Below are 56,974 nucleotides of genomic sequence, written 5' to 3' on the forward strand. Positions count from 1 at the left end.
AGGAGCAACCCACTCCCGCCCAGGTGAACGCGGCCGTGGACGCGTTCCGCATGCTCAGCGACGGCACCCGGCTGCGGCTGATGTGGTTGCTGTCGTCAGACGAGCAGGATGTGAACTCGCTTGCCCAGGCGGTCGGCGTGCCGCGGCCGTCGGTGTCGCAGCATCTGGCCAAGCTCAGGCTGGCGGGGCTGGTGGACACCCGCAGGGACGGACGTCGCGTGCTCTACCGGGCACGCGACTCCCACGTACGGGCGCTCATCGCCGAGGCGCTGTTCCACGCCGACCATGAGGTGTCAGGCCGGTCCCGCCACAACTGAGCGGGGATGAGGACGATCAGGCCCGGGCGGCCAGCTTGGCGACCACGTCCACGATGCGGGCGGCACGTTCGAGCTCGGCGCGGTGGAACACCGGCCCGTCCGCCCTGGCCACCACCAGATGCAGCCCCTGGGCCACCACCGGCAGCAGCATCAGTCTCAGCTTGTCGGCGTCCATGGTGGCGGCCCGGGGCGGCGGCTCCGGCAGGTCAAGTTCGAACTTCTTGGGAGCGGCCAGCGAGGCGTGCCGCACGGCCCCGTCGGCCAGCGCCACCGACCACTCCGCGCCGCACAACCCCGGCAGCGCGTCCACCAGCGTGGCGAAGCCCCGTGCGGGCTCGGACACCACGTGCATGAGCAGGTCGTAGTCCAAGGCCGAGCCCGGCACCTCCTTGGTCGCCCAGACGCCCTCCACCCGTACGCCCGGCAGGGCGGACAGCCGCTCGCGGGCCTCGGACGTGGTCACCGGCCCCGGCCAGGAGACAGTGAAGTCGTCCACGGCCCGACCGCGCTCGCGTTCGAGCACGGTGACCTGCAGGATGTCCGCGCCGAGCGCACCCAGGGCCCTGGCGATCTGGCCAAGGCCGCCCGGCCGGTCCGGCAGCGACACCCTCAGTCGCAGCAGCATTGCCGCCCCCTTTCCAGAGGCTCCCACAGTGCCGTAGAAAGATTTCGAGAATATTCCACGGATATGTCGCGCATGCTGCGGTTATATCCCAGCATGCAGTGTTAAGTCCGGATTGTCGATAAAGGGCTGGCGCAAGTTTCCGCAGGTCATGGTACGCCCCCTCCCCCCAGGCGGACCTGGGGGGAGCCCGGAGCGGTCAGGCGAACACGTCCTGCTGGTAGCGCCCCGCCGCCTCCAGCCCGGCCAGCCACTCGGCGCCGTCCTGCCCGGTCCGCTCCCGGTGGATGTCCAGCAGCACCTGCCGCACCGCCGGAGCCATCCGCAGCCCGTCGCCGCACACGTACACGTGCGCGCCCTGCGAGAGCAGCTCCCACACCTCGTCGGCGTGCGCGGCGATGGCGTCCTGGACGTACCGGTACGGGTGCCCCGGCACGGCGGAGTACGCGACGTGCGCGGACACGCCCCAGCGGGCGAGGTCGCCGGCGTACAGCTGGTCGTGCTGAGGGTGACGGCACCCGGTGAAGATCGCGGCCGGGCCGGCGGCGCCGGTCAGGACGCGCTCCTCGAGGAAGCCGCGGAGCGGGGCGAAGCCGGTGCCGGGGCCGACGAGGACCACCGGCGTGGCCGGGTCCTCCGGCAGCCGGAACGGCGGCGCGGGCACGCGGACGTAGCCGTAGAACACCTCGCCCTCCTTCAGCCCGCCGAGATAGGCCGAGCACATGCCCTGGTACGTGCCGGTGCCCGACCACGCGGGCCCCTCCACCAGGCCGACGGTGAGACGCACGAGCGAAGGGTCGGCCAGCGGCGAGGAGGAGACCGAGTAGTAGCGCGGCTTGATGGGCCCGGCCATCTCCAGGAACACCGGCAGCGGCAGCGTGATCGCCGGGAAGCGCTCGAGCAACGCCAGCGCGGAGACGCGCTTGGCCAGGATCTCGTCGGCGTAGTTCTCGGTCAGCCCGGTGAGCTGACCGCGGGTCCACGGGCATGCGGTGTGGGCGGCCAGCGCCTCGATGTCGGCCCTGGTGGCCACGTCCTGCAGCTCGGCGAACTCGGTCAGCAGCAGGCCCGCCGTGACGGGCGTGTCCACGGGCAGGTGGGTGGATCCGGCGGCGCGCAGCCGTACCACCTGCTCGCGGGGGACGCGCAGGCAGCGCAGCGCCCACTCCACCAGCTCGGGGTCGTTCTTGGCGAAGACGGCCACGTGGTCGCCCGCTGAGTACGTGACGCCCTCGGGCAGCCTGGCCACGATCGAGCGCACGCCGGGACGCGGCGCCTCGGTCGAGAAGTCCCAGAGCCCGGTGGGGTCGCCGGTCAGCTCCTCGTTGGAGACGACGGTCAGCGGGAAGGCGCGCGAGGAGACGACCGAGGGCCTGACCTCCGCCTCGCTCAGCACCTCCATCTCGTAGCGCGGACCGGCGGTCTCGGTGGCGGCGCTGTACTCCTCGGCCAGCGCGGTCCAGAGCTTGGCCGTCCACGCGGACACGTCGCCGTCGAAGTCGCCGTCCGCGTCGGCCTCGCCGCGCTCGATCAGCGGCACCGCCCCCGCGGCCGTCAGCTTCTCGTAGGCGCGCTTCGGGAAGTCCTGGTACGTGGGCCACTGCGTGTTCCCGCAGCCCAGCACGGCCAGCCGCACGCCGGACAGGTCGGGCAGCGTCTCCAGCGCGTCGAAGCGCTGGGCGTTGTCGGGGGCCTTGCCGTTGTAGGAGGAGGCGACCACGATGAGCAGGCCCTCGCTCGGCGGCGTCATGTCGTCGAGCGTGGTCAGCGTGCCGGCGAAGCCCGCGCGACCGGCCCGCTCGGCCAGGCGCTCGGCGATGTCGGAGCTGGTGCCGAGGTTGGAGCCGTACGCGACGGTGAGCGGCACGCCGGTGACGGCGATCTCCTGCTGCTCGCTCTCCTCGACCACCTGGGCCGCGACGGCCGCCCGCTCGTGCGCGCGCCGCTCGCGGACCCTGAGCGTGAACCCGTCAGGCTTGATGGTGAGCGTCTGCTTGATCTTCATGCGGTAGACGTTCGGGTCGGAGATCGCGAAGCGCCGCAGGATCATCGCCAGCGCCAGCCTGGCCTCGGTGAGCGCGAACTGGCGGCCGATGCAGGCCCGCTCGCCGTTGCCGAACGGCTTGTACGCCGCGCGGTGGTGGCTCTTCTTGTTCTCCGGCAGCCACCGGTCGATGTCGAACTCGTCCGGCCGTTCCCACGCCTTGGGGTTGCGGTGCAGCACCGGCAGGAGCACGGCGACGCCCTGGTCCTTGGCGATGGGATAGCCGCCGATCGTGGTGTCCTCGACCGCGCTGACGCTGAACGCCGGGATCGGCGACCAGTGGCGCAGCGTCTCCTCCAGGATGCGCGGGATGACGTCGAGCTTCATGATCGTCTCGTACGTCGGCGGCTCGTCGCCGGGCAGCAGCCGGTCCACCTCGTCGTAGGCGCGCGCCAGCGTGTGCGGCTCGCGCAGCAGGTTGTACAGCGCGAACGAGAGCAGCCCGCTGGTGGTCTCGTGGCCGGCGATGAGAAAGGTGAGGACCTGGTTGCGGATGTTCTCGTCGGACAGGCGGACGCCGGTCTGCGGGTCGGACGCCTCCAGCATCAGGCCCAGCAGGTCCTTGGAGCCGGCGCCGCCCTCTGCGCGGCGCTGCCTGATCACGTCGTCGACGAGCTCCTGCATGTCGGCGATGTCACGCCGGTACGCCTCCTCGTGCGAGCGCTTGAGCTTGGTGACGAACGGCAGCTGCTGGTTGCGCAGCATGGCCTCGGTCAACGCGCCGCCCATGGACTGCAGGAACGGGTGCAGCTCCGGCGAGTCGAACGAGCGGAACCGGTAGCCGAACCCGGTGAGCGAGATCGTGTCCAGGGTGAGCCTGGTCATGTCGTCGGCGACGGGCAGGTCCTCCCCCTGGCGACCTGCCCACGACTCGACGAGCTGCTCGGCGATCTCGAGCATCTGCGCGTAGTAGGCCTTCATCGAACGCTGGCTGAAGGCGGGCATCAGGATGCGATGCGCGTGTCCCCACACCGGCTCGTCGTGGTCGGCCGTGAACAGCCCGTCGCCGCCGAAGTCGCGGACGATCGACAGCGGCGGCTTGATGCGCTTGACGAACCTGCTCTCGTCACACACCTCGGCGACCAGATCCGGGTCGTACACCAGCACGATCGTGCGACCGGCGACCTCCAGCCGGAAGATGCCCTCCTCGTACCGGGAGGCGACCTGGACGAAGTGCTCCACCGGCGAGTGAGAGGGAATCTGCAGCGTGTTACCCAGGATGGGCAGGCCCTGGGGTGCGGGAATCTGCGCCATGATTGCTCCCTTTCGAGTAGCCATACACCGTATGGCTCACGCTACCATACGGTGTATGGCGGTGAGCGCACGCAGGGGCACGCCCCTCACGATCGAAGAGATCTCCTCCACGGCAGTACGCCTGATCGACGAGGGGGGCGTGGAAGGGCTGTCCATGCGCAAGCTGGCGGCCGAGCTGGACGTCAACCCCATGTCGCTCTACCACCACGTGGAGAGCAAGGAGGCGCTGCTCGGGCTGGTCTGCGCCACCGCGGCCCAGCGCATGCACATGCCGCCGGATGACGGCGCCCCGTGGCAGGACCAGCTCAAGGCCCTGGCGCTGGCCTACCACCGGCACGCCCGCGAGCATCCGGCCCTGTGGGGATACGTGCACACCCATCCGCAGCTGATCAACGACCACCGGCTGGTGATCTGGCAGACGCTCTATCGCATCCTGCGGCTGGCGGGCGTGCCGGAGCCGGAGCTGCGGCGGACGAGCGAGATCCTGAACGCGTTCGTCTCGGGCTTCATCGTGGCCGAGACCCACGGGCACATGTCGGACGACCCCGAGGGGGTCGACCGTAACTTCGACACGGCCGTACACCTGATCATCAACGGCATGGTGAGCTTCTCCGCCTGATCAGGCTGTGCGTTGGAAAATCCAACTCGCTCGCGCTAGGGTGAGTTCAGTTTTCCAACCCACAGGGAGGGCGCGATGCGTGACGCGGTCATCGTGCAGGCCGTACGCACTCCGATCGGCAAGGGCAAGCCCGGCGGCGGCCTGACCGGGGTCCACCCGGTGGACCTGCTGGCCCACACCCTGCGCGCGCTGATCGAGCGCAGCGGGGTGGATCCGTCGCTGGTGGACGACGTGATCGGTGGCTGCGTCGACCAGGTGGGCGAGCAGGCCATGAACACCACGCGCAACGCCTGGCTGGCGGCCGGCCTGCCGGAGTCGGTTCCCGCGGTCACCGTGGACCGGCAGTGCGGCTCCTCCCAGCAGGCCGTGCACTTCGCCGCCCAGGGGATCATGGCCGGCGCGTACGACCTGGTGGTGGCGTGCGGCGTGGAGTCGATGAGCCGCGTGCCGATGTGGTCCAACGTGCCTGCCGGGGCCGACCCGTTCGGCCCCGCGATGGCGGCGCGCTTCCCCGACGGTCTTGTGCCGCAGGGCATCAGCGCCGAGCTGATCGCCGCCAAGTGGTCGCTCAGCCGCGAGCAGCAGGACGCGTTCTCCGCGGGCTCCCACCGCAAGGCCGCCGCCGCGTCCTTCGCCGACGAGCTCGTACCCATCGCCGGGCTCGACCGGGACGAGTCGGTGCGCCCCGCCACGACGCCGGAGATCCTGGCCGGTCTGAAACCCGCCTTCACGGACCCGGGTTACGCCGAGCGGTTCCCGCAGATAGAGTGGTCAGTCACCGCCGGCAACACCAGCCCGATCAACGACGGGGCGGCGGCCGTGCTGATCACCAGCTCGGAGACGGCGGCCCGGCTGGGCCTGCGCCCGCTGGCCCGCCTGCACAGCTTCGCCGTCGCGGGCGCGGACCCGATCCTCATGCTCACGGCCGTCATCCCCGCCACGGAGAAGGTGCTGCGCCGCGCGGGGCTGGGTCTCGCCGACATCGACCTGTTCGAGGTCAACGAGGCGTTCGCGAGCGTCGTGCTGGCCTGGCTGCAGGAAACCGGCGCCGCCCCGGCCAGGGTCAACGTCAAGGGCGGCGCCATCGCGCTCGGCCACCCGCTGGGCGCGAGCGGCGCCCGTATCGCCACGACGCTGGTGCACGCGATGCACGAGCGCGGCGCCCGCTACGCCCTGCAGACCATGTGCGAGGCCGGCGGCCTGGCCAACGCTCTGATTCTCGAACGCCTCTAACGACAACCGAAGGAACAAGATGAAGATCTCCGGCAGCGTCGCCCTCGTCACGGGCGCGAACCGCGGCCTGGGCGCCACCTTCGCCCAGGCCCTCCTGGACCGGGGCGCCCGCACCGTCTACGCGGCGGCCAGGAACCCCGCCACGGTCACCGGCGCGGGCCTCACCCCGATCGAACTCGACATCACGGACCCGGCCGCCGTCGCGGCCGCGGCCGAGCGCTGCGCCGACGTGGACCTGCTGATCAACAACGCCGGCATCGCCCGCCCGGGCCCGGCCGACCTGGACTCGGCCCACGCCGAGATGGAGACCAACTACTTCGGCACCCTGTCCATGAGCCGCGCCTTCGCCCCCGTCCTGGCGCGCAACGGCGGCGGCGCGCTGGTGAACGTGCTGTCGGCGCTGTCGTTCTTCTCGGTCCCGCAGGTGAGCACGTACGCCGCGTCGAAGGCGGCGGCGTGGTCGCTGACCAACGCCCTGCGGGTGGAGCTGAAGGAGCAGGGCACTCACGTCGTCGGGGTGCACGCGGGCTACATCGACACCGACATGGCCGCCGGCGTCACGGACCCCAAGATCTCCCCGGCGGAGGTCGTCGCCCAGACACTCGACGCCCTGGAGGCCGGGACGTACGAGGTCCTGGCCGACACGCTCAGCAAGGAGATCAGGGCCGGCCTCTCGGGTGACCTCGAGCTCCTCTACCCGGCGCTGGCCACCCGCTGAGCACACCTCAGCCGGCGCTCGCCTCCCAGACGGCCTCGAACGCCGGCTCCGTGATCTCGGTCAGCTCCCAGACCTCCAGCGGCTGGTCGGCCAGGAAACCGTGCTCGTCCTGCAGGTGGCGCCACCAGTAGCGGCGGGCGACCCGGTCGGGGTCCACCAGCACCTGCCGGACCGCCCACTGCTCGCGGCCGTCGCCCTCGACGCTCTCGAAGAGCCAGGCGCGCCCGTCCTCGTCGCCCATGTGCCAGTAGCGGCGGGGCGCGTCGGACTCGGCGAGCTGCCTCACCAGCGGCTGGCGTAGATCTGGAAGCACCCGCCCACTCTAGGTCGCTGGTGTTAAGCGGTCGATCCCGGCCGGTTGAATCTCGATCGCGATCTGCTGAGCCGGGCCTGTGATCGAGCTTGGGTGGCCCGGCCTTTGCGGGGTTCGGGTCAGCCCTGCTCTGCCGAGTTATCCACAGGGGTTCCGAAGGGTGTCCGCTGGCCTTCCGTAACCGTGGCGTGCGGTTGTTCTCCCTGGTCAGGCCATTGTCGCTGCCCATCGCCCGGTTGAGGTGGAAGTAACGCCGAGCACCGCCAGGCGTGCCAGGTTGACAGCGGCGGCCAGCAAAGAAAAGTCCGCGTCGACTTTGGCGGTGCCGCGCATGCGGGCGCGGCGTCCGCCATGCCGTCGCCGCATCAGATGCGCGATCTTGCGTTCGACCTTGGGCCGGGTGGCGCGGTATCGGGCCAGCCAGCCGGGATCGGCACTGTTGGCCCGGCCCCGGGCCAAGTGTGCCTCGTGCGGGCTGAGGTTGATGTCGCGGCCGTCCTTGGCGGTGGTGCACCGCTCCCGGAGCGGGCATCCCGCGCATGCGGAGCCGAAGGCCGCCACGCCACTGCCATTGCGATGCCAGCGGATCTCCTTGACGATCTGGTTCGGGCAGATCACCCGCCCGGCCTCCAGATCGACGGTGAAGGCATCCTTGGTGAAGCGACCTCCGGGCGCGCTGGAGGGCTGCGTCTTGACCATCGCCTCGATTTGCGCCCGGTCGAGCTTGGCAAGCATCGGCCCGGTGCCGTAGGCGGCATCACCATAAACCTCGGCCTGCTCGGCCTGCTCGGCCTGCTCGGCCTGCTCGGCCTGCTCGGCCTGCTCGGCCTGCTCGGACAGGAGGTCAGCCAGGAGTTCGGCGGCCGGTTCGGCATCGCCCACGTTGCCTGCCGTCACCCGGGTGGCAGTGATGATCTCGCTGTCGGGGTCTTCGGCGATGTGGCCTTTGTATCCGTCGAACGAGCGCTCCACCGTCTTGCGGCCGTGTCGCGCCTCGGCATCGACGGTGGAGATGACACGGTCCTTGGCCACCTTGCGGGCGATCCGAAACACCCCGTCCTCGCCGTGCTGCAGGTCCTGGCCGAGCACGGTGGCCAGCAATCGTGCCGCCTGATCGACCTCCTCAGCCACCTTCCGTCCGTCCAGCACGGCTAGCAGCGCGAACCCATCGCGGGCCCGCGAGTCGATCAGCGCCTCCCGCTCCGCTTGTTCGGTCCAGTCGATGACCGGCTTACCGAGATCGGTGTAGGCGTCCCCGCTGGAGATCACCGCCCGCAGCGCGACCCGCAACTCCCGGTCGGAGGCGCGCAGCACGCCCCGGATCGCCGAGCGGATCAGCGTGATGGTGTCCTGGGTGGCCACCGCATCATAGATCGGTGCCGAGTCCAGCACCCGCTTGCGGCCGATCAGCCCGGCCCGGGCGGCCACCTCCACGGTCCGCTCGAAGATCCGGTCTGGCCGGTCGGAGGCGGCCAGCCGGGCCCGCATGTCCACCAGCACGGTGTGCACGAACCCTGGATGGTCGAAGTCCAGCCCGCCGGCGGCGTACTTCCACCGCACATCGAAGGCGAACCGATCCACCGCCTCGCGATCCGACAGCCCCTCCAGCCGCTGCAGCACCATCACCACCGCCACGATCATCGGCGGCACCGACCGGCGCCCATCCTCAGCGAACAGGTCGGCGAACATCTCGTCCGGAAACAGATTCCGGCACTCACGGTGCAGCACCGTGTAGATCGAGTTCGGCGCCAGCCGACCCTCGACAAAACTCACCGTGGAAGACAGCAACCCCGGCTGCATCGGAGTCTGGCCCACTGCCATCGCTCGGTCTCTCCCCGCTCCCGGTGACCAACACCGATCACCATGGCACAACAGGCGAGACCGACGCGAGATAGATCAAAAAACACCAGTCACCTAGAACGAGCGCAGCCCGCGCAGGACGATCTCGACGCGGGCGACGCCTCGGCGGGTTCAGCGGGTGAGGCGCCAGACGCGGAGCGAAGGCCCGTCGCCGGGCAGCACGTCCCCGTCCTCGGCGTTGTAGACACCCAGGGCCCGTACGCCGAGGTGGAGCGGCGCGCCGGGCGCCCGCCGCACGCACACCAGGATCGACTCCTCGTACGTCTCGCGCGCGAAGACCAGGCAGTCGGCGTCGGCGTGCAGCCAGCGCAGGCCGCCGTGGCGCAGCGCGGGCTCGGCGCGGCGCAGCCCGAGCAGCTCGCGGTAGGCCGCCAGCGTCGCAAGGTCCTGGTCCGCGGGCCGGTTCCAGGGCATCGGGGTGCGGGAGTGCTCGCCGTTCACGCCGGTCAGGCCGAACTCGCTGCCCGCGAACACCATCGGCGTGCCCGGCAGCGTGGCCTGGAGCCCGAGCGCGAGCAGGTGGCGCTCGCGCGAGCCGGTGACGGTGCGGATGCGGGGCGAGTCGTGCGAGTCGAGCAGCTGCCAGGAGTGCACGAGCGAGCGCCACGACATGTGGGACGCGAACGACCTGAACGTGGCGAGCGTGGCCAGCCCGTCGCGTGCCGGCACGCCGCCCGGCACGCCGAGGAAGTGGTCCAGGTCCAGCTCGGGCCCGCGCAGCCAGGTCCAGACCGGACGGGTGAAGCCGCCGTAGTTCATGGTGCCGTGCCAGCCGTCGCGGTCGAGGTCGCTCGAGGCGTCGTGGTTGTGCTCGGCGATGAACGCGGCGTCGGGGCCGAGCTCGGCCCGGAGCATGGCGGCGACCTCGTGGGTGCGGTCCTCGGCGCCGCGCCTGCCGGTCATGTTGGCCACGTCCACGCGCCAGCCGTCGAGCGGCCCCAGCCACTTCTTCAGCACCGCCCGCATGCTCGAGCGGACGAGCTCGCTGCCCCAGTTGAGCTTGGGCAGCGTCTTGACGCCCCACCAGGACTCGTAGTCGCCGGTGTCGGGGTCGAAGGAGAACATCTCGCGCTCGACCGCGTTCACGTCGGACACAGCCGCGGTGAACCATTCGTGCGTGTCGCCGCAGTGGTTGGTGGTGATGTCGCCGAGCAGCCGCATGCCGCGCGCGTGCAGCGCGCCCGACAGCCGGTGCAGGGCCTCGTCGCCACCGAGCAGCGGGTCCACGTGCTCGAACGTGGAGGCGTTGTAGCGGTGGTTGGAGCGGGCGGGGAAGATCGGCGTCAGGTACACGGTGTCGGCGCCGAGACCCTGGATGTGGTCGAGCCGCTGGGCGATGCCGTCGAGGTCGCCGCCGTAGAACTGCTCGGAGGTGCCGGGCCCGCTGGGGATGACCGGGTCGCGGTCCCAGTCACGCGGCAGCGCCCAGTCGGGCGGGTCGGGCATGAGCCCGGAGCGATCGAAGCGGTCGGGGAAGATCTGGTAGACGACCGCGTCCGACATCCACGAGGGCGGCGCCTGGTGGCACACGAGCCGGAAGTCGCCCGCGTCGGTCACGTCGTGCGTGACGAGCCCGGCCGCGGTCAGCCACGCCTGGCCGCCCCCGCTGTGGAGCAGGAAGCGGTACGGAGTGACCGGGTTGACCGCGGTGATCTCGGCCCGCCACCAGACGTCGGTGCCGCCGTATCCGCCGACGTCCCGCCGCGACGGGTCCGGCGCCGCCTCCGCGTAGCGCGGCTCCCCGTCGTGCACGGTACGTACGTGCACGCCCGTGACCCCGGCGGCGAGCGGCGCCCGCAGCCACAGCGTCACCCGCGAGCCCACGACGGGTTCCTGGTCGGAGACGTACAGAGCTGAGCCGTCGTGATGCGGCTCCCCGATGAAGCGCAATGAACCTATCCCTTGACAGCCCCGGCGGTGAGCCCGGAGACGATGTACTTCTGCAACCAGAGGAACACACCCACCGTGGGAATGGCGGTAAGCAACGTGCCCGCGGCGAACATGCCGAAGTTGGCGTTGCGGTGGTCGCCGGCGATCATGCCCCACATGCCGACGGCGAGAGTCTTGCTCTCGGTGTCGCGCAGGAACACGTTCGCCATGAGGAACTCGCTCATCGTGCCGATGAACGCCAGCAGCGCGGTGACCGCGAGGATCGGCGTGACCAGCGGCATGATGACCCGCCAGAAGATCTGCGCGTGCGTGGCGCCGTCCACGGTGGCGGCCTCGTCCAGCTCCTTCGGCACGGTGTCGAGGAAGCCCTTCATCAGCCAGGTGTTCACACCGAGCGCGCCGCCCAGGTAGAGCAGCATGAGGCCCCACACGGTGTTGAAGCCGAAGGCCGGATACAGCTCGGTCACCCTGGTGAAGATCATGAAGATCGTCACGATGGCCAGGAACTGCGGGAACATCTGGATGAGCAGCAGCGCCAGCAGCCCGACCCGGCGGCCCGCGAAGCGCATGCGGCTGAAGGCGTACGCGGCGAACATCGACAGCAGCAGGCTCGCGAACGACGACATCAGCGCGATGGACACGGAGTTGAAGAACCACCGGCCGAACGGGTAGCTGTCGGAGCTCAGCAGGTTGGCGAAGTTGGCCAGGCTGGCGCCGGTCGGCAGCAGGCTGGTGGAGGCCAGCGTGCCCAGGGGGTTGATCGCGGCCGAGATCACGAACAGGATCGGGAAGAGCGCGAACGCGCACACGACCAGCACGAAGACATGCCTGAGGGCGACTTTCACGCGTAGACCTCCTCCTGCTTGCGGGTGCGGCGGAACGCCACGGCTGAGATGAGGGCCACGATCGCGAAGATGAACACCGAGATCGCCGCCGCGAAGCCGAACTGCGCGCCGCCCGCCCCGAACGCCAGCCGGAACGTGTAGGTGATCAGCAGGTCGGTGGCGCCCACCTGCGGGCTGTCCGCCGGGAACGGCCCGCCGTCGGTGGTGAGCGCGATCGCGTTGAAGTTGTTGAAGTTGAAGGCGAACGACGAGATCAGCAGGGGCGTGAGCGCGACCAGCAGCAGCGGCAGCGTCACCCGGCGGAACGCCTTCCACGGTGTGGCCCCGTCGATGGCCGCCGCCTCGGTCAGCTCGCGCGGGATGGCCTGCAGCGCGCCGGTGGTGACCAGGAACATGTACGGGAAGCCGAGCCACACGTTGACCAGGATCACGCCGAACCTGGCGGTGCCCGGCTCGCCCAGCCAGTCGACGTTGGCCCCGAGGAGCTGGTTGATCAGGCCGAAGTCACGGTTGAACATGTCGCGCCACACCAGCAGCATGGCGAAGGCGGGCATCGCGTACGGCAGGATCAGCGCGATCCGGTAGAACCGGGTGCCGCGCATCCGCGGATGGTGCAGCGCCAGCGCCACCGACATGCCGAGCGCGAACGTGCCGAGCACGGAGGCCAGCGCGAAGACCAGGTTCCAGCCCAGCACCCCGGCGAAATAGCCCGAAATAGTGGGATTAGTCAGCACGCGGGCGAAGTTGCCGAGCCCGACGCCGACCTGCCAGCCCTGCGCCAGGTGCTCGCCCTTGGCGTTGACGAAGTACCCCTGCCCCTCGTCGGCCTTCCAGGTGTCGCCGTTGCCGCGCACGCAGTCGCAGCCGGCGTCGTACACGAGCGCCGCCTTGCCCTCGACGGCCCGGCTGAGCCCGTTCGCCTTGATCACACCGTCGGCGGTGGGCACGGCCAGCGCGGAGATCTCCTTGCCGCGGGCGGCGGCCTCGGGCGCCTTGAGCACGGTCAGCCCGGGCGCGCTCAGCACCTTGCCGGTGACGCCGACCTGGGCGCCCGCCAGCGGCGACAGCCCTTTCGCGTCGCCCAGGCGCACCTGCTTGGTCTTCGGGTCGACCAGCAGGAACACCAGCTCCTCACCGCGCAGCGCGGCGGTCAGGGAGTACTCGGGCGAGCCGGGTGCCTGCCGCACGGAGCCGGTCTCGATGGCGGTGACCGCGGCATCCTTGTCGCCGCGGTGGCCGTCGCCGAAGTTCGTGAACGCGGTGGTCACCGTGTAGGCGACGGGGAACATCTGGAACGCGATGAGGAAGACGGTGCCCGGGACGAGATATTTGGCCGGGACGAAGCGGCGGGTCAGGTAGAGGAACGCGATGGCCGCACTGGCGGCGCACAGCAGCGCCAGCGAGACCCAGGACCCGGCGGCCACCAGCGGCGGCACGGCGTAGAGCAGGATCGCGGCGGTCACGGCGAGCACCGCGACCCTGCTCACCACGAACGCCGTGGTGATCTCCCGGCGGGGCCGTGGAGACGTCTCGGTCTCCACGGCTTCGCGCACGTCGAGCGCCATGATCAGTGCTTGAGCGAGCCGTCGATGGCCTTCTGCGCGGCCGCGGCGGCCTTGGGCGCGTCGCCGCCCTTGACGACGGCGTTCTCGGCGATGCCGAACGGCTCCCAGATCGCCGCCATCTCGGGGATGGCCGGCATCGGGATGCCGTCCTTGCCGGCGTCCATGAACTTGACGGCGTCCGGGTCGCTCGCCTGGACCTCCTGGAGGGCGGCGGTCAGCGCCGGGGGCCGCGGGTCGGCCTCGTACAGCGCCTTCGCGACGTCCTTGTTGGTCACGTAGTTGGCCACGAACTCCTGGGCCAGAGCCTTGTTCTTGCCCTTGGAGGCCACGAAGAACGTCTGCACGCCGACGAACGGGGTGGCGGGCTTGCCGTCCTTGAACGCCGGGACGGCCGAGATGTCGTACGTGATGCCGCCCTTCTTGACCTCGCTCATCGCCCACGGGCCGGAGATCAGGTAGGCGCACTTGCCGGCGGCGAAGTTCACGATGTAGTTCTCGTTCGTGATGGACGTGCGCAGCGCGCCGTCGCCCTTCTCACCCAGGTCCTTGAGCTTGCCGAACGCCTTGACCGAGTCGGGCGAGCCGACCAGCACCTGCTTGGCGTCGGGGTCACCGCTGGAGGTGGTGCCGAACAGCGCGCCGCCGGCGGAGGCGAAGATCGGGTAGACGTGGAAGGCGTCGCCCTTCTGGCCGACGGGGATGCAGAGCACCTCCTTGACCTTGCCGGCCGCCTTGAGCGCCTTGCCCTTGGCGATCATGTCCTCGATCGTGGCGGGCGCCTCGGGGGCGAGCTTGGTGTTGCGGATCAGCGCGATGTTCTCCACCGCGTACGGGGCGCCGTAGATCTGCCCGTTGAACGTCACGGCCTGGATCGCCTTGGCCGAGAAGGCGGCCTTCTGCTCGTCGGTCAGCGTGACCGGGTCGATCGCGCCGTTCTGCACGAGGTTGCCGATCCAGTCGTGCGCGCCGATCATGATGTCGGGGCCGCTGCCCTGCTCGGAGGCGGTGAGGAAGGTCGTCTGGTTGTCCTTGCTGATCTCCTTCACCTCGACGGTCACGCCGTTCTCGGTGCCGAACTGGTCGGCGAACGGCTTGAGCGGCTTGACCCGGCTGGGGTCCGCCCAGATCACGAGCGTGCCGCCGCTCTTCGCCGCCGAGGTCGAGGCGGACGCACTGGGTGCCGCCGAAGAAGCCGACTGAGAAGCCGGCTGGGAACCGCCGCACGCTGTCGCGGCGAACGCGAGGGCCGCGAGAGCGGCCACACCCAGAGCCCGCATGCGCATGGGACCTCCTGAGGTCACGGAGGAACGGCGACGCCACGCGAGCGCCGCCGTGATGAGAAAGCCGAACGTTTCCGGGACGTTAGCGGCTCTTTGCAAGAATTGGAAGAACTTGCGAAAGAGCGTTACACGATCCTCACCGCGGACACCGGCGCCGGGGCTGCACCCTCATCGCGAACACCGCTACCGGACGGCTTGAGGTGACTTCTGCAACTTTCCGCAAGTTGCACTTGACCCTCGCAAACCGGCGCGACATCCTTCACCAGAACATCACCGACATCTCACGCAAAGGGACAGCCATGCTCGGCAACGACGACTGGTGGCGTGACGCCGTCGTGTACCAGGTCTACCCCCGCAGCTTCGCCGACGCCGACGGCGACGGCACAGGAGACCTCGCAGGCGTGCGCGACCGCCTCGGCTACCTCGCCGACCTCGGCGTGGACGCCATCTGGCTGAGCCCCTTCTACACCTCCCCCATGGCCGACGGCGGCTACGACGTGGCCGACTACCGGGACGTGGACCCCATGTTCGGCACGCTCGCCGACTTCGACGCACTCGTCGCCGACGCCCACGACAAGGGCATCAGGGTCATCGTGGACCTGGTGCCCAACCACTCCTCCGACCAGCACCCGTGGTTCAAGGCGGGGCTGCGCGAGCGCTACATGTTCCGCGACCAGCCCAACGACTGGGAGTCGATCTTCGGTGGCCCCGCCTGGACGCAGGTGGAGGACGGGCAGTGGTACCTGCACCTGTTCGCCCCCGAGCAGCCGGACCTCAACTGGGACAACCCCGACGTGCGCGCCGAGTTCCGCGACATCCTGCGCTTCTGGCTCGACCGGGGCGTGGACGGCTTCCGGGTCGACGTGGCACACGGCATGATCAAGGCCGAGGGGCTGCCCGACGTGGGACCGAAGGAGGGCCGCCAGGCCGAGATGCTCGGTGACGAGCAGCTGCCCTACTTCGACCAGGACGGCGTGCACGAGATCTACCGCGAGTGGCGGCCCATCCTCGACTCCTACCCCGGCGGCCGGATGGCGGTGGCCGAGGCGTGGGTGTCCTCCCCCGAGCGGCTGGCCCGCTACGTCGGGCCCGAGGAGCTGCACCAGGCCTTCAACTTCGAGTTCATGATGGCCGACTTCCACGCCAAGTCGTTCCGTACGGTCATCGAGAAGTCGCTCAAGGAGGCCGAGCTGGTCGGCGCGCCCACCACGTGGGTGCTGTCCAACCACGACAAGCCGCGCCACGTCACCCGCCACGGCAGCCTGGCCCGCGCCAGGGCGGCCACGCTGCTCATGCTGGCCCTGCCCGGCTCGGCCTACCTCTACAACGGCGAGGAGCTGGGCCTGCCCGAGGTGCTCGACCTGCCGGACGAGCTGCGCCAGGACCCGGCGTTCCTGCGGACGGGCGAGAGCCGCGACGGCTGCCGCGTGCCGATCCCGTGGACGGCCTCCGACGGCTTCGGCTGGCGTGACCCGTGGCTGCCGATCCCCGGCTCCTGGGGGCCCCTGTCGGCCGAGGCCCAGGAGCACGACCCCGGCTCCACCCTGAACCTCTACCGGGCCGCGCTGAGGCTCCGCAGGGAGCACCCGGCGCTCGGCGGCGGCACGCTGACCTGGCTGGACTCCCCCAAGGACGTGCTGGCCATCGAGCGCGACCCCGGGCTGATCGTGGTGCTCAACACGGGTGAGGAGCCCGTCCGGCTCGACCTGGGCGGCGAGGTGCTGCTGTCCAGCGGCCCGCTCGCCGACGACGGGGCGATCCCGCCGGACACCGCCGTTTGGCTCCAGCACTGACAGGGGTTGGTGGAATCTTTCCATTAACGCGGCATATGCCGGTAATCACGCTCGGTAGCCTGCCAGGGTGGCACCCTGGTGGGCTCGATCTCTTCGTGGCCGCGTAACCCTCATCGCGACGGCCGTAGCCGCCCTCGTGCTGATTCCGGCAGCCGTCGGCGGGGTGATCGTGACCCGATCGCTGATGTCGGCCAGCGTGTTCCGCGACACCAGGGACACGGCCGAGCGGATCGCGTACGAGATGCGCGGCGGCGCGCTGCCCATGGGGGCCTCCATCCCGGTGCCCAACCCGTCGGTCCCGCTGATCCAGGTGGTCGGCCCCAACGGGCAGATCCTCGCCAGCAGCGACGCGGCCAGGAACCTGCCGCCGCTCAGCGACCTGCGCCCCACGGCCGAGAACCGGCTGATCAACATGACGAACTGCCTGCCGACCGAGTGCATCCACCTCACGGCCGTCAGGGTCAGCATCTTCGCCGACTCCCCCGTCGTCTACGCGGGCCGCAGCACACCCGACCTGCTCACCAGCCGCACCCTGGAAGTCGTCGTGTTCACCCAGGTCGGGATCCTCATCGCGCTGGCGTCGTGGGCCACGTGGCTGGTCACGGGGCGGGCGTTGCGGCCGGTGGCGACCATGCGGGCCGAGCTGGACGCCGTGCACGCGGGCGACCTGAGCCGCCGGGTCACGCAGCCGCCGGGGCAGGACGAGGTGGCCCTGCTCGCCAGGTCCGTCAACGGCACGCTGGCCCGGCTGGAACGCTCCGCCGAGCAGCAGCGCCAGTTCGCCTCCGACGCCTCGCACGAGCTGCGCACCCCGATCGCCGGGCTGCGCGCCCAGCTCGAGAGCGCCCAGCTCTACCCGGAGGACACCGACATCGAGGCGCTGGTGGAGAGCTCGCTGCGCGACACCGACCGCCTGGAGGCGATCATCACCGACCTGCTGCTGCTGGCCAGGATCGGCTCGCGGGTGGACGTGGTCAAGGAGCGGGTGGACCTCGCCGAACTGGTCCGCCAGGAGCTGGCCGTGCGCTGCGACAAGGTGCCCGTGCACGTGGACCTGGCCAAGGGGGTCGTGGTCGAGGGCGTACGGCTCCAGCTGGCCAGGGTCCTGACGAACCTGCTGGACAACGCCCAGCGGCACGCCGAGCACCGGGTCCGGGTCCAGGTGTCCAAGGAGGGGAACGCCACGGCGGTCCTGGCGGTCGAGAACGACGGCATGGAGATCGCCGAGGGGGACCGCCAGCGCATCTTCGAGCGCTTCACCCGGCTGGACGCCGCCCGCAGCCGCGACGCCGGCGGCACGGGGCTCGGCCTGGCCATCGCGCGGGACGTCGCCATGGCTCACCGTGGTCAGATCACCGTCGAGGACTGCAAAGGTGGTGCCAGGTTCGTGGTGAGACTTCCGGCTGTTTGACCGGTTCTCGTAGATTTCCGGTGCTCATGTCATAGATCATGGTGCCATGAAGGAAGAAGCGCCGCAGGGCGTCGACCCGCACACTCCTAACGTGGCGCGCATGTACGACTACTTCCTGGGTGGCAAGGACAACTTTCAGGCCGATCGGAATCTGGCCGACCAAGTGCTCAGCGTGATCCCGGAGACCCGCGACGGCACCAGGGAGAACCGCGCGCTCATCGGCCGGTTCGTGCGCTACCTGTGCGAGCAGGGCATCACGCAGTTCCTCGACCTCGGCTCCGGCCTGCCGGCGCAGGAGAACGTGCACGAAGTGGCCCTCAGGCACTCCCCTGACGCGCGCGTGGTGTACGTGGACAACGACCCGGTGGTGGCCACGCACGGCAGAGCGCTGCTGGCCGACCCCGACCGGGTGGCCATGGTGCTGGGCGACGTGCGCCGGCCGAAGGAGATCCTGTCGCACCCGGAGGTGCGCGGGCTGCTGGACCTGGACCGGCCGGTGGCCCTGCTGATGATGTTCCTCCTGCACCTGATCCCCGACGAGGACGACCCGCAGGGCTTCGTGGCCGCCTACCGCGGCGCGCTGGCGCCGGGCAGCTATCTGGCCATCTCGCACGTGGGCAGCGACTCCCACTCCTCGCTGACGGACCGGGTGAGCCAGTTCTACGAGCGGGCCAACATGCCCTTCAGGCCGCGGCCCGGCGAGGAGATCTCCGCCTTCTTCGGCGACTTCGAGTTCATCCCGCCGGGCCATCTGGTCAACGGTGTGGGGCCGGACCTGGAATGGCCGTACGTCGACCCCAACACCCCCATCTTCCTGGACCCGGAGCTGGCCCTCATGGGTTACGCGGCCATCGCCCGCAAACCCTAGAGCTGCGCTAGACCTTCGTCAGCTCCCGGTCGCCCGGTGCTTCGGGCTCCGGCGGTTCCTCGCCCTCGTTCTCGTCCAGCAGGGTCGTCTCGTCGAACGGCGCCTGCCCCGCCAGCACCATCGCGGCGCGCTCCCGGTCGAACTCGCCGGTCCAGTGGGCGACGAGCACGGTGGCGACAGAGTTGCCGGCGAAGTTCGTCAGCGCCCTGGCCTCCGACATGAAGCGGTCGATGCCCACGATGAGGCCGACCCCGTCGACCAGCGCCGGGCGGTGCGCCTGCAGGCCGCCGGCCAGCGTGGCAAGCCCGGCCCCGGTCACGCCCGCGGCGCCCTTGGAGGCGATCATCATGAACAGCAGCAGCGCGAGCTGCTCGCCGAACCGCAGCGGCGCGCCGGTGGCCTCGGCGATGAACAGCGTGGCCATGGTCAGGTAAATGGCGGTGCCGTCGAGGTTGAAGGAGTAGCCGGTCGGCACGGTGATGCCGGCCACGGTCCTGCTGACGCCCATGTGCTCCATCTTGGCGATGAGCCGGGGCAGGGCCGTCTCCGAGGACGAGGTGGACAGGATCAGCAGGAACTCGCGGCCCAGGTACTTCAGCAGCGACCACAGGTTGATCCGGGCGACCAGCCACAGGATCGAGCCCAGGACGACGCCGACGAACAGCAGGCAGGTGATGTAGAAGGCCACCATGATGATCGCCAGGCTCTTGAGCGCCTCGATCCCCGTCTCGCCCACCACGGCGGCCATCGCGCCGAACGCGCCGACGGGCGCGGCCCACATGACCATGGCGAGGATGCGGAAGACCAGCCGCTGGAAGTGCTCGATGCCGCGCAGGATCGGCGTGCCCTTGTCACCCATGGCCTGCAGCGCGAACCCGGTCAGCAGCGCGACGAGCAGCGCCTGCAGCACCGAGCCGCCGGTCAGCGCCGACACCAGCGTCTTGGGGATGATGCCGAGCAGGAAGTCGACCGTGCCGGCCTCACCGCCCTTGGCCGCCTGCGCCTCCGCGGCCTGCTTGGCGGCGTCGCTCAGGTGCAGCCCCGAGCCCGGGTCGATGACGTTGCCGACCACCAGGCCGATGAGCAGGGCTACGGTGGACATGACGATGAAGTAGCCGAGCGCGAGACCGCCGACCTTGCCGACCTTGGCGGCCTGGCGCACCGAGCCGATGCCGAGCACGATCGTGCAGAAGATGATCGGCCCGATCACCATCTGAATGAGCGCCACAAAACCGGTGCCCAGCGGTTTGAGCTCCTTGCCCACGTCCGGCCAGACGAACCCGACCAGGATTCCCAGCAGGACGGCGCCGATGACGGCGAGGTAGAGATACCGAGTGCGATCACGCATGGGGGGTTCTCCAGCAGTGATGGAATTTCCTTCTAGCTTTCCGAGTATCGCGCTCACAGTGACGTAGGTCACCATTGAGTAAGTTTCGTTCACGGGGGAGGTGGCAAAATGCGGCGCTGGAGCCTGGCGGGACAGATGTTGGTCCTGCAGCTCCTCGTGGTCGCCGTCACGGTGGCGGGCCTCGCGGTGCTCGCCGTCGTGCAGACGCGTGAGCTCGTGACCGACGAGGCGAGCGGCAAGGCCAGGGCCGTCGCGGTGAGCGTGGCGGCCTCGCCCGACGTGCTGGAGGCGCTCGACGGCCCGAACCCGTCGGCACGGCTGCAGCCGTACGCCGAGCACGTACGCCACCAGACGGGCGTCGACTTCATCACCATCATGAAGCCGGACGGCACCCGCTACACCCATCCGACCCCCTCCGAGATCGGCAAGCGTTACCTCGGCCACACAGAGCGAGCACTGGCGGGCGAGACGTTCAGCGAGACCTACACCGGCACGCTCGGCGAGTCCAGGCGGGTGGTGACCCCCGTCATGTCGGGCGGCCGGGCGCGGGCGCTGGTCAGCGCCGGCATCACCGTCGAGAAGATCAGCGCCAGGGTCCGCGACCAGCTCGCCTGGGGCGGCCTCGTCGTCGCGCTCGCGCTCTCGCTGGGCGCGGCCGGCACCTGGCTGGTCACCGCGCGGCTGCGCCGCCAGACGCACGGCCTGGGCCCGGTGGAGCTCGGCCGCATCCACGAGCACCACGACGCGGTCCTGCACGCCGTCAGGGAGGGCCTGCTGCTGGTCGGCAAGGACGGCACGCTGACGCTCTGCAACGACGCCGCGCGTCACCTGCTCGGCCTGCCCGCCGACGCCGAAGGACGGCACGTGGACGAGCTGGGCCTGTCCGAGGTGCTGGCCGACGACCAGGAGCGCGTCCACCTGGTCGGCGACCGGGTGCTGGCGGTCAACAGCGCCGCCAGCAGGCTCGGCACCGTGGTGACCGTGCGCGACCACACCGAGCTGCAGGCGCTGACCGGACAGCTCGACGCCGAGCGCGGCTTCGCCGACTCGCTGCGCTCGGCCGCCCACGAGGCCGCCAACCGGCTGCACACGGTCATCACCCTGGTCGAGCTGGGCCGTACCGAACAGGCGGTGGCGCTGGGCACGGCGGAGCTGCGGGCCGCGCAGGAGCTCACCGACCGGGTGGTCGCCGCCGTCCGCGAGCCGGTCCTGGCGGCGCTGCTGCTGGGAAAGAGCGCCGAGGCGGCCGAACGCGGCGTCGAGCTGGTGATCAGCCAGGACAGCGAGCTGGACGACCTGGGCCTCGACCCGCGCCAGATGGTCACGATCGTGGGCAACCTGATCGACAACGCCATCGACGCGGCCTCCCGGGTGGAGGTGCACCTGTGCGCCGACCGGGACGGCGTCGTCATCAGGGTGGCCGACAACGGCCCCGGACTGGCCGACCCGCGCGCCTTCGACAAGGGCTGGACCACCAAGGGCGACGGGCACGGGCTCGGGCTGGCCCTGGTGGGGCAGTCGGTGCGGCGGCTGGGCGGCACCATCGACGTGGAGGGCTCGGTGTTCACCGTGCGGCTGCCCGTGCCGGAGCGTGTGCCATGACGACCCCGGTGCCGGGCACGGCGATCTCCGTGCTCATCGTCGAGGACGAGGAGATCACGGCGGAGGCCAACCGCATCTACGTCGAGCGGATCCCGGGCTTCGAGGTGGCCGGCGTCGTCAGGACCGGCGGCGAGGCACTGCGCTTCCTGCGCGGGAAGCCGGTCGACCTCGTCCTGCTCGACTTCTACCTGCCGGACATGCACGGGCTGGAGGTGTGCCGGGCGATCCGGGCGGGCGGGCTCATGTGCGACGTGATCGCCGTCACCTCGGCCCGTGACCTGGCCATGGTCCGCTCGGCCGTCTCGCTCGGCGTCTCCCAGTACCTGCTCAAGCCGTTCACCTACGCGACACTCGTCGAGAAGCTCACGCGTTACGCCAAGTTCAAGGACGAGGCCGGCGTCGCCGTCGGGCAGGGCGACGTGGACCGCGTGCTGGGCACCCTGCGGGGCAGCTCCGAGCTGCCCAAAGGCATGGCGCGCGACACGCTCGACACCGTCGCGGCCAAGCTGCGCGACAGCCCCGACGGCATGGCGGCGCAGGCCGTGGCCGACGCGATCGGGGTGTCCCGCGTGACGGCACGCCGCTACCTGGAATACCTGGTGGAGCTGGGGATCGCGGCCCGCATGCCGCAGTACGGCGGGGTGGGCCGGCCAGAGTTGCTCTACCGGATCCCCATGGAAAGTTAATGACGGTGACGCTGGCCGTTCAATCCGGGCCTCTAGCTTCTGGGTGCAGTCCATTGCACTGAGGAGACCTACCTTGCGAGTCCTGGCCGTAGTTCCCGCCCGCGGAGGTTCGGCGGGCGTACCCCTGAAGAACCTCGCCCTGGTCGGCGGCCTCCCGCTGGTCACCCGCGCGGTGCGCGCCTGCCTGCGGGCCGAGCTCGTGGACCAGGTCGTGGTCAGCACCGACCACGCGGGGATCGCCGAGACCGCCCGGCAGGCGGGGGCGGTCGTCGTGGACCGGCCCGAGGAGCTGAGCGGCGCCACCGCCTCCAGCGAGTCGGCCGTGCTGCACGCGCTCGACGCCCTCGGCGCGGACCCCGAAGTCGTCGTGCTGGTGCAGTGCACGAGCGCGTTCATCGACCCCGACGACCTGTCCGCCGCGGTGCGCAAGGTGCTCGACGGCGAGGCCGACTCGGTGGTGTCCGGGCTGCCGACGCACGAGTTCCTGTGGACGGCGACCGGCGCCGGGATCAACCACGACCCGGCCGTCCGGCAGCGCCGGCAGGACCGCGACGCCCAGTTCCGCGAGAACGGCGCCTTCTACGTCATGCGCACCTCCGGCCTGCGCGAGCACGGTCACCGCTTCTTCGGCGAGGTCGCCGTCCAGCCGGTGCCGCCGCAGCACGCCATCGAGATCGACAACCCGGAGGACCTGGAGCTCGTGCGCGCGCTCGCCCCGTTCATCGACCAGCCCGAGCCGATCGACGTGGACGCCGTCATCACCGACTTCGACGGCGTGCACACCGACGACCGCGCCTACGTCGACTCCGACGGCCGCGAGATGGTGCTGGTCAGCCGCTCGGACGGGATGGGCGTCTCGCTGCTGAAGCGGTCCGGGGTGAAGGTGCTGGTCATGTCCACCGAGCACAACCCCGTGGTGGCCGCCCGCGCCCGCAAGCTGGGCGTGCCTGTGCTGCAGGGCCTGGCCGACAAGCGGACCGTGCTGCGCGACTGGCTCACCATCGAGGGCCTCGACCCGGCCCGCGTCGCCTACGTCGGCAACGACGTCAACGACCTGGGCCCGATGGCCGAGGTCGGCTGGCCCGTCGCCACCCCTGACGCGCACCCGCGCGTGCGCGCCGCCGCCAGGACCGTGCTGACCAGGCCGGGCGGGTCGGGCGCCGTGCGCGAGCTGTGCGACCGCGTCGTGGCCGCCCGGCCCGAGGTGCCGGTGGTGGAGGTCAAGGAGCGCCCCCGGCTGGGCCTGGAGCGGAGGAGCTCCGGGGGAGAGCGCGAGGGACGAGCCAACGAGCCCGGAAGCGGCCGCGACCATAAGCGCGTGGCGATCGGCGACGTGCTGGTCGGCGACGGCGAGCCCGTGTACGTGATCGGCGAGATCGGCATCAACCACAACGGCGACCTCGACATCGCCCGCCGCCTCATCGACGTGGCCGCCGACGCCGGCTGCCAGGCGGTCAAGTTCCAGAAGCGCACCCCCGCGATCTGCGTGCCCGAGGAGCAGAAGGGCCAGATCAGGCAGACGCCGTGGGGCGAGATGACATACCTGGAGTACAAGGAGCGCACCGAGTTCGGCTACGACGAGTACCGGCAGATCGCGAAATACTGCGACGAGCGTGGCCTGCACTGGTTCGCCTCGCCGTGGGACGTGCCCTCCGTGGAGTTCCTGGAGGAAATGGACGTCCTCGTCCACAAGGTGGCCTCGGCCAGCGTCGCCGACCACGAGATGCTGCGCGTGCTGGCCGCCACCGGCAAGCCGATCATCCTGTCGACCGGCATGTCCACGCTGTCGGAGATCGACGCGGCCGTCGAGATCCTCGGCACCGACAAGCTGATCATGATGCACGCGACGTCCACGTACCCGCTGCCGCCGGAAGAGGCGAACCTGCGCACGATCACCACGCTCAAGGAGCGCTACGGCGTCCCCGTCGGCTACTCCGGACACGAGCGCGGCCTGCAGATCTCGCTCGCCGCGGTCACGCTCGGCGCGGTCACCGTGGAGCGGCACATCACGCTCGACCGCACCATGTGGGGCTCCGACCATGCCGCCTCGCTGGAGCCGGCCGGCCTCGAGCACCTGGTACGCGACATCCGCATCATCGAGCAGGCCATGGGCGACGGCGTCAAGCGCGTCTTCCCCGGCGAGGAGGCCCCCAAGGCCCGCCTGCGCCGGGTGACCGTCTGACCTCGTCCGCGCTCTGGAGAGACAACCCTTGATCACACTCTCGGTCGTCGTGCCGGTACGGGACGGCGAGCGCTTCATCGCCGACGCGCTCACCTCGCTCTGCCGCAACGCCCGGCACGACTTCGAGTTCATCGTCGTCGACGACGGCTCCGTGGACGCCACCGGGGCCATCGTCGAGGACTTCGCCCACGACCTGCCCGGGCTGTCCGTGCTGCGCAACCCCGCGCCCGTGGGGCTGGCCGACGCCCGCAACACGGGCCTGTCGGCCGCCTCCGGCCGGTACGTGACGTTCATGGACGGCGACGACTGGCTCGCCCCCGGCTACCTGGCGCAGCTCGTCGAGGCCATCGACGGGCTCGGCTGCGACTTCGTCCGCGCCGACCACGTACAGGCCGAGGGCCGCAAACGGGTCGTGCACCGTGCCCCGCTGGCGCGGCGGGGCGCGGTGCTCAGCCCCCGGGACGCGATCCTGCCGGCGGGCGTGCGGACCATGGTCGACTACCCGTACGCGTGGGCCGGGATCTACCGGCGCTCCCTGCGCGACCTGCTGCACTTCCCCGGCTCCCTGCACACCGCCGAGGACCGGCCGTGGATCTGGCGCCTGCACAGGGAGGCCGCCACGTTCGCGGTGGTGTCGCTGGCCGGCGTGTTCTACCGGCGCATGGTGTCCGGGTCGCTGACGCAGGTGGGCGACGAGCGCCAGCTGCACTTCTTCGACGCGTTCGACCTGGTCTTCAAGGACCTGGAGCCGGAGTTCCTGCCCAAGGCGGTACGGAACTTCTGCGCGCTGCTCGCCCACCACCTGGAGATCGCCGACCGGTTCACGCCGGCGCTGCGGGCCCGTTTCGAGGAGCGCGGCGCGCACCTGGTGCGCGCGCTGCCCGCCGACGTGGTGTCCGAGTCGGTCGCGCGGATGTCCGCCGAACGCGAGGCCACGCTGCGGGCCCTGGTGCCCGACCTGCCGCCCAGCCCGCACGTCCGGGTCCGCCGCGACCGGGAGGAGACGTCGTGAAGGTCTTCTACGCCTCGACGCTGTTCGGCGCGATGTCGCTGGCCGCCGCCATCGACGACGGCCGCTTCGGCGACGGCCGCCGCGTCCTCGTCGTGTCCAACAACGCGGCCATCCCCGAGGTGGCCACGCCGCTCGACAAGACGCCCGGCTTCGCCGTGCTGCGCTCCCGCTTCGACGAGGTCCACTCGTGGAACGAGCTCATCGCGCCGCTGCACCCCTCCGACTGGAAGGCCCGCGTCATCGAGGTGCCCATGATGGAGCGCCTCATCCGCTCCCACTGGGGGCTGGACGGGGTGGAGCACCTGGTGCTGGAGTCGATCGCGGTGCCCCCGGCCCGCACGATCGCGGGGCTGGTGCGCGACTGCCCGATCACCGTCTACTCCGACGGGCTCATGAGCTACGGCCCGACCCGCGACCCGCTGCCGGCCGAGATCTTCCGCCGCATCGAGCGGCTGCTCCACCTGGACCTGGTGCCGGGGCTCACGCCGCTGCTGCTCGGCGAGTACGGCGTCGCGCCGTCGATCCTGCCGGACGAGCGGTTTCTGTCGATCGTCGACCAGGTCACCGCCACCGCGCCCGACATGCTGCACGGGCAGGCGATGATCCTCGGCCAGTACCTGTCCGCGCTGGAGATCGTCACGCCGGAGGAGGAGGCGGCCCTGCACGAGACCATGCTGCGTGCCCTGGTCGCCCGCGGCCACACCGACGTCGTCTTCAAGCCGCACCCGGCCGCCGGGCGGCGCCACGCCCAGCTCCTGCGTGCCGCGGCCGAGCCTCTGGGCGTGCGGCTGTCGGTGGCGCCGGAGAGCGTGCCCGCCGAGGTCTGCTTCGCCGCGCTGCGGCCGGAGCTCGTGGTGGGGTGCTTCTCCACGGGCCTGCTGACGGCGCAGCGCTACTTCGGGCTGCCCGTCGCCTCGTACGGCACCGGCCTGGTGCTCGACCGGCTGGCTCCCTACGAGAACAGCAACCGGATCCCGGTCACGATCGTGGACGCGCTGCTGCCCCGGCTGTCGGCCGACGGGACCGTCACCCCGCCCCCCGCGGTGGACCTGCGCGGGCTGGTGGGGGCCGTGGGGTACTGCATGCAGGCCGAGACGTACCCGGAGCTGCGGCCCGCGAGCATCGGGTTCGACGCGCGTTACTTCAAGCGCAAGCGCCTGGAGACGCTGGGCCTGGCGGCCCGGCCCACCGCACTCACCCGGCTGCGCAGGAAGATCCGCTCGGCGATCTGAGCCCACGGCCGGCGCGAGAATCTTCTCCCGCCGGCCCGATCACTGTGGACGCCATACTGACCGGTCGGTATTTTCTCTGACATGACGCAGGAACGCCGGACCTGGCGCACTCTGGAGCCGTTTCACGGCATGATCTACTTCTCCCCCGAGGCGGGAGCCGCCTACGAGGCCCTCGGGCTGAGCGGCCGGATGGGGTACTTCGCCTCGCGGGCCGCCGCTCTCGGCCCGGTTCCCGCTGAAGTGGTGATCGCGACCTTCTACAACTTCCACCCCGATCTGGTACGGCAGGCGATCCCCGCCGCCTGGCAGATCGCCTCCCCCTCCGACATCCTGGCCGCCCGGCTCGAATCGGTGGACGTCACACTGCGCCGGGTGCTGGGCGACGCCGTGGACTCCCCGGAGATGTCGCGGGCGGCAGCGCTGGCCCGTCAGGCGGCGGAGACCGTCGCGGGCGAGCTCAGCGGGCGGCCGCTGTATGCCGCGCACGCGGCGCTCCCCTGGCCGAAGGCTCCCCACCTGGTGCTCTGGCATGCCCAGACCCTGCTGCGCGAGTATCGCGGCGACGGCCATCTCGCCGCCCTCCTGGCCGCCGGCCTGAGCGGCATCGAAGCCCTCGTCACCCACGCGGCCACCGGCGCCGTCACATCCGAGGTGCTCCGGCGTACGCGGGGGTGGCCCCAGGCCGACTGGGCTGCCGCCGTACAGGGGCTGGAGGAGCGTGGCTGGCTCTTCGAGGGAGCGCTCACCGAGGAAGGCCGCAGGCGGCGTGCGGAGGTCGAAGAGGCGACGGACCGGATGGGGATGGCCCCGTACACCGCGCTTGGCGCCGCCCGCTGCGAGGAACTGTGCTCTCTCGCCCGGCCGTGGAGCAAGGCCGTGGCCGCCGAGCTGATGCCCTGGGCCACAGGTCGCTAGCCGGCGAGTGCCCCGACGTCGTAGGAGCCTCGTGGACCGTCACACATGGAAGCTCCTCTGAGGGTGCTCAAACGGTGCGAAGAACCGAGACCACGATCCCCAGCACCATGGCGCCGTCGCCGTCGATGACGTCGTAGGCGGGGTTGCGTGGTTCGAGATAGACGTGTCCGTTGCGTCGGCGGAACACCTTGACGGTGGCCTCACCGTCGATCATCGCGGCGACGATCTGGCCCGAGTGCGCCTCGGGCTGCTGCCGTACCACCACGATGTCGCCGTCGCAGATCGCGGCGTCGATCATTGAATCGCCCCGCACGCGCAGGCCGAACACGGTGCCGCGCCCGGTGAGGTCGCGGGGCAGGGTCAGCGCGTCGTCCAGATGCTCGTCGGCCGGTATGGGACTGCCCGCGGCGATGTCCCCGACCACGGGCACGGTCACCACGTCGTCAGCCGGCTTCGGCGCCGATGCTCGCTGGAACGGACGCACGTCGATGGGCCGGGTCATCGTCTCGCCCCGGCGCAGGAACCCCTTCTCCTCCAGGCTCTTCAGCTGTTTCGACACCGATGAGGTGGACCGCAGCCCGACCGCATGGCCGATCTCGCGTGTGCTCGGAGGATAGCCGTGTCTGACCACCCAGTCCCGAATCGTGGCGAGGATCCGCTGCTGGCGCGGCGGCAAGGCCGAGGAGTCCAGGTACTCGAACAGGTCCTGATCGTCGTAGGTGGTCACGTGCGCCATGCTAAAGGCCGGCACCGGCCGCGAATCCACCAGTGTGGCAAGCCACCTCAAAATCAAATGCTCACCGGGCGCCCGGCCGGAACACCGGGAGGTCCCTCAGAGCACGCGACCCACACCGCAGAGAATGTCGGCTCCGCCGGGGCCGGCGAGCGACGGGTCAAGGACGTCCTCGGCGCGCCAGTCGGTCGTCGAGACCAGGCCCGGCTCCAGCATCTGCAGGCCCTCGAAGAAGCCGGCGATCTGCTCGCGCGTGCGTGGGGTCACGTTGCCTGCCCTGGTCTTGCTGTAGACCTCGCGGCCTTCGCCCACCGCCTCGTTGTCGAGTTCGCCCGTGGTGACGTGGGAGATGATCAGATGGCTTCCGGCGGGCAGGGCTTCCCGAATGGAACTCACGATGCTCTGGGCCTGATCATCGTCGGGGACGAAGTGCAGCACCGCGACCAGGAGCACGGCCACCGGTCGCTCGAAGTCGAGGTGTCGCGTGATCTGCGGGTGACCGAGGATGGCCTTGGGGTCGCGCATGTCGCCCTCCACCACGATGGTGTCGGCGGTCTCCGCCAGCAGAGCGCGGGCATGCACCAGCACGATCGGGTCGTTGTCGACGTAGACCACGCGCGAGCCGGGAGAGACGCGCCCCGCCACCTGATGGACGTTCTCCTGGGTCGGCAGGCCTGTACCGATGTCCAGGAACTGCCGGATCCCGCTCTCGGCGACCGCGCGGACGGCACGGCCCAAGAACGCCCGATCGGCCTGCGCGACCTCCTTGGCATTGGGAGACAGCTGGATGATCCGCGCCGCGGCCTCTCGGTCGGCAGCGAAATTGTCCTTGCCACCCAGCAGATAGTCATACATCCGGGCCACGCTCGGCACGGTCGGGTCCACCCCCGCAGGGGCCCGCTCCACCTCGGTCATCCCTACCCCTTGATCTGACATCTTGTAAGGGATCCTAAGGGATCTCTCGGGTGAAGGTCGCTTAAAGCGGAACCCGAGGCCTTTCAGCCGTAAAGGCTGCCACCCAGCAGAAAAGTGGTCAGCCGAGAGCCTTGAGGTAGCGGCGCATCCGCCGTTTGGCGCGGTAGCCCGCCCGCAGCATCGAGGGGTGCACCTCCACCCGCAGCCGGGCCCGGCGTCGCGCCGCCGCGTGCTCCGGCCCGTCCAGCAGCGAGGACGCGGGCACCCGCGACCCCCCGCCCGCCACCAGCCCGGCCAGCAGCCGAGCCCAGTCGTTGCGTTCGGCCGGGTGGAAGTAGTTGGCCGCGCACCACTCGGCCGAGGCGGCCCGGAAGTCCCCCTTGGCCACGTCGTCGAGCGTGCCCAGCAGCCCGCTGCCCTCGAACACCAGGTTGATCATCTCGGCGCTCACGCCGAAGTCGCTCAGCACCAGCGACGGCACGTCCAGCGCGATCGCCTCCAGCGCCGCCGTCGAGCTCACCGTGACGAACCCGGCCGCCCGCGCGAGCTGGTCGTGCATCGAGCCCGCCTGGAAGGAGAGCCGCCCCGGCTCTCCCATCTCCCGCCACAGCCGCTGGTAGTGGTGACGCTCGTTGTGCGTCTGCCGCTCGTCCTCCAGCGCGCGCAGCTTGACGACCACGTCCAGCTCGGGGCGGAGCCGGGCCAGCTCGGCCAGCCCCAGCAGGACGCGCTCCCGCTCCTCCCGCTCACGCGGCACCTTGGCCTGCGTGGCGAACACGACCCGGTTCCCGCCCACGGCGGCCGACTCCGAACGCAGGAACGGCAGCCTGGCCAGGCCCACCGCCCCTCCCCCGCCGAGCCTGGCGGCGATCTCGGAGAACTCGGCCACCTCCCGCTCGCTGTGCACCACGAACAGGTCGCACCCGCTGCGGAACAACCACGCCTTCTCCGTCGCGGGCACCGAGATGCCCGGCAGCCCGCTGACGAACACCGGCCGCGGCCGCAGCCCCGCGAACACGTCGGCCACCAGCACGTCCACGACCGGACCCGTGCAGGCCACCAGCACCACGTCCGGCCGCGTGCGCTCGGCCAGCCGCCGCACGGACCTGGCCGACAGCACCGGCGGCGGCTCGGCACCACCCACAGCGCCGCCCACAGCGGCGGCGATCTGCTCAGGCGACGGCGTGATCGGCGTGCGCACCACCACCAGCTCCGTGACCGCTCCCCCGGGCAGATCGCCGAGCAGGCAGGCCGCCCACTTCAGGTACGAGTCGGAGTCGGCGACCGCCAACACTTTCAACCGGACACTCCCGTCAGATGCGAACGAAGGGCAGGGGCCGCCCTGCTGGTCCACCAGTCGTCGGGGACCTCCACGGGCTCGACGGCGACACCGCGCGGGCTGAGCAGCACCCGCAGCGAGGTGATCGCGGTCGAGGGGAGGCTGAGCACGCGCTGTCCCGCGTCCAGGCCGCGCAGTGTGAGCTCGGCGGGCACACCGGCGTCGTGCACCGTGATCCCCGGGCGTTCCCGGATCAGCGCGACGTCGACGGGGTCCTCGCGGCGGTGCGGGTAGTACGCCAGCGGCTCCCGCGCGGCCAGATCCGTCAGCCAGCGCAGGTAGTGGTCGCGGTGCACCAGGCCGTTCCTGACGAGCGAGGTGCCGAGGACGACCGTGCGCTCCGCGGGCCCTTCGGCACTGAGCGGCTGGGCCCGCAGCCAGGCGAACTGGTGGCGTACCAGGTCGATGCCGGCCCGCCGGACCGCCTCCTCCAGGGTCTGGTCGACGGGCAGGGCGGTGAAGATCGACACGTCGCTCAGGCGTAGCCGGAGCGACGCCGCCACGCCCAGCGCGGTGCGCAGCCTGGTCGGCTGCGCCCTGGCCCGCAGCAGCGGCCGGTACGGCCCCGCGGCCAGCAGCTCGAGCAGCCGGAGAGTGGCCAGGCCGTCGTCCACGATCACGATGCGGCCGGGGCGGGAGGTGAGCCAGCGCAGCTGCACCTTGCCGGAGAACGCGTCACCGACGGCCTGCACGCGCCTGGGCATGCGGTCACGCGGCTCGGCCAGCTCCAGGCCGTCCGGCAGCCCCAGAGACCGCAACTCCCGGTGCGTGGCCTTCAGCGGCCGAAGACCCGAGCGCGGCACGACGACCGTCCTGGGGCCGAGCAGTCCCGCGTGGTGGGCCTCGACGGCGCACAGCATCTGGAGCGGGGACTCCACCCAGGCCGACGCCTGTTCGACCACTCCTGCTCCTCCCAGCCGGGTGATGGCCCGTTCACGACCGCTTCAAGCTAGCCCCACCGCCTTAAGCCCCCAGAAACGCGACATGAACAATGGACGGTGTCAACTATCAACGGCTGGAGCCGGTGAGCCCTTACCCGGGAGCGGATGCCCTGGAGGTCTTCCAGGGCGACGCCGCGGCCGGTGCGGACGTGGCCGTTGCCAACCATCGGCCCGAGCAGCGCGGGGCCGGGCAGCACCTCGTCACGGTTCCAGCTCATCAGCCCCCAGCCCGTCCACATGGGCACCGCCACTGCGAGTGCGTCAGCCTGGGAGTGGGTAGGCGTCAGCCGGAGCTGCACGACCGAGGGCAGTCCGCGCCGCTTGGTGGTGGAGCGGCGGACCGCCGTCGCACACCTCCTGTCACAGCACTCTCACCGACGTTTCCATACTGTTTTCGAAAGGAGGGTGGCGCTTCTTCCGGCCATGAAGAACCGGGTCCCCGCGCCACAATTCAGATGAACTCGCTCTTGCTCAACACCGACGGCGTGCAGATTCCGCAGCTCGGCTACGGCGTCTGGCAGGTCCCCGCCGACGAGGCCGCGCAGGCCGTCACGACCGCACTCAAGACCGGCTACCGGCACGTCGACACCGCCGCCGCGTACGGCAACGAGGAGGGCGTGGGCCAGGCCGTGCGCGAATCGGGGCTGCCGCGCGGGAAGGTGTTCGTCACCACCAAGCTGTGGAACGCCGACCACGAACGCGTCGAGGCGGCCTTCGAGGAGTCCCTGACCCGGCTCGGCCTCGACTACATCGACCTCTTCCTCATCCACTGGCCGCTGCCGAAGCATGACAGGTACGTGCAGGCGTGGAAGGCCATGGAGAAGATCTACCGTGACGGGCGGGCCAAGGCCATCGGCACCTCCAACTTCACGGCCGACCACCTGACCCGGCTGATGAACGAGACGGGCATCGTGCCGTCGATCAACCAGATCGAGCTGCACCCGTACCTGCAGCAGCGCGAGATGCGCGCCTTCCACGAGGCCAACGGCATCCTCACCGAGGCGTGGAGCCCGATCGGCCAGGGTCAGGGGCTGCTCGACGACCCGGCGCTCGCCGTGCTGTCCGGCAAGTACGGCAGGACCCCCGCGCAGATCGTGCTCCGCTGGCACCTGCAGCTCGGCAACGTCGTCATCCCCAAGTCCGTGTCCCCCGCGCGGATGGCCGAGAACATCCACGTGTTCGACTTCATCCTCGATCCCGAGGACATGTCCGCCATCGGCGCGCTGAACAGGGGCCAGCGGTTCGGCCCCGATCCCGACACGTTCGACATGATGTGATTGGTCTACGATCTCCCGCGTGCGGGATTTTGCGTGGGGCATTGCGGCGACAGGCGGTATCGCGCGGACCGTGGGAGCGGCCATCGTGGCCGAGCCGGGAATGCGGGTGGCCGCCGTCGGGTCAAGGGACTTGGGGCGGGCGCAGGCGCTGGCCGCCACGCTGGGCGCGGAGTCGGCGTACGGCTCCTATGAGCAGCTGTGCGCTGATCCGGCCGTGGACGCCGTCTACGTCGCGACGCCGCACGCCCAGCACCTGGAGGTGGCCGAGGCCGCCATCGCCGCGGGCAAGGCCGTGCTGTGCGAGAAGCCGCTGGCCGCCAGCGTGGACGACGCGGAGAAGATGGTACGGCTGGCGCGCGAGGCAGGCGTGTTCCTGATGGAAGCGATGTGGATGCGGTTCAACCCGCTCATCCAGCAGATCGCGGCCGACGAGCGCTTCGGCGACATCCGCTCCGTGCACGCCTCCTTCGGCTTCGCCAAGCCCTACGATCCGGCGCACCGGCTCTGGGCGCCGGAGCTGGGCGGCGGGGCCCTGCTCGACCTGGGGATCTACCCGTTCGGCCTGGCTCAGCTGCTCCTTGGCATGCCCTCCGACCTGCGGATCACCGGCTCTCTGGCGCCCAACGGGGTGGACGCGGAGGCGGCCGGGGTGCTGCTTTACCCCGGCGGCAGGCGGGCTCTGGTGGAAACTTCCTTGATCGGGAATTACCCGAACCATGCCAGTGTTATTGGCACTCAGATGCGCGCGGACATCCAGGCGCCGTTCTGGGCACCGCAGCGGATTTTACTTTCCGGGCCCGCCATGGAGCCGGAGGAGCGTGTGCTCGATCCGGCGGACAACGGCTACGCCGGGGAGCTCCGCGAAGTCCGCGCTGCGACGGCCGAAGGCAGGACCGAGAGCTCGGTCATGCCGCTTGACGAGTCCCTTGCCATGATGGGACTCCTGGCCGCTGCCCGCGGGCAACTCGCCTAGCGGGAGGGTTACGGATTTGTAACCTCTTGCCTTATGCATTACGTTTAAGGCATTCTTGTGACATTCGTCCGGTTTGTCCGGCGATGTCCGACCATCGCACAACACATCACAGGACCGTCCTGTGACCGCTGAATCCGCCTGCGTGCGGAACCGGGGACCCACGTCCTTGGGGTGAATCGGCACTTCGGTGCCGTAGGGCAGCTTCCACGCCCGAACCCGTCAGCTAACCCGGTAAGCGGCATGGAAGCAAGGAGCAACCCCCTCGATGGCCAAATTCCGCATTACCGGTGCCACGAAGACCAACATCGCCCGAGCCGTGCTCGGTGCGACCGTCCTCGCCTCCGGGCTCGGCGCCCACATGGGTACCGCCGCCGCCGCGGAGAAGCTGCCGGTCACCGCGGCCGCCGCCAACACACACGACGACGACCGCGCCAAGCGGGAGACCAAGATCAGTGTTACCGCCGCCCAGGTCCTGGCGCTCGCCAAGTCCCAGGTCGGCATCTCGGAGAACGCCTACGGCGGCGGCACGCCGTACCAGAAGTGGTACGCCGCCTCGCAGCGGGCCGCCGAGACCATCGCCCGCGACGGCGGCACCCGCGCCGAATACATCAACGCGCCGTGGTGCGCGATGTTCGTCTCCTGGGTCGGCGAGCACACCGGCGCCCGCCCGCAGGTCGGCTGGGACGCCTACACCGTCGCCTACGCCAAGTGGTTCCAGGCCAACCAGCGCTTCGGCTCCGTCGCCAAGCCCGGCGCCGTCGTGTTCTTCTCCTGGAGCGGCAGCAAGGACCTCGACGCCATCAACCACGTCGGGTTCGTCGAGAAGGACAACGGCGACGGCACCATCTCGACCGTCGAGGGCAACACCGGCAACGGCAAGGTCGAGGAGCGCATCCGCCCGACCTCCCAGGTCGTCGGCTACGGCTACCCGCAGTACGCCGGCTGACCCCTTCCGTCCACCGTCCGAGCGCGCGTCCCTTCGGGGGCGCGCGCTCGTCGCGTCCGCGAAAGGGACGCGCGTTCGGCCTGCCACAGGCGGGTTCCACCGGAGTTTGAGGCTTTCCCAGCGAGTCTGCTGCCCACCGCGGTGGCCGATCTCGGCGGCGCGGGCTTCTACGCCTGGAACATGACGATCTACCTCGTCGCCATGGTGATCGCGACGATGCTCGTCGGCAGGTTCCTGTCTCGATGGGGAAACGTCGGCGCCTATCTCCTGGGCTTCGCCACGTTCACGGCGGGGTCCCTCGCCTGCGCGCTGAGCCCGGCGATGGCCGTGCTGCTGGTCTCCCGCGGCGTCCAAGGGCTCGGCGCCGGTTTGCTGTCCGGGCTGGGATTCGCCGTCATCCGCTCGGCGCTGCCGGCCCGGCTCTGGACGCGCGGCGCGGCGCTGATGTCGGCGATGTACGGCGTCGGCAACTTCACCGGTCCGGCGCTCGGTGGCCTGTTCGCCCAGGTGGGCCCGTGGCGCCTGGCGTTCGGGATGATGGCGGTGATCGCAGCGGCATGCGCGGCGATCGTGCCCCGCGTACTGCCGCGCGGCGAACGTGGCGACGTGCGCCCGCCGATCCCGGCCGCGTCACTGCTGCTGGTCATGGCGGCTGCCGGGGCCGTGAGCACAGCGGGAGTCCTGCCGGGCACGCCCGCGAAGGCGGCCGGCATCTCGGGGGCGTTGCTGCTGATGGCCGGGTTCGTCGTCCATGAGCGGCGGAGCGAGTTCCGGGTCTTCCCGCGTACGACGTACCAGAGAGGTTCGTCGTTGAAGTGGGTCTACCTGACGCTGGCGCTGTTGACCTCCGGCGTCGCCGTCGAGTCGTTCCTGCCGCTGTTCGGCCAGCGGCTGGGCGGGCTGCCGCCGCTCGTGGCGGGGTTCTTCGCCGCAGCCGTCTCGCTCGGGTGGTCGGTGACCCAGATCGGCAGCTCCTCGGTGAGCGGGGAGCGTCCTGTCCGGCGACTGCGTGCGCTCGGCCCGGCGCTGCTGGCCCTCGGCCTGTTCGCTCAAGGGCTTCTGCAGCGCGAGGACACCCCGATCTGGCTGGTGGCCATCTGGGTGCCGACGCTGTTCGTCGCAGGTTCGGGCATCGGCCTGGCCTATCCGCACCTGTCAGTGGCCGCGATGTCCAGCACCCAAGATCCCGGGGAAGGACAGCGGGCGGCGGCGGCGATCGCCACGGTGACGAGCCTGTCGATCGCGTTCGGTACGGCGGTCGCGGGCGTTCTGCTCAACCTGGGCGGCGCCTCGATGCTCGACTCGGCACGGTACGTGCTGTTCGGACTCGCGATCATCTGCGCGATCGGCGCCCTCACCGCACACGCGGTGAATCGCACGAGCCGGACGGAGCCACCGTCGCTCTGACACGGCGCGACGCTGCCGGGGCAGGCGGGCCGGCCTGCGCGGGCGGCGTGGCCGGGCTCGGATGAGCGGCTCGCCACCTGGGAAGACCCCGAGGGAAGGCAGGCTCCACAGAAGAGCCACGCGCGACAACCTCGCCCGCCAAGGAGCCGCCATGGGACCCAGTCCACCCGGAGCCGCGCCCGCGGAGCGCCCGTGAGAGGCGGTCTCCGGTGGGTCGCCGACGGGCTGTTCCCCCGCGGCGCGAACCCGCACGGCGTCCTGCCCGCCCTGCTGATCCTCCTGGCCGTCGTCACCGGCCTCGTGGACGCCATCAGCTTCCTCGGCCTGGGCCGCGTCTTCGTGGCCAACATGACCGGCAACATCGTCTTCCTCGGCTTCGCCCTGGCCGGAGACCGCGAGATGTCGGCCTGGGCCTCCCTCCTGGCCCTCGCGGCCTTCGGAGCAGGCGCGTGGACCGTCGGGCAGGCGAGCAGGTGGATGGGGAACACCCGGCGCGTGTTCGCCACCGCCTCCGCCGCACACGCCCTGCTCGTCGCCACCGCTTTCGCCGTGGACCTGATCTCAGGGCACCATCACACCGGTCCCAGGGCGGCGCTCATCGGACTGCTCGCGTACGGCATGGGCCTGCAGAACGCCTCCGTACGCGGGCTGGCCGTCCCCGACCTGGTCACCAACGTCCTCACCACCACCCTCACCGGCCTGGCCGCCGACACCCCCGGCCGGGCGGCCCTGCGCCGGTCCGCGTCCGTCGTGGCGATGCTCCTCGGCGCGCTCATCGGCGCCACCCTGCACCTGCACGTCGGCCCCGCCCTCCCGCTCGCCGCCGCCCTGATCCTCCTGGCGATCGTCGCCGTCGCCGCCCACGAACGCACCCGCCGTACGCGCTGAGCCCGGTCACGCGAGGAAGAAATCGGCCAGAGCCCGCGCGACCCCGGCCGGGTCGTTCTCCATCGGGATGTGCCCGGCCCCGGGAACGCGCACGAGCGTGCTGTTCGGGATCTCCGCGACGAAACGCTCGGCGTACCGGACCTCCTGGAACGTGTCGTCCTCCCCCCACACCAGCAGCTTCGGCGTCTCATCCGCCTTCAGCGCAGGCACGAGCTCCATCGTGAAGCGGCTGTCGGCCGCACCCGCCAGGGCCATCCAGGAGCGGCACACCCGCAGGTCATGCCACGGGTCCAGGTAGTCGGCCAGCTCCGCCTCGGAGGCGGGCCGGGCCAGCGCCGTCGTGACCGCCTTGCGGCGCGCGGCCAGCAACTCCGCCACGGTCGTCGCCGCCACCACCGCGGGATCCCGGTAACGCGCCACCCCGGGCACCGGCCAGGAGTCGTACGTGACCGAATTGACCAGCGCCAGCCGCGCCACCTCCGACTCGACCAGCAGGCGCTGCGCGACGGCGCCCCCGATGTCGTGCCCCGCCACCAGCAGCGGCGCGTCCACGCCCACCGCGGCCGCGAACCGCCCCACCCAAGCCGCCAGCGCGGGCACCGCCGCCGTCTCCGCCGTGAGCTCCCCTTCGGAACGCCCCAGCCCCGGCAGATCGACCGCCACAGGCCGCAACCCCGCCGCCGCCAGCTCGTCGATCACCGGCTCCCAGACCCGGCTCCAGTACGTGCCGTGCAGCAGCAACACCACCGGGCCCCGCTCGCCCGCCGTCAGACAACTGGCCATCCGGCCGTCGACTTCGACCGTCATTCGCTTCGACATGCCATAACCATGATGTTCTGAAACCGTCATGGTCAAATACCAACTAAGGTATGCCGGTATGACATTGGCGCAGCTCCGGGCGCTGGTCGCGGTCGCCGAGCACGGCGGCTTCACCGCCGCCGCCGACCACACCGGCATGTCCCAGCCCGCCGTCAGCCGTGCCATCGCCACCCTGGAGCGCGAGCTCGGCGCCGCCCTGTTCGTACGCCACCGCGACGGCATCGCCCTCACCGAGGCCGGCCAGGCAGCGCTCGCCCGAGCCCGTGAGGCTCTGCGCCACTTCGACCTCATCCGCCCCGACGTGGCCGCCGCCGCCGGCCAGATCACCGGCGAACTCCGCCTGGCCAGCCTCCCCAGCGCCACCGGCACGCTCATCGCCAAGCTCCTGCGCGCCTTCTCCGACCGCTACCCGCAGGTACGGGTCCGTCTGTTCGAGGGCGTGGACGACGACATCCGCGCATGGCTCCACCGCGGCGCCGCCGAGGTCGGCGTGGTCACCCTCCCCGCCCCCGGCCTGCACACCGTCCACCTCAGCACCCACGACATGGTCGCCGTGCTGCCCGCCGGCCACCCCTTGAGCACCAGCCCGGCCATCACCCTCGCCGACCTGGCCGACCGGCCGTTCATCCTCACCACCGCCGGCTGCCGTCCGCTGATCATGGGCGCGGCCCTGGCCGCCCAGGTCCAGCTCGACGTCGCCTTCGAGGCCGGCGGCCCCGCCGCCATCCTCGAGATGGTGGCCGCGGGGCTGGGCGTCAGCATCGTCCCCGCCCTGGGCCTGCCCGCCGACCTGGGCGCCGTCGTCACCCGGCCCCTCGAGCCGGCGATGACCCGCTCCCTGGCCCTGGCCGTCCCGTCGTTGACCGAATGTGCCCCGACGGCTCGGGCGTTTCTCGACCAGCTGACCGCCTTTACATTGTAGATTTTATCTTGCCGACCGGGTATTTGATTTCATTCGATACCGTATCGAGCGAAAAGATAACGGGTAGCATGGGCGCATGACCGCCGACGCTCCTCGCAGAACGACCGCCTCGCGTGCGACCGACCGTCCTGGGGATGCATCGCCCTTCGCTCTCGGCTTGCTGCTGCGTCAAGCGCACTGGCGCGCGGCCACGGCGATGACAGAGGCGCTTCGGCCGCTCGGCATCGAGTTGCGGCATTTCGCCGTGCTGATCGTGCTGGTCGACCGCGGGCCCACCGTGCAGCGGGACCTGGCGACGGCGACCGGGTCGGACAAGGCGGGGATCATGCGGGTCGTGGACGACCTCGAGCGCAAGGGGCTCGCCGTACGCAAGACCGTTCCGGGAGACCGGCGGGTGCGGGTGGTGGAGATCACGCCGCAGGGCGTCGAGCTTGTCGACGCGGCTCATGTGGCGGCGGAGCCAGTGGATGAGCGCCTGGTCACCGCTTTGGGGCCCGGCGAGCCCGAGCTGCTGCGGGATCTGCTGACCCGATTTGCCTATCCAGCGGACGGCGGGGCGTAAGCGCGCCCGCGCCGGCCGTCTCCGGACGACCACAGGCGAGCCCCGATCCCGGTGGCGCGCGCCTTGTTGGCTAGCGTGAGATCCATCCCCTCGTCATTCATCGGGGCTCTTACGCCCGCTGAATAGTATTGAATGATACAGTATCGTCTGATACCGTCTTAGACGTAGCGCAGTTGGACGTGCTGAGCAGAGCGGGGAGGTAGACGATCTTGGACGTTTATGAGGCGGTCACGAGCCGGCGCGCGGTGCGCGGATTCACCGACCGGCCTGTCCCGAGGGAGACGCTGGAGCGTGTGCTGTCCGCCGCGGCCTGGGCGCCGTCCGGATCGAACCTCCAGCCGTGGCACGCGTACGTGCTGACCGGCGAGCCACTGGCCGACCTCAAGAAGCGCGCCGGCGAGCGCCTGGCCGCAGGCGACCCCTGGGACGAGCGGGAGTACGAGATGTACCCGCCCGAGCTGAAGACCCCGTACCGCGAGCGCCGATCCGCCTTCGGCCAGGAGCGCTACAGCGCACTCGGTGTCGCGCGTGAGGACTGGGAGGCGCGCCAGAGGGCCGCCGCCGAGAACTGGCAGTGTTTCGGCGCCCCCGCCGCCCTGTTCTGCTACATCGACCGCTACATGGGCCTGCCCCAATGGGCCGACGTCGGCATGTACCTGCAGTCCGTCATGCTGCTGCTGCGCGCCGAAGGGCTGCACAGTTGCCCGCAGATGGCGTGGTCGGTGTATCGCAGGACCGTCGCGGAGGTTCTGTCGCCCCCGGACGGGCTCGTCCTCTTCTGCGGCATGTCGATCGGGTTCGAGGACGTCACGGTGGATTACATCCGTACGGGCCGGGCGCCGCTGGACGAGACGGTCACGTTCGTCGAGGGTCAGCCCGCTGGAGAAGCGTCATGAACACCGAACGGGTCGTCGCCCTCAACGCCGCGGGCCGCTTACCGGTGCGGCTGCTCCGAGTAGATCACTCCTGACGCCTGGCCGCGCGTCCTCCTTCTCCCCTCCTCCGAGGCCGGTTTCTTGAAAGGGAAACGCCATGACTTACATCGTTGGTTACATCGTCGGGAGCCTGTCCCAGAAGTCGATCAACAGGACTCTCGCTCTGGCTTTGAGCCGTCTCGCGCCGCCGGAACTCCGCCTCACGGAGATCCCCATCGACCAGCTTCCCCTGTACAGCTACGACTACGACCCTGACTACCCCGCCGTCGCCCAGGAGTTCAAGGACGCGATCAAAGCCTCCGACGCTCTCCTGTTCGTCACCCCTGAGTACAACCGGTCCGTACCGGCCGCGCTGAAGAACGCCATCGACTGGGCGACCCGGCCCTATGGATCCAATGTCCTGAACGGCAAGCCGTCCGCGATCATCGGAACCTCACCCGGCCAGGTCTCGACCGCGGTCGCACAGCAGCACCTCAAGACCATCCTCTCCTTCACCAACTCCCCGGTGCTGGGCCAGCCCGAGGCCTACATCCAGTTCACCAAGGGACTGATCAATGACGAGGGCGACATCCAGGTGCCGTCCGTCGCCGAGTTTCTGACCGGATACCTGCGGGCCTTCACGGCGCACATCCGGCACCACCACCACGACATCCCGGGCCTGTAGCCGCCCTGAGAACGAGCCGTCATCACCGCCGCCGGCATGCCTTGACCGGCCGAGCACCTGGCAGGTTCGCGCACGCGTGCGGTTCGCCGGGCGGGCTGCGAAGCGGCGAGATGACGCCATGAGTCCGGGCTCATCGCCGCGGCGGCCGCCGCTGCGCTCGACCCCGGCCCGGCTCACCGTCCTCGCCATGGCCACGGCGATCGCCGTGCTGGTCCCGGTGGGCATGGTCGGAGCATCGGCCGCCGAGCAGGCGTCAGCCGACCCCGGCTGGTCGGGCGCCCGCGAGCCCTGGCCGCAGCGGCGACCTGGAAGATCACCAGCCGCGCGTTGCGCCCGATCCAACTCATGCACGCGCAACTGGCCGCGATCAACGTCAGCGATCTGAGCACCCGCATCCCGCAATCGCAGGGCCGCGGCGAGATCGCCCAACTGGCGCGCACCATCAACCACACGCTCGGACGTCTGGAGCAGGCCAAAGCCTCGACCGAGCAAGCGCTGCAGCGGCAACGCCAGTTCGCCTCCGACGCCTCCCACGAGCTGCGCACCCCGCTGGCCGGCTTCGTCCTGCGCCTGCCGCTGAGCGCCCCATCCGCTCATCTACTCGGCACTGGCGCCGAATAAATTCTCCGGTACGTGTCGACACCGCCCTTCGCCGTTCGACGCGTTCAACGAGACCGATACGGACGACAGGGAGACCGACACCGATGAAGTTCATGATCGTGGGCAAGGCGAACGCGGAGACCGAGGCCGGGGTGCTGCCGAGCCAGGAGCTCGTGGACAACATGCACGCCTACAACGAGTCGCTGGCCAAGGCGGGGGTGCTGCTGGCGGCCGAGGGGCTGTACCCGAGCTCGCAGGGCGCGCGGATCGCCTACAGCGGCGGGAGGTCGACGGTGATCGACGGGCCGTTCGCCGAGGCCAAGGAGCTCATCGCCGGCTTCTGGCTGATCCAGGTGAAGTCCCGGGAGGAGGCGATCGAGTGGGCACTGCGGGTGCCGGTGCCGCCGGGGCATGAGGGGATCGGGCTGGACGTGTGGCGAGTGTTCGACGCTTCGGACGTGCCGGACGATTCGCTGCCTGCGGATGAGCGCGCACGTGAGGAGGCGCTGCGCGAGCGCCTCGGCGTCGACCAGCCCGGCGCCTGACCCTCACGCTTACCCGGCCGGTCCGGCGGCTCAGGCCCGTTCGGCCGATGTGCCGGTGGGGTGAAGAAGGGCCGATGTCTTGGGCGACGGCCGGCGGCGGTTGCCATCGGCGGCGTGGTGCTGCTCTCATGGGCCGGTGACGGCTTCCGACAGCAACCCTCACCCCCAGGGCGCTCACCGGGCGATCGAGGCGGTGTGGCGGATCGAGGCGGCCCGGCTCATCGCCGGACTCGCCCGATACGTGCGCGACGTCGGCCTGGCCGAGGAGCTGGCGCAGGACGCGCTGGTGGCCGCGCTGGAGCAGTGGCCGGAGACGGGCGTGCCGCGCAACCCGGGCGCCTGGCTGATGACCGTGGCCAAGCGCCGCGCCATCGACATGATCCGCAGGAACGAACGCCTCGAACGTAACCTGATCGAACTCGGCCACCGCCTCGACACGGAGGAGGACCTCCCCGAGGTCGACGAGATCGAGGACGATCTCCTGCGCCTGGTGTTCACGGCGTGCCATCCCGCGCTCTCCATGGAGGCGCGGGTGGCGCTCACGCTGCGCGTCCTCGGCGGCCTGACCACCGACGAGATAGCCCGGGCGTTCCTGGTCCCGGAGCCGACGGTGGCGCAGCGGATCGTCCGGGCCAAGCGGACGCTGGCCGACAGGAAGATCCCCTTCGAGGTACCCGAGGCGTCGGAGCTGTCGCCCCGCCTGGCCTCCGTGCTCGAAGTCATCTACCTGATCTTCAACGAAGGCTACTCGGCGACCGCCGGGGACGACTGGATGCGCCCCGCCCTGTGCGAGGACGCCCTCAGGCTGGGCCGGGTCCTGGCGGGTCTGATGCCCAAGGAACCCGAGGTCCACGGCCTGGTCGCGCTCATGGAGATCCAGGCCTCCCGATCCGCCGCCCGGCTGGGCCCGTCAGGCGAGCCGATCCTCCTCCTGGAGCAGAACAGGGCGGTGTGGGACCAGCTGCTCATCCGGCGCGGCCTGGCCGCCCTCGACCAGGCCGAGCAGCTGGGGGACGTGCCCGGCCCGTACACCCTCCAGGCAGCCATCGCCGCCTGCCACGCCAGGGCCGTCGTCCCGGAGGACACCGACTGGGAACGCATCGCGAGCCTGTACGAGGCCCTGGCCAGGCTGTCCCGCTCCCCCATCGTCGAGCTCAACCGGGCGGTGGCCCTCGCCATGGCCTACGGCCCGGCGGTGGGTCTCCAGCTCCTGGACCAGATCGTGGACGAGCCCTCGCTCAAGGACTACCACCTGCTGCCGAGCGTACGAGGGGACCTGCTCCTCAAGCTGGGCCGGCGGGAGGAGGCCCGCGCCGAGTTCGAGCGAGCGGCCGCGATGACCCGCAACGCCCGCGAACGCAGACTCCTCGAGGACCGCGCCGCCTCCTGCTGAGCCCATAGAGTCACTGGTCAGGGTGCGGATTCGAGCTGTTTCTTGACCGCTGCCACCCGTTCCGGCAGCGTGCCAGGGGCGATCGGGACGCACTCGTAGCCGAGTGAGGTGTAGGCGTCCTGGTGGACCTGCTCGAATCGCAGCGACTCCGCGAAGGTGATCAGCCGCGCGTCCGTCGGCGTGACGAACCCCAGGTTCTGGACGAAGAGGACCTTCTTCTCGTAGATCTGCCGGGCCCGGATGCGTTCCAGTTCGCGGGACAGCGCCGGGGGAACCGGGTGGCCGAGGTAGGTGGCCAGGGCGTAGGTGCAGACAGGTGATCGATCGTAGATCTGGACATCGCCGGGAAGGGCCGCGGCCCGTTCCTGCCGTCGCCGCTGCAAGGCGACGATCGCCTCCACGAAGGACGGCTCCGTCCACGGCTCGGCTTCGCCTTGAGCCTGGTGCAGGGCGATGACATCCGTCGCCGCCTCCTCGACGACCGTGTAACCGTCACGTTCCAGCCGGCGCAGGATCGCCGTCTTCCCGGCCCCAGGGGTGCCCGTCAGGATGTATCGCCTCACCAATCGCTCCCCGTATGCCTTGGACCTGGACGCCGCCCGGCACGGCCGGCGCAGGCGGCCTGATCTTCGGCCGCCGGGATGATATACTTATCCTGCATCCCGAGCGATCGACCGCCCGGGATTTTGCTTTTCATGCCTTCTCCTCATCGCGCGATACTGAGCGCGGCAGCTCCGCTCTTCCTCTCCCTGAGCGCCGGCGTCGTCGCCCAGCTCATCAGCACCTCCCTCCTCGGGCACCAGGCGACCACCCAGCTGGCGGCCTTCGCGCTCGCAAGTGCGGTGCTCGCCCCGGTCACGGCCGCGGTGTCGGGCGGTCTGCGCGGCATGGCCCCGTTCATCGCCGCCTGCCGTGACCGCCCCGCCGAGGCGCTGCCCATCCTGAAAGACGCGCGCTGGCTCACCATCGGGTTCGGAACGCTCGGCGCATGCGTCATGCTCGGCGTCCCCCTGATCGCGCGTTTCAACGGGGCGCCCCGTGAGGTGACAGCCGAGTTCGGCGTGTTGCCCGTGCTCCTGGCTGTCCAGGTGCTGCTGTCCTCCGCGGGCAGCGGCGCCAACGGGATGCTGACAGCGCTGGGACGCAGTCGGCAGGTGCTCTGGTCGAGCCTGTCGAGCACCGCCACAGGGGTCGTCCTGCATCTCACGCTGGTACCCAGGATAGGCATCCAGGGCACCGGCATCGCGCTGCTGGCGTCCACCGCCCTGGGTGTCACCGTGTCGAACGTCTTCTTGCTGCGCTTACCCGAACTGGCCGGCCAGTCTCTGTGGCCTGGACGTCCCCGGCCGCGGGAGATCGTACGCATGGCCAAGGTAGGCATCCCGATGTCCGCCACGCTCGTCATCAAGTTCACGGTCATGGGCGGCGTGACCTACGCCGCCGCACGGACCGGCGCCCAAGGGGCCGCCGCCCACGCGATCCTCACGTCGCTGGAAGGGTTCCTGGGACTGGCCGCGTTCGCCGTCGCGCAGGCCGTGACGCCGGAGATCGCCAGAGCCGCCTCCCCTGATGACGCCCGCCGGCTCAACCGGGCGGCCGTGACGATCGCGGCCACCGGAGTGCTCACCGGCGCTCTCGTGCTGCTCCTGCTCGGCGAGACGGTGCTCGGGCTGTTCACCTCGGACGCCGCGGTCCTCGCCTTGGCCCTCGCCCTGCTGCCGCTGCTCGGGACCTACGCCCTCGCCAACAACTGCGCGATCGTGATGTCGTGGAGCCTGACGGGACTCAAACGAACGACCTGGACGCTGGGCTCGGCCATCGCCGGAAACGGCATGCTCGCCCTCATGATGATCCCCGCCGCCGCGGCCTGGGGGCTGACGGGCCTGTGGGTGGCCTTGACCGCCAGCGGCGTGCTCATCCTTGGATCGCAGACCACCGGCTTCAGGCGGCACAGCGCACGGGTCGGCTCGGCTCTGCACCCTTCTTCCGCAGCGCTGAGCTCTGGTGATCGCGATGCCTGAGCCGCTCTGTCATCACATTAACGTAGTCGTCAGAACGTATTCTGATTAGACTTGTGGAGTGAGCACCAGCCATGCGGATGCCGTGACCTTCTCCGATCTGTCTAGAAATCCCCGAGCCGTCGCCGAACGTGCGGCGCGTCTAGGTCGAGTACGTGTGACTCATCGCGACGCCCCGGATTTCTACCTGACGGCGGCTGATCGCGAAGAAGAACGCGACCGTACGCTGGCCACGGCATCCCGGCTGTTCCTCGCCTTGATCAAGCACGACCCCACCGCGCGTGCGCTCGTCATTGCCATGCCGGAGGTCTTCCCCTGGGTACGCCACCTTTCAGCGCCCGAACTGCGTGCCTTCACCCTCGAACTGGTCGAGGCGCTTTCTGATGCCGCCGAACTGGACGTCGACGCGACCACTCAGGAGGTCATCGAAGGCTGGCGGGCAACTGCGCGGATCAAGGCCGATCCTGCGCACTACGCCGAGGCCCGCAAGTCCACGAGCGGCGACTTCGGGCCGGTTGAGGTCTCAATATGAGCCCGAAGCGCGGAGACCGGGTTACGGTCCCACCCCCAGGTGACGAGTGGGACGTCCGGTTCGGCACCAGCGACGCAGTCAGCGGGTGGGAAGAGTTGTGCCGGCATGCCCTGGCCAATACACGCCGGTGCTTCGAAGCGCTGCGTGCCGATCCGCGTTCACGCTCCAGCCACGATCGTCAGCATCGCCTACGCGGCGACCTCGCGACTCATCGCCACAACGGCAAGGACCTGGAGCAGTGGGAATTCGAGGTCACCAGCGGCGGGCGTGTTCGCTATGCCATCGATGACCAAACCCGCACTGTCTGGGTGATCTACGCATCGCCTCGGCACCCGAAGGACACTGAATAGCCGGCTACTCGTGCATGAAACGACGTACTCCCCTCAGCGCGGACGTCGCCATCCGGGATGCCCATCGACCGCTCGAACTCAAAGCGCGGTTTCCGCTGCCCTTCCCCCTCTCAAGGACGGCCGTCGAGGGCATCGGACACCGCCTCCGCGGGCAGGCGGGCCGACAGTCGCAGCAGCCCCGCGGAGGCCAGCGCGAGCAGGGTGGCGAGCGCCCCCCACAGCGACAGTGGCGCCGAGCCGAGCAGGAGTGAGAATCCGGCGGGCGCCACGACCTGGCCCACGGACCAGGTCATCTGGTGGACCGCCAGGTAGCGGCCCCGCAGGGCGGGGGGCGCGGCGCCGGCGGCCAGGGACGCGGAGGGGGTGGCGTGCATGAGTTCGGCGAGGGTGAAGACGAGGGTGGCGGCCACCAGCGCGGCGATGCGCGGCGGGCCGGGCGGAAGGGGGGCGGCGAGGGCGTACAGGACGCAGGAGGCGATGAAGACGACGCCGGACAGGGCCATGGCGTGCGTGCGGCGGGCGTGCCGTTGGAGGCGGCGCACTCCCATCTGCCCAGCCGCGACCAGCAGCGTGTTGATCGTGTAAAGGATGCCGAGCACGGCGGGCGGGGCGCCGAGCACCGAGACCGCGTACAGCGGCAGGCCCACGGAGAGGATGAGCTTGGTCAGGGTGAATGCCTGTTCGACACTCACCAGGCCCATGAACGGCCCGTCGGTGAGCACCTGGCGGTAGCCGCCACGGGCCGGGCTCGGAGGGTGTTCACCCGGGGTGGGGCGGATGCGCAGGAGGAAGGCCGAGGCGATGACGAAGCTGGCCGCGTTGAGTGCCGCGATCAGGGCGTAGCCACCGGCGAGGGAGACTGCGGCGGCCGACAGCAGGCCGCCCAGGCCGAAGGCGACGTTGCGGGCCGTGGCCATGAGCGCGTACAGACGGTCTCTGCCGCCGTCCTTCGTGAGCACCGCGACATAGCTGCTCGAGGCGGGGTAGAAGGCGCGGTCTCCGCACGCGATCACGGCGGCGACCGCGATGAGGGGGCCGAAGCCGGACACGAGCGGGTACAGGGCGAAGCCGAGCGCGCGGATCACGTACGTGCCGACCAGGACGGTACGGGCGTCGAACCGGTCGATGAGCACTCCGGCGACCGGGTTGGCAGCCAGCCCGATCGTCGCCGCCACGGTCACCCCCAGTCCCACCACGGGCGTGGGCAGGCCGGTCACCTCCTGGATGAACAGCAGGGTCAGCGGGACATAGAGGCCGTTGCCGAGCGCGTCGACGAACATGCCCACGAGGAAGGGGCCGGTCGCCGAGGTCCGGGAGGAGGAGCGGAGCATGGCGGCCAGTGTCGCAACAGGAACATGGGCAACGGATCGGGCTCAGGTCGTAGGTCTGAGGTCTCGCATCGCGGCACAGTCCCCCCTGGATGGCCGGAACGCCCAGCCGCGGCCGCACCCTCGGGTCGGCCCCCTCCGGTTCCCTCTGCTAGCTTGAGTTTAGGCCTAAACTCAAGGAGGGATGAACATGACACGCACGACAGTGGTCACCGGCGGGGGCACCGGCATCGGCAAGGCGGTGGCGGCGCGCTTCGCGGCCGACGGGGACCGGGTGGTGATCATCGGTCGCCGCGCCGACGTGCTGGAGGCGGCCGCCAAGGAGATCGGCGGCGCCGCCCTGCCGGCCGACCTGAGCGAGCCGGCGGAGGTCGAGCGGGTGCGCGCCGCCCTGGCCGAGCGCTTCGGCACGATCGACGTGCTGGTCAACAACGCGGGCGGCAACGTCGACATGCGGGACGGCTCCGGCGGCGTCACGGAGCGGTGGACGGGCAACTTCCGGGCCAACGTGCTGACGTCGGTGCTGCCGACCGAGGCGTTCCGCGAGCTGCTGAACCCGTCCGGGCGGATCGTGTTCATCAGCTCGATCGCGGCCTTCCGGGGCTCGGGAGGCACCTCGTACGGCCCGATGAAGGCGGCCCTGCACCCGTACGCGTCGGACCTGGCCGCCGCGCTCGGACCGCGCGGCATCACGGTGAACGTGGTCGCCCCGGGGTTCATCGAGGACACCGAGTTCTTCAGCGGCGCCCTGGGTGACGAACGGCGCGCGACGCTCGTCGCCCAGACCCACACCGGCCGGGCCGGGACGCCGCAGGACATCGCCGAGACCGTGCACTGGCTCGCCTCGCCCGGCGGCGGGCACGTCACCGCGCAGATCATCCAGGTGAACGGCGGCGCCGAACGTGGCCGCTGACCCGCCGCGCGACGGCGCCGACGCCATCCAGGACGCCTGGCGGCGGGAGCTGCCGGGCGTCCCGGTGGAGTCGATCGGGGTCATCACCCGGATCTGGTGGGCCGCCAAGGTCTTCGGCGACGAGCGCCGCCGTCTCCTCACGAAGCTGGGCGTGGACGTCGCGACGCTGGATCTGCTGTCCACGCTGCGGCGCTCCGGCCCGCCGTACCGGATGAGCCCGGGCAAGCTGGCCGACGCCTGCATGGTGACGCGCGGCGCGATCACCCAGCGCGTGGAGCGGGCGGCCGGGGCAGGGCTGGTCGAACGGACCGCCGCCGGATCGGGCTACCACGCGCGCGCGGTCACCCTCACCGACGCGGGCCACGCCCTGCTCGACCGCGTCGTCGCCGGCCTGCTCGCGGCCGAGGACCGCCTCGTCGGCCATCTCGCACCCGAACGCCGCGACCAGCTCGCCGACCTGCTGCGCGAACTGCTCGCCGGGCTCGGCGGCCCGGCTCCGACCGGGCAGGTCGGAGACTGAGCCCTCCCGCTCCGACGTGGCCTCGATTCGTCCTTACGGGGCCACCCTTGACACGTGCGTCAGCCGGCGGTGAGCCAGGCGCGTATTTCGTCCATCAGCGGGACCGGCGCGTCGTGGTGGACCAGATGACCGGCGGCCTCGATCAGCGAGAGCTCGGCGGCAGGGATCAGGCTCTGCAGCCGCCGGGCGATATCGGTGGGGATCCACGCGTCATCGGAGCCCCACAGGATCCGTACGGGGATGCTGATGCGACCCAGTTGCTCCTCGTTCTCTTCGAGGAAGCGCTCGTCGTAGTGGGCGATCTGCCGGTAGAAGGCCGGCTGGCCGTCCTCCCCCGTCCACGGCTGCACGAGGGCGTCGAGATCGTCGTCGCGCAGGCCGCGGTGGCTGGCGCCCTGAATGTAGGCACGCACGATGGCGGTGTGGATGTAGGCCGGCAGCTGCGCCAGGACGTCGGGATGGTCCTGCACGAACTGGAAGAAGGGCGAGCCGCTGGGCGGGATGGCCACGACGTCGACGAGCATGAGCGAGGCGTAATCGGCGCCCAGGATCAGGTGGGTGCGCAGGGACACGGCGCCGCCGAAGTCGTGGGCGATCACGTGTGGCCGGTCCAGCCCCCAGTGCGTGAGCAGCGCCGCGAACGCCTCGGCCTGCGCGCCGAAATCCACGGGATGCTCGGCATGCTTGGAGGAACGACCATATCCGGGCATGTCCCACAGATAGACGGTGAAGTCGCGGCTCAAGGTCTCCGCGAACGGCTGCCACAACACCGACGAGAACGGCGTGCCATGACAGAACACCACGGCCGGGCCGTCGCCCGAGCGTCCCCAGGCGATCCGCCTCCCACGCCACTCGAATCGCTCCGTCAACTCCATGTGCACCAATGCTAAGCGGGCTCGTCCTCACATCGCGGCGACCGACAGGCGTGTTCTGCGGCCCCGCCTGGGAGTGGAATGCCCCGCGTGCCCCGGCAGAGTTCCAACAGGCGTTCTCACAGGTGGTGTAACGGGGAGAAAGCGTGGTCGGTGCGGGTGACATGCCCTTGATGCGACACAAAAGATGCCTCTTGTGGTGGGAGCGCTCCCAAGACGCTCTTTGCGCACTATAACGCTAAAAATCCGGTTTCAATGTGACAAACCGCCCCATTGGTAACGGTTGCGTTTCGGTGGATTGACGTGCAGACCACGTAAGTGCACCCTTTGTGGGAGCGCTCCCAAAGACTCCCACCGCGGCGGAGCGCGTGCCGCGGTGCACTCCCCACACATTCACCCGAGAAGGGGTCCACCATGATGATCAGCAAGCGTCGCGGTCTTGCCGCGGCCTCGGCCCTCGCCGCGGCGGCGCTGACCGTCGCGTCCTGTAGCTCAGGCAACACCGGTACGGGTTCCAGCAGCGCTCCCGCCTCCTCGGCGGCGGCCGAGCCGGTCACCATCCGCGTGCAGACCTTCGGCGGCGGCACGAACTTCGGCTACAAGAACGCCATCGAGAAGTGGAACGCCGAGCACAAGGACATCCAGATCAAGGAGGAGCACCTCACCGACCAGTTCGAGCAGCAGTACTGGCCCCAGATGATCCAGTGGTTGCAGGCCGGCAACGGCGCAGGCGACGTGGTCGGCATCGACGAGGGCGGCATGGGCCTGGCCAAGGCGCACCCCGAGTGGTGGGCCGACTTGAAGGAGTACGGCCTGGACTCCCGCAAGGCGGACTTCCCGGCGTGGAAGTGGGAGAACGGCGTCACGGCCGACGGCAAGCTGTTCGGCCTCGGCACCGACATCGGCGGCATGAGCCTCTGCTACCGCACGGACCTGTTCAAGAAGGCCGGGCTGCCGACCGACCGTGAGAAGGTCAGCGCGCTCTGGCCGACCTGGGACGAGTTCATGAACGTCGGCAAGACGTTCCAGTCGAAGGTCAAGGACACGAAGTTCGCCGACGGCACGAACACGCTGTACCAGGTCGTCCTCTACCAGGAGGCGGCCAAGAACGGCAACGTCACGTACTTCGACAAGGACAACAACCTCATCGTCGACAAGAACCCGGCGGTGAAGTCGGCCTTCGACTTCGCCACGAAGATGAGCCAGCAGGGCCTGACCGCCAAGCTGCGCAACTTCACCGACGAGTGGGCGGCGGGCACCCAGAAGGGCGCGTTCGCCACGGTCGGCTGCCCGTCCTGGATGCTCGGCGTGGTCAGCGGCAACGCCGGTGACGGCGGCAAGGGCAAGTGGGACGTGGCCTCGGTGCCGGGCGGCGGCGGCAACTGGGGCGGCTCCTGGGTGGCCGTGCCCAAGCAGTCGAAGCACCCGAAGGAGGCCGCGATGGTCGCCGACTACCTGACCCAGGCGGAGACCGAGGCCAGCATCTTCAAGGACTTCGGCAACATGCCGAGCAACACGAAGGCCCAGCAGGACCCGGCCGTCCAGGGCGCGAAGAACGAGTTCTTCAACCAGGCCCCCATCGGTGAGATCTTCGCCAAGTCCGCCTCGAGCCTGCAGCCGGTCTTCCTCGGCGTGAAGCACGCCCAGGTCAAGAACGCCATCGAGTCCGTCATCCAGGGCATGGACGACGGCTCTGTGAAGTACGACAAGGCCTGGCAGCAGCTGGTCGACGACGCGGTGAAGGCCGCGGGTTAGTCCCTCCGCCCGGCCCGCCGGCAGCGGGCCGGGCTTGTTGCCGCTGAAAGGTCTGCTATGAGCTCGACACCCTTCAACGGGCGGCGTGGATACAGCCATCGCCGCGACCGCCCGCCCGGCCGCCGCTGGCGTTCCCGACTGGACGTCAAGGCGATGCCGTACGCCCTGGTGTCCCCGTACTTCCTGCTGTTCGCCGCCTTCGGGCTGTTCCCGTTGGCCTTCACCCTCTACTACTCGCTCTACGACTACGACCTGGCCGGGACCGTGGAATGGACCGGACTGGGCAACTACACCGCGCTGCTGGGCGATGAGGACTTCTGGAACGCCGTGGTCAACACGGTCAGCATGTTCGTCATCGCCACCGTCCCCCAGATGCTGCTCGCGCTCCTGCTGGCCAACGGGCTGAACAAGCGGTTCAGGTTCCGCCTGCCGATCCGCATGAGCGTGCTGCTGCCGCTGGTCACGTCGGTGGTCGCGGTCGCGGTGGTGTTCACGCAGCTGTACGCCCGCGACTGGGGCCTGGTGAACTGGGTCCTGAGCTGGTTCGGCGTGGACAAGACGAACTGGCGGGCCGAGCGCATCCCGTCGTGGATCGCCATCGCCACCATGGTCGACTGGCGCTGGACCGGCTACAACGCGATCATCTTCCTGGCCGGCATGCAGACGATCCCCCGCGACCTGTACGAGGCCGCCGCGATCGACGGCGCCTCCCGGCGCCGGCAGTTCTGGCAGATCACGCTGCCGATGCTGCGCCCCACCATGATCTTCGTGGTGCTCAACTCCACGATCGGCGGCCTGACGCTGTTCTCCGAGCCGACCACGTTCTACAACGGCAACGTCGACGGCGGCTCGCAGGGACAGTTCCAGACGGTGGCCATGTTCATCGTCAAGCAGGGCTTCCGCGAGTTCGACTACGGCTACGCAGCGGCGGCCGCCTGGCTGCTGTTCCTGCTCATTCTCATCGGAGCGGCGATCAACTTCCTGTTCGTGCGCAGGATCGGGGGCACCAGATGAACAACTTCTCCCCGACCCTCGCCACCAGGCTCATGCTGGCCCTGGCCGTCGTGCTGTCGGCGTTCCCGCTGTACTGGATGCTCGTCATCGCCTCCCGTACGAACGCAGACGCCGTCGCCGTGCCGCCGCCGTTCCTGCCGGGCGGGAACCTGGGCGAGAACATCGTCGCCGTGCTCAACAACGAGGACGCCAAGTTCCTGCTGGGCCTGACGAACTCGTTCATCGTGTCGAGCATCGTCACCGTCTCCGTGGTGATCATCTCGACGCTGGCCGGCTTCGCGTTCGCGAACCTGACCTTCAAGGGCAGGGGCGTGCTGCTGGTGCTCGTGCTGCTGACGATGGCCGTGCCGTTGCAGCAGATGGGCGTGGTGCCGCTCTACCGGCTCATGGTGAGCCTGGAGTGGACCGGCACGCTCAAGGCGGTCATCCTGCCGTACCTGCTCAACGGGTTCGGCGTGTTCCTGATGACGCAGTACACGCGGCAGGCCGTGCCGATGGAGCTGGTCGAGGCGGCCAGGGTGGACGGCGCCGCCACACTGCGGATCTGGTGGAACGTCGTCCTGCCCGCGGTGCGCCCCGGCATGGCCGTGCTCGGCATCAACACGTTCATGCTCATGTGGAACGACTTCATGTGGCCGCTGATCGTGCTGACCCCGGACAACCCCACCGTGCAGATCGCGATCACCTCGCTGAACGCCAGGTTCTCCACGAACTACACGCTGATCTTCGCGGGTACAGCGCTGTCCATCATCCCCCTCATCGCAGTATTCGTCGCTTTCGGCCGTCAAATCGTCGGCGGCCTCATGGAAGGTGCGGTCAAGGCGTGACGACACAAGAGGAACAGACGCGTGCCGGGCTGCGCTTCCCTGCGGGCTTCGCGTGGGGCGCGGCGACCTCGGCGTACCAGATCGAAGGGGCGGTCGCCGAGGACGGGCGCGGCGTCTCCATCTGGGACACGTTCACCAGGACGCCGGGCCGGATTCTCAACGGGCACAACGCGGACGTGGCCATCGACCACTACCACCGCTACCGGGAGGACGTCGGGATCATGGCGGAGCTGGGCCTGTCGGCCTACCGCTTCTCGGTGTCCTGGCCCCGCATCCAGCCGACCGGCTCCGGCAAGGTCAACCAGAAGGGGCTGGACTTCTACAAGCGTCTCTCCGACGAACTGCGCGGGCACGGCATCGACCCGTGGCTGACCCTCTACCACTGGGACCTGCCGCAGGAGCTGGAGGACAAGGGCGGCTGGCCGAACCGCGACGTGGCGTACTGCTTCGCGGACTACGCGGCGACGGTCCACGAGGCGCTGAAGGACCACGTGCACACCTTCAGCACCGTCAACGAGCCATGGTGCGCCGCGTTCCTCGGCTACGCCTCGGGCGAGCACGCCCCCGGCCGACGCGAGCCGGAGAACGCGATCAGGGGCGCGCACCACCTCAACCTGGCGCACGGGCTGGCCGTGCAGGCGATGGGCGCCCGGCGCGTCGGCGGCTGCGTGAACCTGTACGCGGTCACGCCCGCCACCGACAGCGTGGAGGACCTGGACGCGGCCCGGCGCATCGACGGGCTGCAGAACCGGTTCTTCCTGGACGCGCTGCTGCTGGGCCGCTACCCGGAAGATGTCCTGGAGGACCTCCCCGGTGAGATCGACTTCATCCAGCCGGGCGACATGAAGATCATCAACGCGCCCATCGACGTGCTGCTCGTCAACTACTACAGCCGCTTCACGGTATCGGGAGCACCAGGCGGCAGGCAGTCGGCGGCGGCGGCCCCCACGGACACGGGTTCGCCGTGGGTGGGCAGCGAGCACGTGTCGTTCGTCAGCGGCGGCCAGCCGGTGACGGCCATGGGCTGGGAGATCGACGAGGGCGGCCTGGTCGAGGTCCTCCAGAGGGTGGCGCGGGACTACCCGCCGATCCCGATGGTGATCTCCGAGAACGGCTCCGCCTTCGACGACGTGCTCGAGGACGGCCGGATCCACGACAACGAGCGGCGGGCGTACGTGGAGGCGCACCTCGGCGCCTGCAAGGAGGCCATCGAGGCCGGCGTGCCCCTGGAGGGCTATTTCGCCTGGTCACTGATGGACAACTTCGAGTGGGCCTGGGGTTACGGCAAGCGGTTCGGCCTGGTGCACGTGGACTTCGAGACCCAGGAACGAGTGTTCAAGGACAGCGCGCTCTGGTACTCGGAGGTCATCCGGCAGAATAGGCGCCATGAACCGACCGACTCTTGAGGCAGTCGCGGCTCGGGCCGGGGTAGGCCGGGGCACGGTGTCGAGAGTCATCAATGGCTCGCCGAACGTCAGCGCCAAGGCCCGCGAGGCCGTTGAGCTGGCCATCCGCGAGCTGGGCTACGTGCCCAACCGTGCGGCGCGCGCCCTGGTGACGCGCCGCACCGACACGGTGGCGCTGGTGGTCTCCGAGTCGCAGCTGCGGGTGTTCGACGAGCCCTACTTCGCCGGCACCATCCGCGGCATCGGCTCGGCGCTGGCCGAGACGGGGTTGCAGCTCATCCTGGCGATGGCCCGCACCCCTGAGGAGCACGAGCGGCTGGAGGCCTACCTGACGGGGCAGCACGTCGACGGCGTGCTGCTCCTGTCGCTGCACGGCGCCGACCCGCTGCCCGGCAGGCTGGAGGACATGGGAGTGCCGACCGTGCTGGGCGGCCTCCCCGTCGGCCTCCACCCGTACAGCTACGTGGACATGGACAACCGGGCGGGCGCCCGGCAGGCGGTCAAGCACCTGCTGGGGCTCGGCCGCCGCCGGATCGCCGCGATCGCCGGCGCCCAGGACATGGGCGTGGGCGTCGACCGTCTGGCCGGCTATCGCGACGCGCTGCTGCTCACCGGCCTGCCGGAGCTGGTGGCGTACGGCGACTTCTCGGAGGAGAGCGGCGCGACGGCGATGACCGAGCTGCTGGCGGAGCACCCCGACCTCGACGCGGTGTTCGCCGCGTCCGACCCGATGGCGCTGGGCGCGATGCGCGTGCTCAAGGCCGCGGGCCGGTCGATCCCGGAGGACGTGGCCGTGATCGGGTTCGACGACTCCAAGGCCGCGCTGCACGCCGACCCGCCGCTGACCACCGTCCACCAGCCGACCGAGCAGATGGGCCGGCAGATGGCGCAGCTGCTGGTGGCCCGGATCAACGGCGAGCAGCTGCGGCAGCCCGTCGTGATCCTCGACACCCACCTCGTACGCAGGCAGTCCGCATGAAAGGCTCCCGTGGACAGTAGGACCAAGCGCCGCTTATCAGACGCCGAGCTCGACGCCCTGGTGCGGCGCGCGCTGGGCACGGGGGTGACGGCCGCCACCGAGCTGACCGACGGCTACGCCAACGCCGTCTGGCGGCTGAAGCTGGACGACGGGCGCGAGGTGGTGCTCAAGCTGTCGCCGCCGCCCGACCTCGACCAGCTCAGCTACGAGCGCAACCTGCTGCGCATGGAGGCCGCCGCCTACGAGCTGGCGGCGCAGGCCGGGGTGCCGATGGCGACGCTGCTGTGCGCCGGATTCGACGACCCGGTGCTGGGCGGTGACTACCTGGTGCTCAGCGCGCTCGACGGAGTGTCGTGGAACGACGTCAAGCCCGAGGGCGAGCAGGCGCTGCGCCGGGAGCTGGGCCGCCACCTGGCCAGGTTCAACGCGGTGACCGGCGAGGTGTTCGGCTACCCGCACGCCGGCATCGTGGGCGCCACCTGGCGGGAGGGGTTCCTGGCGATGGTGGGGGCGCTGATCGGCGACACCGAGCGTTACCCGACGCCGCTGCCGCGCCCCGCTGAGGAGATCATGGACCTGGTCGAGGCGGCGTCGCCCGTGCTCGACGAGGTGACGACGCCGCGGCTGGTGCACTTCGACGTGTGGCCGGGCAACGTCTTCCTCGACCTCAGCGGCACGCCGCGGATCCAGGCCATCATCGACCACGAGCGGGCCTTCTGGGGCGACCCGATCGCCGAGTTCGTCCCGCCGACGATCTTCGGCGAGCTGACGGAGGACGACCCGCTGCTGGCGGGCTACCGCGAGGTGACGCCGCTGGAGCTCACCCCGGCGGCGCGCACCCGGCTCGACCTCTACCGCGCCTACCTCTATCTGATCCTGCTGGTGGAGGACGGGCCCCGGCAGTATCCGGAGGACGAGTACGCCGGGACCCGCGACACCGCGTTCGCGTCACTGTCCGCTGTGCTCGACCGCCTCGAAGGCGCCTCCCCTGG

The 56,974-nt window shown here is 70.2% G+C and carries 53 protein-coding genes and 1 riboswitch (2 of these 54 only partly in view); of the genes, 36 read left to right on the forward strand and 17 right to left on the reverse strand.

The features are described from left to right. On the forward strand, positions 1-317 hold the 3' portion of the coding sequence (locus tag ABD830_RS02980) for an ArsR/SmtB family transcription factor (protein ID WP_344984721.1). Its footprint begins 40 nt before the window's first position; only the last 317 of its 357 coding nucleotides appear in the window; its start codon lies beyond the left edge, outside the window; it ends in the stop codon at positions 315-317. A 16-nt stretch (positions 318-333) separates the two neighbouring features. Here ABD830_RS02980 and ABD830_RS02985 read toward each other — a convergent pair whose 3' ends face one another. Both ABD830_RS02985 and ABD830_RS02990 read right to left on the reverse strand, forming a co-directional pair. Further along, the gene (locus ABD830_RS02985; RefSeq protein ID WP_344984722.1) at positions 334-942 is read right to left on the reverse strand and encodes an ACT domain-containing protein; all 609 of its coding nucleotides are present in this window, start codon (positions 940-942) and stop codon (positions 334-336) included. A gap of 196 nt (positions 943-1,138) precedes the next feature. Next, positions 1,139-4,237 carry a bifunctional cytochrome P450/NADPH--P450 reductase gene (locus ABD830_RS02990; RefSeq protein WP_344984723.1) on the reverse strand — a complete coding sequence of 1,033 codons (3,099 nt, stop codon included), beginning with the start codon at positions 4,235-4,237 and terminating at the stop codon, positions 1,139-1,141. Positions 4,238-4,292: 55 nt separating this feature from the next. Between ABD830_RS02990 and ABD830_RS02995 the strand changes: the two genes are divergently transcribed. The 3 genes from ABD830_RS02995 to ABD830_RS03005 all read left to right on the forward strand — a co-directional run bounded on the left by ABD830_RS02995 (position 4,293) and on the right by ABD830_RS03005 (position 6,807). After that, positions 4,293-4,856: a TetR/AcrR family transcriptional regulator gene (locus ABD830_RS02995; protein ID WP_344984724.1), complete on the forward strand. Its 564-nt coding sequence runs from the start codon at positions 4,293-4,295 to the stop codon at positions 4,854-4,856. Between the two features lie 75 nt (positions 4,857-4,931). Then, a complete protein-coding gene (locus ABD830_RS03000; RefSeq protein WP_344984725.1) occupies positions 4,932-6,089 on the forward strand; it encodes a thiolase family protein in 1,158 nt (385 codons plus the stop codon). A gap of 19 nt (positions 6,090-6,108) precedes the next feature. Further along, the gene (locus ABD830_RS03005) at positions 6,109-6,807 is read left to right on the forward strand and encodes an SDR family oxidoreductase (protein ID WP_344984726.1); all 699 of its coding nucleotides are present in this window, start codon (positions 6,109-6,111) and stop codon (positions 6,805-6,807) included. 7 nt (positions 6,808-6,814) lie between these two features. Here the strand turns inward: ABD830_RS03005 and ABD830_RS03010 are convergent, their stop codons facing one another. The 6 genes from ABD830_RS03010 to ABD830_RS03035 all read right to left on the reverse strand — a co-directional run bounded on the left by ABD830_RS03010 (position 6,815) and on the right by ABD830_RS03035 (position 14,563). Beyond that, complete coding sequence (locus ABD830_RS03010) at positions 6,815-7,120, reverse strand: hypothetical protein (RefSeq protein ID WP_344984727.1); 306 nt, start codon at positions 7,118-7,120, stop codon at positions 6,815-6,817. A 207-nt stretch (positions 7,121-7,327) separates the two neighbouring features. Next, the gene (locus ABD830_RS03015) at positions 7,328-8,893 is read right to left on the reverse strand and encodes an IS1182 family transposase (RefSeq protein WP_344984728.1); all 1,566 of its coding nucleotides are present in this window, start codon (positions 8,891-8,893) and stop codon (positions 7,328-7,330) included. A 198-nt stretch (positions 8,894-9,091) separates the two neighbouring features. Continuing rightward, entirely contained in the window at positions 9,092-10,870 is a 1,779-nt protein-coding gene (locus ABD830_RS03020; RefSeq protein ID WP_344984729.1) for a glycoside hydrolase family 13 protein, read from the reverse strand. Between the two features lie 5 nt (positions 10,871-10,875). Beyond that, entirely contained in the window at positions 10,876-11,715 is an 840-nt protein-coding gene (locus ABD830_RS03025) for a sugar ABC transporter permease (RefSeq protein WP_344984730.1), read from the reverse strand. Continuing rightward, positions 11,712-13,280 carry an ABC transporter permease subunit gene (locus tag ABD830_RS03030; protein ID WP_344984731.1) on the reverse strand — a complete coding sequence of 523 codons (1,569 nt, stop codon included), beginning with the start codon at positions 13,278-13,280 and terminating at the stop codon, positions 11,712-11,714. Before ABD830_RS03030 ends, ABD830_RS03025 begins: the two co-directional genes overlap by 4 nt. A 2-nt stretch (positions 13,281-13,282) precedes the next feature. Further along, positions 13,283-14,563, reverse strand: a complete 1,281-nt coding sequence (locus ABD830_RS03035; RefSeq protein ID WP_344984732.1) for a sugar ABC transporter substrate-binding protein — start codon at positions 14,561-14,563, stop codon at positions 13,283-13,285. A gap of 296 nt (positions 14,564-14,859) precedes the next feature. Here ABD830_RS03035 and ABD830_RS03040 point away from each other — a divergent pair, with 296 nt between their 5' ends. The 3 genes from ABD830_RS03040 to ABD830_RS03050 all read left to right on the forward strand — a co-directional run bounded on the left by ABD830_RS03040 (position 14,860) and on the right by ABD830_RS03050 (position 18,632). Then, complete coding sequence (locus ABD830_RS03040) at positions 14,860-16,353, forward strand: glycoside hydrolase family 13 protein (protein WP_344984733.1); 1,494 nt, start codon at positions 14,860-14,862, stop codon at positions 16,351-16,353. Positions 16,354-16,489: 136 nt separating this feature from the next. Then, positions 16,490-17,764: a sensor histidine kinase gene (locus ABD830_RS03045; protein ID WP_344984734.1), complete on the forward strand. Its 1,275-nt coding sequence runs from the start codon at positions 16,490-16,492 to the stop codon at positions 17,762-17,764. Between the two features lie 46 nt (positions 17,765-17,810). After that, positions 17,811-18,632, forward strand: coding sequence for an SAM-dependent methyltransferase (locus ABD830_RS03050; protein ID WP_344984735.1), 822 nt, complete (start codon positions 17,811-17,813; stop codon positions 18,630-18,632). Between the two features lie 7 nt (positions 18,633-18,639). On the opposite strand, the gene ABD830_RS03055 is transcribed toward ABD830_RS03050, so the two are convergent. Next, positions 18,640-19,980: a cation:dicarboxylate symporter family transporter gene (locus ABD830_RS03055; RefSeq protein ID WP_344984736.1), complete on the reverse strand. Its 1,341-nt coding sequence runs from the start codon at positions 19,978-19,980 to the stop codon at positions 18,640-18,642. 108 nt (positions 19,981-20,088) lie between these two features. Here ABD830_RS03055 and ABD830_RS03060 point away from each other — a divergent pair, with 108 nt between their 5' ends. The 6 genes from ABD830_RS03060 (at position 20,089) to ABD830_RS03085 (ending at position 27,609) form a co-directional block, all read left to right on the forward strand. Continuing rightward, entirely contained in the window at positions 20,089-21,582 is a 1,494-nt protein-coding gene (locus tag ABD830_RS03060; protein ID WP_344984737.1) for a sensor histidine kinase, read from the forward strand. Continuing rightward, positions 21,579-22,268: a response regulator gene (locus ABD830_RS03065; RefSeq protein ID WP_344984738.1), complete on the forward strand. Its 690-nt coding sequence runs from the start codon at positions 21,579-21,581 to the stop codon at positions 22,266-22,268. The genes ABD830_RS03060 and ABD830_RS03065 overlap by 4 nt, the downstream gene beginning before the upstream one ends. A gap of 73 nt (positions 22,269-22,341) precedes the next feature. Next, a complete protein-coding gene (locus ABD830_RS03070; RefSeq protein ID WP_344984739.1) occupies positions 22,342-24,450 on the forward strand; it encodes an N-acetylneuraminate synthase family protein in 2,109 nt (702 codons plus the stop codon). A 28-nt stretch (positions 24,451-24,478) separates the two neighbouring features. Beyond that, on the forward strand, positions 24,479-25,462 hold the full coding sequence (locus ABD830_RS03075) for a glycosyltransferase family 2 protein (protein WP_344984740.1): 984 nt from the start codon (positions 24,479-24,481) through the stop codon (positions 25,460-25,462). Further along, positions 25,459-26,694 (forward strand): alpha-2,8-polysialyltransferase family protein, encoded by a 1,236-nt coding sequence (locus tag ABD830_RS03080; RefSeq protein ID WP_344984741.1) that lies wholly within the window; start codon positions 25,459-25,461, stop codon positions 26,692-26,694. The genes ABD830_RS03075 and ABD830_RS03080 overlap by 4 nt, the downstream gene beginning before the upstream one ends. An 81-nt stretch (positions 26,695-26,775) precedes the next feature. Beyond that, entirely contained in the window at positions 26,776-27,609 is an 834-nt protein-coding gene (locus ABD830_RS03085; protein WP_344984742.1) for an SCO6745 family protein, read from the forward strand. Between the two features lie 67 nt (positions 27,610-27,676). Here the strand turns inward: ABD830_RS03085 and lexA are convergent, their stop codons facing one another. The 4 genes from lexA to ABD830_RS03105 all read right to left on the reverse strand — a co-directional run bounded on the left by lexA (position 27,677) and on the right by ABD830_RS03105 (position 31,498). Beyond that, on the reverse strand, positions 27,677-28,345 hold the full coding sequence (gene lexA, locus ABD830_RS03090) for a transcriptional repressor LexA (protein ID WP_344984743.1): 669 nt from the start codon (positions 28,343-28,345) through the stop codon (positions 27,677-27,679). Positions 28,346-28,441: 96 nt separating this feature from the next. Then, a complete protein-coding gene (locus tag ABD830_RS03095) occupies positions 28,442-29,257 on the reverse strand; it encodes an SAM-dependent methyltransferase (RefSeq protein WP_344984744.1) in 816 nt (271 codons plus the stop codon). Between the two features lie 118 nt (positions 29,258-29,375). Then, positions 29,376-30,551: a DUF6716 putative glycosyltransferase gene (locus ABD830_RS03100; protein WP_344987609.1), complete on the reverse strand. Its 1,176-nt coding sequence runs from the start codon at positions 30,549-30,551 to the stop codon at positions 29,376-29,378. Positions 30,552-30,553: 2 nt separating this feature from the next. Further along, entirely contained in the window at positions 30,554-31,498 is a 945-nt protein-coding gene (locus ABD830_RS03105; protein WP_344984745.1) for a hypothetical protein, read from the reverse strand. Positions 31,499-31,992: 494 nt separating this feature from the next. Between ABD830_RS03105 and ABD830_RS03110 the strand changes: the two genes are divergently transcribed. The 5 genes from ABD830_RS03110 (at position 31,993) to ABD830_RS03130 (ending at position 37,028) form a co-directional block, all read left to right on the forward strand. Continuing rightward, the gene (locus tag ABD830_RS03110) at positions 31,993-32,814 is read left to right on the forward strand and encodes an aldo/keto reductase (protein ID WP_344984746.1); all 822 of its coding nucleotides are present in this window, start codon (positions 31,993-31,995) and stop codon (positions 32,812-32,814) included. 19 nt (positions 32,815-32,833) lie between these two features. After that, the gene (locus ABD830_RS03115; RefSeq protein ID WP_344984747.1) at positions 32,834-33,787 is read left to right on the forward strand and encodes a Gfo/Idh/MocA family protein; all 954 of its coding nucleotides are present in this window, start codon (positions 32,834-32,836) and stop codon (positions 33,785-33,787) included. A gap of 116 nt (positions 33,788-33,903) precedes the next feature. Then, positions 33,904-34,040: riboswitch (cyclic di-AMP (ydaO/yuaA leader) on the forward strand. A 12-nt stretch (positions 34,041-34,052) separates the two neighbouring features. Continuing rightward, the gene (locus ABD830_RS03120) at positions 34,053-34,733 is read left to right on the forward strand and encodes a CHAP domain-containing protein (RefSeq protein WP_344984748.1); all 681 of its coding nucleotides are present in this window, start codon (positions 34,053-34,055) and stop codon (positions 34,731-34,733) included. 129 nt (positions 34,734-34,862) lie between these two features. Next, positions 34,863-36,140 (forward strand): MFS transporter, encoded by a 1,278-nt coding sequence (locus tag ABD830_RS03125; RefSeq protein WP_344987610.1) that lies wholly within the window; start codon positions 34,863-34,865, stop codon positions 36,138-36,140. Between the two features lie 192 nt (positions 36,141-36,332). Continuing rightward, positions 36,333-37,028 (forward strand): YoaK family protein, encoded by a 696-nt coding sequence (locus ABD830_RS03130; protein WP_344984749.1) that lies wholly within the window; start codon positions 36,333-36,335, stop codon positions 37,026-37,028. Positions 37,029-37,034: 6 nt separating this feature from the next. On the opposite strand, the gene ABD830_RS03135 is transcribed toward ABD830_RS03130, so the two are convergent. Continuing rightward, positions 37,035-37,847 (reverse strand): alpha/beta fold hydrolase, encoded by an 813-nt coding sequence (locus ABD830_RS03135; RefSeq protein ID WP_344984751.1) that lies wholly within the window; start codon positions 37,845-37,847, stop codon positions 37,035-37,037. Between the two features lie 58 nt (positions 37,848-37,905). On the opposite strand from ABD830_RS03135, the gene ABD830_RS03140 reads away from it, so the two are divergent. The 7 genes from ABD830_RS03140 (at position 37,906) to ABD830_RS03170 (ending at position 43,468) form a co-directional block, all read left to right on the forward strand. After that, the gene (locus ABD830_RS03140; RefSeq protein WP_344984752.1) at positions 37,906-38,769 is read left to right on the forward strand and encodes a LysR family transcriptional regulator; all 864 of its coding nucleotides are present in this window, start codon (positions 37,906-37,908) and stop codon (positions 38,767-38,769) included. Between the two features lie 157 nt (positions 38,770-38,926). Next, entirely contained in the window at positions 38,927-39,331 is a 405-nt protein-coding gene (locus ABD830_RS03145) for a MarR family winged helix-turn-helix transcriptional regulator (protein ID WP_344984753.1), read from the forward strand. 209 nt (positions 39,332-39,540) lie between these two features. Then, on the forward strand, positions 39,541-40,227 hold the full coding sequence (locus ABD830_RS03150) for a nitroreductase (RefSeq protein ID WP_344984754.1): 687 nt from the start codon (positions 39,541-39,543) through the stop codon (positions 40,225-40,227). A gap of 136 nt (positions 40,228-40,363) precedes the next feature. Beyond that, positions 40,364-40,930 carry an NADPH-dependent FMN reductase gene (locus ABD830_RS03155; RefSeq protein ID WP_344984755.1) on the forward strand — a complete coding sequence of 189 codons (567 nt, stop codon included), beginning with the start codon at positions 40,364-40,366 and terminating at the stop codon, positions 40,928-40,930. Positions 40,931-41,242: 312 nt separating this feature from the next. Then, positions 41,243-41,551 carry a HAMP domain-containing protein gene (locus tag ABD830_RS03160; RefSeq protein WP_344987611.1) on the forward strand — a complete coding sequence of 103 codons (309 nt, stop codon included), beginning with the start codon at positions 41,243-41,245 and terminating at the stop codon, positions 41,549-41,551. A gap of 83 nt (positions 41,552-41,634) precedes the next feature. After that, positions 41,635-42,075: a YciI family protein gene (locus tag ABD830_RS03165; protein WP_344984756.1), complete on the forward strand. Its 441-nt coding sequence runs from the start codon at positions 41,635-41,637 to the stop codon at positions 42,073-42,075. Positions 42,076-42,211: 136 nt separating this feature from the next. Beyond that, positions 42,212-43,468 (forward strand): RNA polymerase sigma factor, encoded by a 1,257-nt coding sequence (locus tag ABD830_RS03170; protein WP_344984757.1) that lies wholly within the window; start codon positions 42,212-42,214, stop codon positions 43,466-43,468. Between the two features lie 17 nt (positions 43,469-43,485). Here the strand turns inward: ABD830_RS03170 and ABD830_RS03175 are convergent, their stop codons facing one another. After that, a complete protein-coding gene (locus tag ABD830_RS03175) occupies positions 43,486-44,031 on the reverse strand; it encodes an AAA family ATPase (protein WP_344984758.1) in 546 nt (181 codons plus the stop codon). A 132-nt stretch (positions 44,032-44,163) separates the two neighbouring features. On the opposite strand from ABD830_RS03175, the gene ABD830_RS03180 reads away from it, so the two are divergent. From ABD830_RS03180 to ABD830_RS03190, 3 genes are read left to right on the forward strand one after another with little or no spacing between them, the layout of a single operon-like run. Next, positions 44,164-45,489: an MATE family efflux transporter gene (locus ABD830_RS03180; protein WP_344984759.1), complete on the forward strand. Its 1,326-nt coding sequence runs from the start codon at positions 44,164-44,166 to the stop codon at positions 45,487-45,489. A gap of 58 nt (positions 45,490-45,547) precedes the next feature. Beyond that, positions 45,548-46,018 carry a hypothetical protein gene (locus ABD830_RS03185; protein ID WP_344984761.1) on the forward strand — a complete coding sequence of 157 codons (471 nt, stop codon included), beginning with the start codon at positions 45,548-45,550 and terminating at the stop codon, positions 46,016-46,018. Beyond that, positions 46,015-46,368 (forward strand): hypothetical protein, encoded by a 354-nt coding sequence (locus ABD830_RS03190; RefSeq protein ID WP_344984762.1) that lies wholly within the window; start codon positions 46,015-46,017, stop codon positions 46,366-46,368. Before ABD830_RS03185 ends, ABD830_RS03190 begins: the two co-directional genes overlap by 4 nt. Positions 46,369-46,478: 110 nt before the next feature. On the opposite strand, the gene ABD830_RS03195 is transcribed toward ABD830_RS03190, so the two are convergent. Next, on the reverse strand, positions 46,479-47,699 hold the full coding sequence (locus ABD830_RS03195) for an MFS transporter (RefSeq protein WP_344984763.1): 1,221 nt from the start codon (positions 47,697-47,699) through the stop codon (positions 46,479-46,481). 187 nt (positions 47,700-47,886) lie between these two features. Here ABD830_RS03195 and ABD830_RS03200 point away from each other — a divergent pair, with 187 nt between their 5' ends. Next, positions 47,887-48,609 (forward strand): SDR family NAD(P)-dependent oxidoreductase, encoded by a 723-nt coding sequence (locus ABD830_RS03200; protein ID WP_344984764.1) that lies wholly within the window; start codon positions 47,887-47,889, stop codon positions 48,607-48,609. Further along, a complete protein-coding gene (locus tag ABD830_RS03205; protein WP_344984765.1) occupies positions 48,599-49,129 on the forward strand; it encodes a MarR family winged helix-turn-helix transcriptional regulator in 531 nt (176 codons plus the stop codon). The genes ABD830_RS03200 and ABD830_RS03205 overlap by 11 nt, the downstream gene beginning before the upstream one ends. Before the next feature lie 59 nt (positions 49,130-49,188). Here ABD830_RS03205 and ABD830_RS03210 read toward each other — a convergent pair whose 3' ends face one another. Then, on the reverse strand, positions 49,189-50,004 hold the full coding sequence (locus ABD830_RS03210) for an alpha/beta fold hydrolase (protein WP_344984766.1): 816 nt from the start codon (positions 50,002-50,004) through the stop codon (positions 49,189-49,191). Positions 50,005-50,415: 411 nt separating this feature from the next. Here ABD830_RS03210 and ABD830_RS03215 point away from each other — a divergent pair, with 411 nt between their 5' ends. The 6 genes in view from ABD830_RS03215 to ABD830_RS03240 are tightly spaced (at most 57 nt apart) and all read left to right on the forward strand, a layout consistent with a single transcriptional unit that may run on beyond the window. Beyond that, positions 50,416-51,756, forward strand: coding sequence for an ABC transporter substrate-binding protein (locus ABD830_RS03215; protein WP_344984767.1), 1,341 nt, complete (start codon positions 50,416-50,418; stop codon positions 51,754-51,756). A 57-nt stretch (positions 51,757-51,813) separates the two neighbouring features. Beyond that, complete coding sequence (locus tag ABD830_RS03220) at positions 51,814-52,770, forward strand: carbohydrate ABC transporter permease (protein WP_344984768.1); 957 nt, start codon at positions 51,814-51,816, stop codon at positions 52,768-52,770. Further along, positions 52,767-53,597 (forward strand): carbohydrate ABC transporter permease, encoded by an 831-nt coding sequence (locus tag ABD830_RS03225; RefSeq protein ID WP_344984770.1) that lies wholly within the window; start codon positions 52,767-52,769, stop codon positions 53,595-53,597. The genes ABD830_RS03220 and ABD830_RS03225 overlap by 4 nt, the downstream gene beginning before the upstream one ends. Then, positions 53,594-55,003 (forward strand): GH1 family beta-glucosidase, encoded by a 1,410-nt coding sequence (locus ABD830_RS03230; protein ID WP_344984771.1) that lies wholly within the window; start codon positions 53,594-53,596, stop codon positions 55,001-55,003. The genes ABD830_RS03225 and ABD830_RS03230 overlap by 4 nt, the downstream gene beginning before the upstream one ends. Continuing rightward, the gene (locus tag ABD830_RS03235) at positions 54,984-55,982 is read left to right on the forward strand and encodes a LacI family DNA-binding transcriptional regulator (RefSeq protein ID WP_344984772.1); all 999 of its coding nucleotides are present in this window, start codon (positions 54,984-54,986) and stop codon (positions 55,980-55,982) included. The genes ABD830_RS03230 and ABD830_RS03235 overlap by 20 nt, the downstream gene beginning before the upstream one ends. A gap of 9 nt (positions 55,983-55,991) precedes the next feature. Continuing rightward, positions 55,992-56,974, forward strand: partial view of a phosphotransferase family protein gene (locus ABD830_RS03240; protein WP_344984773.1) — the 5' portion only. The gene runs 13 nt beyond the window's last position; only the first 983 of its 996 coding nucleotides appear in the window; the start codon lies at positions 55,992-55,994; its stop codon lies off the right edge, out of view.

Origin of the sequence: Nonomuraea helvata (genome assembly GCF_039535785.1) — a bacterium.
GTDB classification, from domain to species: domain Bacteria; phylum Actinomycetota; class Actinomycetes; order Streptosporangiales; family Streptosporangiaceae; genus Nonomuraea; species Nonomuraea helvata.

Coding starts and splice junctions, on each gene's coding strand:
- ABD830_RS03005 (WP_344984726.1), top strand. CDS start 6,109: ATGAAGATCTCCGGCAGCGTCGCCCTCGTCACGGGCGCGAACCGCGGC.
- ABD830_RS03135 (WP_344984751.1), bottom strand. CDS start 37,847: ATGTCGAAGCGAATGACGGTCGAAGTCGACGGCCGGATGGCCAGTTGT.
- ABD830_RS03000 (WP_344984725.1), top strand. CDS start 4,932: ATGCGTGACGCGGTCATCGTGCAGGCCGTACGCACTCCGATCGGCAAG.
- ABD830_RS03055 (WP_344984736.1), bottom strand. CDS start 19,980: ATGCGTGATCGCACTCGGTATCTCTACCTCGCCGTCATCGGCGCCGTC.
- ABD830_RS03235 (WP_344984772.1), top strand. CDS start 54,984: ATGAACCGACCGACTCTTGAGGCAGTCGCGGCTCGGGCCGGGGTAGGC.
- ABD830_RS03200 (WP_344984764.1), top strand. CDS start 47,887: ATGACACGCACGACAGTGGTCACCGGCGGGGGCACCGGCATCGGCAAG.
- ABD830_RS03065 (WP_344984738.1), top strand. CDS start 21,579: ATGACGACCCCGGTGCCGGGCACGGCGATCTCCGTGCTCATCGTCGAG.
- ABD830_RS03035 (WP_344984732.1), bottom strand. CDS start 14,563: ATGCGCATGCGGGCTCTGGGTGTGGCCGCTCTCGCGGCCCTCGCGTTC.
- ABD830_RS03155 (WP_344984755.1), top strand. CDS start 40,364: ATGACTTACATCGTTGGTTACATCGTCGGGAGCCTGTCCCAGAAGTCG.
- ABD830_RS03030 (WP_344984731.1), bottom strand. CDS start 13,280: ATGGCGCTCGACGTGCGCGAAGCCGTGGAGACCGAGACGTCTCCACGG.
- ABD830_RS03120 (WP_344984748.1), top strand. CDS start 34,053: ATGGCCAAATTCCGCATTACCGGTGCCACGAAGACCAACATCGCCCGA.
- ABD830_RS03225 (WP_344984770.1), top strand. CDS start 52,767: ATGAACAACTTCTCCCCGACCCTCGCCACCAGGCTCATGCTGGCCCTG.
- ABD830_RS02985 (WP_344984722.1), bottom strand. CDS start 942: ATGCTGCTGCGACTGAGGGTGTCGCTGCCGGACCGGCCGGGCGGCCTT.
- ABD830_RS03060 (WP_344984737.1), top strand. CDS start 20,089: ATGCGGCGCTGGAGCCTGGCGGGACAGATGTTGGTCCTGCAGCTCCTC.
- ABD830_RS03215 (WP_344984767.1), top strand. CDS start 50,416: ATGATGATCAGCAAGCGTCGCGGTCTTGCCGCGGCCTCGGCCCTCGCC.
- ABD830_RS03190 (WP_344984762.1), top strand. CDS start 46,015: ATGAGCCCGAAGCGCGGAGACCGGGTTACGGTCCCACCCCCAGGTGAC.
- ABD830_RS03210 (WP_344984766.1), bottom strand. CDS start 50,004: ATGGAGTTGACGGAGCGATTCGAGTGGCGTGGGAGGCGGATCGCCTGG.
- ABD830_RS03180 (WP_344984759.1), top strand. CDS start 44,164: ATGCCTTCTCCTCATCGCGCGATACTGAGCGCGGCAGCTCCGCTCTTC.
- ABD830_RS02995 (WP_344984724.1), top strand. CDS start 4,293: ATGGCGGTGAGCGCACGCAGGGGCACGCCCCTCACGATCGAAGAGATC.
- ABD830_RS02990 (WP_344984723.1), bottom strand. CDS start 4,237: ATGGCGCAGATTCCCGCACCCCAGGGCCTGCCCATCCTGGGTAACACG.
- ABD830_RS03220 (WP_344984768.1), top strand. CDS start 51,814: ATGAGCTCGACACCCTTCAACGGGCGGCGTGGATACAGCCATCGCCGC.
- ABD830_RS03040 (WP_344984733.1), top strand. CDS start 14,860: ATGCTCGGCAACGACGACTGGTGGCGTGACGCCGTCGTGTACCAGGTC.
- ABD830_RS03095 (WP_344984744.1), bottom strand. CDS start 29,257: ATGACCGAGGTGGAGCGGGCCCCTGCGGGGGTGGACCCGACCGTGCCG.
- ABD830_RS03110 (WP_344984746.1), top strand. CDS start 31,993: ATGAACTCGCTCTTGCTCAACACCGACGGCGTGCAGATTCCGCAGCTC.
- ABD830_RS03050 (WP_344984735.1), top strand. CDS start 17,811: ATGAAGGAAGAAGCGCCGCAGGGCGTCGACCCGCACACTCCTAACGTG.
- ABD830_RS03085 (WP_344984742.1), top strand. CDS start 26,776: ATGACGCAGGAACGCCGGACCTGGCGCACTCTGGAGCCGTTTCACGGC.
- ABD830_RS03195 (WP_344984763.1), bottom strand. CDS start 47,699: ATGCTCCGCTCCTCCTCCCGGACCTCGGCGACCGGCCCCTTCCTCGTG.
- lexA (WP_344984743.1), bottom strand. CDS start 28,345: ATGGCGCACGTGACCACCTACGACGATCAGGACCTGTTCGAGTACCTG.
- ABD830_RS03165 (WP_344984756.1), top strand. CDS start 41,635: ATGAAGTTCATGATCGTGGGCAAGGCGAACGCGGAGACCGAGGCCGGG.
- ABD830_RS03140 (WP_344984752.1), top strand. CDS start 37,906: ATGACATTGGCGCAGCTCCGGGCGCTGGTCGCGGTCGCCGAGCACGGC.